52 protein-coding genes and 1 pseudogene (1 of these 53 cut by a window edge) are annotated in these 57,199 nt (G+C 70.3%); 23 read left to right on the top strand and 30 right to left on the bottom strand.

Translation table 11 applies throughout. The features are described 5' to 3' along the window. Positions 1-117 precede the first annotated feature (117 nt). On the bottom strand, positions 118-903 hold the full coding sequence (locus IEY73_RS24315) for a hypothetical protein (protein ID WP_189081628.1): 786 nt from the start codon (positions 901-903) through the stop codon (positions 118-120). A 54-nt stretch (positions 904-957) separates the two neighbouring features. Between IEY73_RS24315 and IEY73_RS24320 the strand changes: the two genes are divergently transcribed. Further along, positions 958-2,112, top strand: a complete 1,155-nt coding sequence (locus IEY73_RS24320; protein WP_189081629.1) for a DNA recombination protein RmuC — start codon at positions 958-960, stop codon at positions 2,110-2,112. Between the two features lie 42 nt (positions 2,113-2,154). Here IEY73_RS24320 and IEY73_RS24325 read toward each other — a convergent pair whose 3' ends face one another. Continuing rightward, positions 2,155-3,138 (bottom strand): 4-hydroxy-3-methylbut-2-enyl diphosphate reductase, encoded by a 984-nt coding sequence (locus IEY73_RS24325; RefSeq protein ID WP_189081630.1) that lies wholly within the window; start codon positions 3,136-3,138, stop codon positions 2,155-2,157. A gap of 67 nt (positions 3,139-3,205) precedes the next feature. Here IEY73_RS24325 and xseA point away from each other — a divergent pair, with 67 nt between their 5' ends. Then, positions 3,206-4,423 (top strand): exodeoxyribonuclease VII large subunit, encoded by a 1,218-nt coding sequence (xseA, locus tag IEY73_RS24330; protein WP_189081631.1) that lies wholly within the window; start codon positions 3,206-3,208, stop codon positions 4,421-4,423. Beyond that, positions 4,420-4,623: an exodeoxyribonuclease VII small subunit gene (locus tag IEY73_RS24335; protein ID WP_189081632.1), complete on the top strand. Its 204-nt coding sequence runs from the start codon at positions 4,420-4,422 to the stop codon at positions 4,621-4,623. Before xseA ends, IEY73_RS24335 begins: the two co-directional genes overlap by 4 nt. 20 nt (positions 4,624-4,643) lie before the next feature. Here the strand turns inward: IEY73_RS24335 and IEY73_RS24340 are convergent, their stop codons facing one another. Then, the gene (locus IEY73_RS24340; RefSeq protein ID WP_229716113.1) at positions 4,644-5,177 is read right to left on the bottom strand and encodes a DUF4245 domain-containing protein; all 534 of its coding nucleotides are present in this window, start codon (positions 5,175-5,177) and stop codon (positions 4,644-4,646) included. A gap of 96 nt (positions 5,178-5,273) precedes the next feature. On the opposite strand from IEY73_RS24340, the gene glpX reads away from it, so the two are divergent. Next, a complete protein-coding gene (gene glpX, locus IEY73_RS24345) occupies positions 5,274-6,323 on the top strand; it encodes a class II fructose-bisphosphatase (RefSeq protein ID WP_189081633.1) in 1,050 nt (349 codons plus the stop codon). Positions 6,324-6,361: 38 nt separating this feature from the next. Next, on the top strand, positions 6,362-6,817 hold the full coding sequence (locus tag IEY73_RS24350) for a group II truncated hemoglobin (RefSeq protein ID WP_189081634.1): 456 nt from the start codon (positions 6,362-6,364) through the stop codon (positions 6,815-6,817). Here IEY73_RS24350 and IEY73_RS24355 read toward each other — a convergent pair whose 3' ends face one another. From IEY73_RS24355 to phoH2, 4 genes are all read right to left on the bottom strand, one after another. Continuing rightward, positions 6,818-7,489, bottom strand: coding sequence for a rhomboid family intramembrane serine protease (locus tag IEY73_RS24355; RefSeq protein WP_189081635.1), 672 nt, complete (start codon positions 7,487-7,489; stop codon positions 6,818-6,820). 43 nt (positions 7,490-7,532) lie between these two features. Continuing rightward, positions 7,533-8,369 (bottom strand): S1 family serine peptidase, encoded by an 837-nt coding sequence (locus IEY73_RS24360; RefSeq protein WP_189081636.1) that lies wholly within the window; start codon positions 8,367-8,369, stop codon positions 7,533-7,535. A gap of 86 nt (positions 8,370-8,455) precedes the next feature. Next, positions 8,456-9,199: an aggregation-promoting factor C-terminal-like domain-containing protein gene (locus IEY73_RS24365; protein ID WP_189081637.1), complete on the bottom strand. Its 744-nt coding sequence runs from the start codon at positions 9,197-9,199 to the stop codon at positions 8,456-8,458. A 338-nt stretch (positions 9,200-9,537) separates the two neighbouring features. Further along, positions 9,538-10,950 carry an RNA 5'-3' helicase PhoH2 gene (phoH2, locus tag IEY73_RS24370; RefSeq protein ID WP_189081638.1) on the bottom strand — a complete coding sequence of 471 codons (1,413 nt, stop codon included), beginning with the start codon at positions 10,948-10,950 and terminating at the stop codon, positions 9,538-9,540. Between the two features lie 358 nt (positions 10,951-11,308). Here phoH2 and otsB point away from each other — a divergent pair, with 358 nt between their 5' ends. Next, the gene (otsB, locus tag IEY73_RS24375; protein WP_189081639.1) at positions 11,309-12,115 is read left to right on the top strand and encodes a trehalose-phosphatase; all 807 of its coding nucleotides are present in this window, start codon (positions 11,309-11,311) and stop codon (positions 12,113-12,115) included. A gap of 28 nt (positions 12,116-12,143) precedes the next feature. On the opposite strand, the gene IEY73_RS24380 is transcribed toward otsB, so the two are convergent. Together IEY73_RS24380 and IEY73_RS24385 are read right to left on the bottom strand one after the other, a co-directional pair. Next, on the bottom strand, positions 12,144-12,914 hold the full coding sequence (locus IEY73_RS24380) for an isoprenyl transferase (protein ID WP_189081640.1): 771 nt from the start codon (positions 12,912-12,914) through the stop codon (positions 12,144-12,146). 31 nt (positions 12,915-12,945) lie between these two features. Next, positions 12,946-14,109: an NAD(P)/FAD-dependent oxidoreductase gene (locus tag IEY73_RS24385; RefSeq protein WP_229716114.1), complete on the bottom strand. Its 1,164-nt coding sequence runs from the start codon at positions 14,107-14,109 to the stop codon at positions 12,946-12,948. Positions 14,110-14,169: 60 nt separating this feature from the next. On the opposite strand from IEY73_RS24385, the gene IEY73_RS24390 reads away from it, so the two are divergent. Beyond that, complete coding sequence (locus tag IEY73_RS24390) at positions 14,170-14,946, top strand: class I SAM-dependent methyltransferase (RefSeq protein WP_189081641.1); 777 nt, start codon at positions 14,170-14,172, stop codon at positions 14,944-14,946. On the opposite strand, the gene IEY73_RS24395 is transcribed toward IEY73_RS24390, so the two are convergent. Beyond that, positions 14,920-16,731 carry a phosphoenolpyruvate carboxykinase (GTP) gene (locus IEY73_RS24395; protein ID WP_373292867.1) on the bottom strand — a complete coding sequence of 604 codons (1,812 nt, stop codon included), beginning with the start codon at positions 16,729-16,731 and terminating at the stop codon, positions 14,920-14,922. The two genes, IEY73_RS24390 and IEY73_RS24395, sit on opposite strands and share 27 nt — an antisense overlap. Positions 16,732-16,978: 247 nt before the next feature. On the opposite strand from IEY73_RS24395, the gene IEY73_RS24400 reads away from it, so the two are divergent. The 3 genes from IEY73_RS24400 (at position 16,979) to IEY73_RS24410 (ending at position 19,004) form a co-directional block, all read left to right on the top strand. Next, positions 16,979-17,737, top strand: coding sequence for a sigma-70 family RNA polymerase sigma factor (locus IEY73_RS24400; protein WP_189081643.1), 759 nt, complete (start codon positions 16,979-16,981; stop codon positions 17,735-17,737). Positions 17,738-17,788: 51 nt separating this feature from the next. Next, on the top strand, positions 17,789-18,352 hold the full coding sequence (locus tag IEY73_RS24405) for a GtrA family protein (RefSeq protein WP_229716115.1): 564 nt from the start codon (positions 17,789-17,791) through the stop codon (positions 18,350-18,352). Positions 18,353-18,431: 79 nt separating this feature from the next. Further along, positions 18,432-19,004, top strand: coding sequence for a GtrA family protein (locus IEY73_RS24410; protein WP_189081644.1), 573 nt, complete (start codon positions 18,432-18,434; stop codon positions 19,002-19,004). A 40-nt stretch (positions 19,005-19,044) separates the two neighbouring features. Here the strand turns inward: IEY73_RS24410 and IEY73_RS24415 are convergent, their stop codons facing one another. From IEY73_RS24415 to IEY73_RS24425, 3 genes are read right to left on the bottom strand one after another with little or no spacing between them, the layout of a single operon-like run. After that, a complete protein-coding gene (locus IEY73_RS24415; RefSeq protein ID WP_189081645.1) occupies positions 19,045-19,590 on the bottom strand; it encodes a PH domain-containing protein in 546 nt (181 codons plus the stop codon). A gap of 5 nt (positions 19,591-19,595) precedes the next feature. After that, on the bottom strand, positions 19,596-20,486 hold the full coding sequence (locus IEY73_RS24420; protein WP_189081646.1) for a biotin--[acetyl-CoA-carboxylase] ligase: 891 nt from the start codon (positions 20,484-20,486) through the stop codon (positions 19,596-19,598). Between the two features lie 26 nt (positions 20,487-20,512). Further along, a complete protein-coding gene (locus IEY73_RS24425; RefSeq protein WP_189081647.1) occupies positions 20,513-21,604 on the bottom strand; it encodes a hypothetical protein in 1,092 nt (363 codons plus the stop codon). A 94-nt stretch (positions 21,605-21,698) separates the two neighbouring features. Here IEY73_RS24425 and IEY73_RS24430 point away from each other — a divergent pair, with 94 nt between their 5' ends. Both IEY73_RS24430 and IEY73_RS24435 read left to right on the top strand, forming a co-directional pair. Further along, complete coding sequence (locus IEY73_RS24430) at positions 21,699-23,273, top strand: acyl-CoA carboxylase subunit beta (RefSeq protein ID WP_189081681.1); 1,575 nt, start codon at positions 21,699-21,701, stop codon at positions 23,271-23,273. A 51-nt stretch (positions 23,274-23,324) separates the two neighbouring features. Further along, the gene (locus IEY73_RS24435) at positions 23,325-23,612 is read left to right on the top strand and encodes a hypothetical protein (RefSeq protein WP_189081648.1); all 288 of its coding nucleotides are present in this window, start codon (positions 23,325-23,327) and stop codon (positions 23,610-23,612) included. On the opposite strand, the gene IEY73_RS24440 is transcribed toward IEY73_RS24435, so the two are convergent. The 3 genes from IEY73_RS24440 to IEY73_RS34565 all read right to left on the bottom strand — a co-directional run bounded on the left by IEY73_RS24440 (position 23,595) and on the right by IEY73_RS34565 (position 25,992). After that, positions 23,595-24,335 (bottom strand): M50 family metallopeptidase, encoded by a 741-nt coding sequence (locus tag IEY73_RS24440; protein ID WP_189081649.1) that lies wholly within the window; start codon positions 24,333-24,335, stop codon positions 23,595-23,597. The two genes, IEY73_RS24435 and IEY73_RS24440, sit on opposite strands and share 18 nt — an antisense overlap. 24 nt (positions 24,336-24,359) lie before the next feature. Continuing rightward, positions 24,360-24,575, bottom strand: coding sequence for a hypothetical protein (locus IEY73_RS24445; RefSeq protein WP_189081650.1), 216 nt, complete (start codon positions 24,573-24,575; stop codon positions 24,360-24,362). Between the two features lie 85 nt (positions 24,576-24,660). Continuing rightward, positions 24,661-25,992 (bottom strand): serine/threonine kinase C-terminal domain-containing protein, encoded by a 1,332-nt coding sequence (locus IEY73_RS34565; protein WP_505744149.1) that lies wholly within the window; start codon positions 25,990-25,992, stop codon positions 24,661-24,663. Here IEY73_RS34565 and IEY73_RS34425 point away from each other — a divergent pair. Continuing rightward, positions 25,945-26,196, top strand: a complete 252-nt coding sequence (locus IEY73_RS34425; RefSeq protein WP_189081682.1) for a pentapeptide repeat-containing protein — start codon at positions 25,945-25,947, stop codon at positions 26,194-26,196. The genes IEY73_RS34565 and IEY73_RS34425 overlap by 48 nt on opposite strands. 525 nt (positions 26,197-26,721) lie before the next feature. Here IEY73_RS34425 and IEY73_RS24455 read toward each other — a convergent pair. Beyond that, positions 26,722-27,975: pseudogene (locus IEY73_RS24455) on the bottom strand (serine/threonine-protein kinase); the annotation flags it as partial. A gap of 101 nt (positions 27,976-28,076) precedes the next feature. On the opposite strand from IEY73_RS24455, the gene IEY73_RS24460 reads away from it, so the two are divergent. The 4 genes from IEY73_RS24460 to IEY73_RS24475 all read left to right on the top strand — a co-directional run bounded on the left by IEY73_RS24460 (position 28,077) and on the right by IEY73_RS24475 (position 32,508). Next, positions 28,077-28,280, top strand: a complete 204-nt coding sequence (locus IEY73_RS24460) for an acyl-CoA carboxylase subunit epsilon (RefSeq protein ID WP_189081651.1) — start codon at positions 28,077-28,079, stop codon at positions 28,278-28,280. Between the two features lie 184 nt (positions 28,281-28,464). Next, positions 28,465-28,941 carry a hypothetical protein gene (locus IEY73_RS24465; protein WP_189081652.1) on the top strand — a complete coding sequence of 159 codons (477 nt, stop codon included), beginning with the start codon at positions 28,465-28,467 and terminating at the stop codon, positions 28,939-28,941. Between the two features lie 1,572 nt (positions 28,942-30,513). After that, positions 30,514-31,596 (top strand): type VII secretion-associated serine protease mycosin, encoded by a 1,083-nt coding sequence (mycP, locus tag IEY73_RS24470; protein WP_189081653.1) that lies wholly within the window; start codon positions 30,514-30,516, stop codon positions 31,594-31,596. 294 nt (positions 31,597-31,890) lie between these two features. Continuing rightward, a complete protein-coding gene (locus tag IEY73_RS24475) occupies positions 31,891-32,508 on the top strand; it encodes a Maf family protein (RefSeq protein ID WP_189081654.1) in 618 nt (205 codons plus the stop codon). Positions 32,509-32,588: 80 nt separating this feature from the next. On the opposite strand, the gene IEY73_RS24480 is transcribed toward IEY73_RS24475, so the two are convergent. The 3 genes from IEY73_RS24480 to IEY73_RS24490 are packed head-to-tail and all read right to left on the bottom strand — an operon-like array spanning position 32,589 to position 34,936. Beyond that, on the bottom strand, positions 32,589-33,344 hold the full coding sequence (locus tag IEY73_RS24480) for an ABC transporter permease (protein ID WP_189081655.1): 756 nt from the start codon (positions 33,342-33,344) through the stop codon (positions 32,589-32,591). Positions 33,345-33,349: 5 nt separating this feature from the next. Next, entirely contained in the window at positions 33,350-34,306 is a 957-nt protein-coding gene (locus IEY73_RS24485) for an ATP-binding cassette domain-containing protein (RefSeq protein WP_189081656.1), read from the bottom strand. Between the two features lie 42 nt (positions 34,307-34,348). Next, a complete protein-coding gene (locus IEY73_RS24490; protein WP_229716116.1) occupies positions 34,349-34,936 on the bottom strand; it encodes a PadR family transcriptional regulator in 588 nt (195 codons plus the stop codon). A gap of 67 nt (positions 34,937-35,003) precedes the next feature. Here IEY73_RS24490 and IEY73_RS24495 point away from each other — a divergent pair, with 67 nt between their 5' ends. Continuing rightward, positions 35,004-36,749, top strand: a complete 1,746-nt coding sequence (locus IEY73_RS24495; protein WP_189081657.1) for an acetyl/propionyl/methylcrotonyl-CoA carboxylase subunit alpha — start codon at positions 35,004-35,006, stop codon at positions 36,747-36,749. Positions 36,750-36,765: 16 nt separating this feature from the next. On the opposite strand, the gene IEY73_RS24500 is transcribed toward IEY73_RS24495, so the two are convergent. After that, complete coding sequence (locus IEY73_RS24500) at positions 36,766-37,422, bottom strand: TetR/AcrR family transcriptional regulator (RefSeq protein WP_189081658.1); 657 nt, start codon at positions 37,420-37,422, stop codon at positions 36,766-36,768. Between the two features lie 421 nt (positions 37,423-37,843). Between IEY73_RS24500 and IEY73_RS24505 the strand changes: the two genes are divergently transcribed. Next, positions 37,844-38,653: a DedA family protein gene (locus IEY73_RS24505; protein ID WP_229716117.1), complete on the top strand. Its 810-nt coding sequence runs from the start codon at positions 37,844-37,846 to the stop codon at positions 38,651-38,653. Here IEY73_RS24505 and IEY73_RS24510 read toward each other — a convergent pair. Continuing rightward, the gene (locus tag IEY73_RS24510; protein WP_189081659.1) at positions 38,607-40,007 is read right to left on the bottom strand and encodes an NAD(P)H-quinone dehydrogenase; all 1,401 of its coding nucleotides are present in this window, start codon (positions 40,005-40,007) and stop codon (positions 38,607-38,609) included. The two genes, IEY73_RS24505 and IEY73_RS24510, sit on opposite strands and share 47 nt — an antisense overlap. An 83-nt stretch (positions 40,008-40,090) precedes the next feature. On the opposite strand from IEY73_RS24510, the gene IEY73_RS24515 reads away from it, so the two are divergent. Next, a complete protein-coding gene (locus tag IEY73_RS24515) occupies positions 40,091-40,555 on the top strand; it encodes a gamma-glutamylcyclotransferase family protein (protein ID WP_189081660.1) in 465 nt (154 codons plus the stop codon). Positions 40,556-40,572: 17 nt separating this feature from the next. Here the strand turns inward: IEY73_RS24515 and IEY73_RS24520 are convergent, their stop codons facing one another. The 3 genes from IEY73_RS24520 to IEY73_RS24530 form a co-directional block, all read right to left on the bottom strand. Continuing rightward, the gene (locus IEY73_RS24520; protein ID WP_189081661.1) at positions 40,573-41,310 is read right to left on the bottom strand and encodes an SCO6745 family protein; all 738 of its coding nucleotides are present in this window, start codon (positions 41,308-41,310) and stop codon (positions 40,573-40,575) included. Positions 41,311-41,429: 119 nt separating this feature from the next. Then, a complete protein-coding gene (locus IEY73_RS24525) occupies positions 41,430-42,335 on the bottom strand; it encodes a hypothetical protein (RefSeq protein WP_189081684.1) in 906 nt (301 codons plus the stop codon). A gap of 40 nt (positions 42,336-42,375) precedes the next feature. Beyond that, entirely contained in the window at positions 42,376-43,014 is a 639-nt protein-coding gene (locus tag IEY73_RS24530) for an MBL fold metallo-hydrolase (protein WP_189081662.1), read from the bottom strand. Between the two features lie 107 nt (positions 43,015-43,121). Here IEY73_RS24530 and IEY73_RS24535 point away from each other — a divergent pair, with 107 nt between their 5' ends. Further along, positions 43,122-44,096, top strand: coding sequence for a DUF4349 domain-containing protein (locus IEY73_RS24535; protein ID WP_189081663.1), 975 nt, complete (start codon positions 43,122-43,124; stop codon positions 44,094-44,096). 127 nt (positions 44,097-44,223) lie between these two features. Here the strand turns inward: IEY73_RS24535 and IEY73_RS24540 are convergent, their stop codons facing one another. Beyond that, positions 44,224-45,483, bottom strand: coding sequence for an amidohydrolase (locus tag IEY73_RS24540; RefSeq protein ID WP_189081664.1), 1,260 nt, complete (start codon positions 45,481-45,483; stop codon positions 44,224-44,226). A 219-nt stretch (positions 45,484-45,702) separates the two neighbouring features. Continuing rightward, positions 45,703-47,259 carry an acyl-CoA mutase large subunit family protein gene (locus IEY73_RS24545; protein WP_189081665.1) on the bottom strand — a complete coding sequence of 519 codons (1,557 nt, stop codon included), beginning with the start codon at positions 47,257-47,259 and terminating at the stop codon, positions 45,703-45,705. Between the two features lie 197 nt (positions 47,260-47,456). Here IEY73_RS24545 and IEY73_RS24550 point away from each other — a divergent pair, with 197 nt between their 5' ends. Both IEY73_RS24550 and IEY73_RS24555 read left to right on the top strand, forming a co-directional pair. Then, positions 47,457-49,409: a serine/threonine-protein kinase gene (locus tag IEY73_RS24550; RefSeq protein WP_189081666.1), complete on the top strand. Its 1,953-nt coding sequence runs from the start codon at positions 47,457-47,459 to the stop codon at positions 49,407-49,409. 27 nt (positions 49,410-49,436) lie between these two features. Then, positions 49,437-51,101 carry a phospho-sugar mutase gene (locus IEY73_RS24555; protein WP_189081667.1) on the top strand — a complete coding sequence of 555 codons (1,665 nt, stop codon included), beginning with the start codon at positions 49,437-49,439 and terminating at the stop codon, positions 51,099-51,101. Here the strand turns inward: IEY73_RS24555 and IEY73_RS24560 are convergent. From IEY73_RS24560 to IEY73_RS24570, 3 genes are all read right to left on the bottom strand, one after another. Next, positions 51,098-51,784 (bottom strand): GOLPH3/VPS74 family protein, encoded by a 687-nt coding sequence (locus tag IEY73_RS24560; RefSeq protein WP_189081668.1) that lies wholly within the window; start codon positions 51,782-51,784, stop codon positions 51,098-51,100. The genes IEY73_RS24555 and IEY73_RS24560 overlap by 4 nt on opposite strands. Before the next feature lie 139 nt (positions 51,785-51,923). Then, entirely contained in the window at positions 51,924-55,343 is a 3,420-nt protein-coding gene (locus IEY73_RS24565) for a bifunctional glycosyltransferase/CDP-glycerol:glycerophosphate glycerophosphotransferase (RefSeq protein ID WP_189081669.1), read from the bottom strand. Further along, positions 55,336-57,199 carry the 3' portion of a bifunctional glycosyltransferase/CDP-glycerol:glycerophosphate glycerophosphotransferase gene (locus IEY73_RS24570; protein ID WP_229716118.1) on the bottom strand. It continues 326 nt past the right edge of the window, so the window shows 1,864 of its 2,190 coding nt (coding positions 327-2,190); the start codon falls outside the window, past its right edge — the gene reads right to left on this strand; it ends in the stop codon at positions 55,336-55,338. The genes IEY73_RS24565 and IEY73_RS24570 overlap by 8 nt, the downstream gene beginning before the upstream one ends.

Below are 57,199 nucleotides of genomic sequence, written 5' to 3' on the forward strand. Positions count from 1 at the left end.
TGCCGCTGGAACTGCAGCAGATGGTTTGGGGGGCGCGCGGGGCGCGGGGCGGGGCGGGACCGGCGGACGAGTGGGCCGGGCGGACGAGTGGGACGGGTGGGCGCGCCCGGGGCTTGGTCAGAAGTCGAAGCCGCCACCGTCGAAACCGCCGCCACCGTCGAAACCGCCACCGCCGTCGAAACCGCCACCGCCGTCGAAACCGCCACCGCCGTCGAAACCACCGCCACCGTCGAAACCGCCGTCGTCGAAGCCGCCCGCGGCGTCCTGGAAGCCGTCCTGGTAACCGTCGCCGTAGTCCATGCCGCCGAAGCCCGGCGAGAACAATGCGTCGAAGATCAGCATGCCGCCGAGCGCGCCCGCTCCGGCGCCGAGTGCGGTCTTCCAGACCGGCTGCGAGTACCAGCCCGCCGGCACCGGGCGGCCCTGCACCCGGCCTCCCGGGTAGTAGTACGGCGTGTCCGCTCCCGGTCGCGGGCCGGCCTTGTAATGGTGACCCTGGACGTCCACCTCACGGGCCTGGGTCAGCTTGCCGGCGCCACGGGCGACCGCCAGGGGCGGGAGGTCCGGACCGGGGTCGATGCCCATCGCCATGCGCGCGGCACGCACGTACGTCAAACCCTCCAGGGCCGACTCGCGCGCCAGCTCGTACTGGCGAACCGAGTTGGCCTGCTGCAACTGCCCGCCGGCGGCGTTGTAGCGCTCCCCGGCGTCGGCCAGCGCCTGCCGAGCGGCCGGTTCGTCGCTCTGCAGGTTCATCACCTGGCCGCCCAGCCGCTCGTACCACCGCTGCGCTTCGGCGCGCGCATCGTCGAGGCTCACCTGCTGACCAGCCGAGCCGCGCTGCCACAGCGCTACCAAGCCGATGATCACCAGGAAGACGATGAGCAGGAAGAACAGACTCATTCCATAACGGTACCCGGACGAGGAAAGTCATACCGGTCTGGCAAAGTCCCGTACGTGACGTTTTCGACGCTGGCCGTGGTGATCGTCTGTCTGGCCGTGGGGGCGGTGCTGGGCTGGCTGGTGGCACGGTTGCGCGCCGCGACGGACATCGCCCGGCTGGAGGCGACCGTGCAGGCGAGCCGCGCCGGCGAGGGCCGGCTGGAGCAGTCGTTGCGCGCCCTGTCCTACGAGGCGACCGCCCAGTCTCAGGAGGCGGTGGCACGTGCCGTCGCCCCGCTGCACGAGGCGCTGCGGCGCTACGAGCAACGGGTGGCGGAGCTGGAACACGACCGCGTCGACGCGTACGCCGAACTGCGCGAGCAGGTGCGCGCGATGGGACTGGTCTCGGGTGAGCTACGGACCGAGACGAAACAGTTGGTGGCCGCGTTGCGGGCGCCGCAGGTGCGCGGGCGCTGGGGGGAGCATCAGTTGCGGCGGATCGTGGAGGCGGCCGGGCTGCTGGAGCACTGCGACTTCGCCGAGCAGGTCACGGCGCACACCGACGATCAGGCCGTACGTCCGGACATGGTGGTACGCCTGCACGGTGGCCGCACGGTCGTGGTGGACGCCAAGGCGCCGCTGGAGGCGTACCTGGGGGCGATGGAATCCCGCGACGAGCGAGCCCGCAACGACCGGCTGGACCAGCACGCCCGGCATCTGCGCGGGCACGTGGACGCGTTGTCCGGCAAGGCGTACTGGACGGCGTTCGATCTCGCCCCGGATTTCGTGGTGCTGTTCGTGCCGGCTGACCCGTTCCTCGACGCGGCCCTGCAGCGGGACCCGTCGCTGCTGGAGCACGCGTTCCGGCGCAACGTGGTGCTTGCCACGCCCGCCACGCTCATCGCGTTGTTGCGCACCGTGGCGTACTCGTGGCGGCAGGAGGAACTGGCCCGCAACGCGGTGGCCGTGCACGGCCTGGCCCGGGAGTTGTACGGCCGGTTGTCCACCCTCGGCGACCACGTGGGCAAGCTCGGCTCCTCGCTCGGCGCGGCGGTCACCGCGTACAACAAGGCGGTCGGCTCGCTGGAGTCGCGGGTGCTGGTGAGCGCCCGCAAGCTGGCCGAAATGGGGGTCGCGGAGCCATCGCTGGAGTCGCCGGCGCAGGTCGAGGTGACGCCGCGGCAACCCCAGGCACCCGAGCTCGCGGACGGGCCCGGGCCACGCTGGTGACCGGGCGCGGCGGTGAAACAGCACCGCGCCCGGTGGGACCGCTCAGTCGCGGGCGGCGGTCGCCTGCATGTCGCGCGCCTTCATGTCTCGCCGCAGCTCCTTGGGCAGCGAGAAGCTGAGCCGTTCCTCCGTGGTGGTGTACTCGGTGACCTCGCCGAAGCCCCGTTCGGCCAGGTGCGCGAGCACCTGCATGACCAGCTCGTCGGGCACGCTGGCGCCGGAGCTCACCCCGACCGTGGTGGCCTCGTGCAGCCACGCGTCGTCGATCTCGGTGGCGAAGTCGACCAGATGCCCGGCACCGGCGCCGGCCTCCAGTGCCACCTCCACCAGGCGCACCGAGTTGGAGGAGTTCTTCGAGCCGACGACGATCACCACGTCGCAGTCCGGCGCGATCTCCTTGACCACCTGCTGCCGGTTCTGCGTGGCATAGCAGATGTCGTCGCTCGGCGGGGACTGCAGCAGCGGCAGGCGGGTCTTCAGCCGGGCGACGGTCTCCATCGTCTCGTCCACCGACAGCGTGGTCTGAGACAGCCACACCACCTTGGCCGGGTCGCGCACGGTCACGTCGTCCACGCCGTCCGGGCCGTCGACCAGTTGGATGTGCGCGGGAGCCTCACCGGAGGTGCCGACGACCTCCTCGTGCCCGTCGTGCCCGATGAGCAGAATGTCGTAGTCGTCGGCGGCGAACCTTTTCGCCTCCTGGTGCACCTTCGTGACCAGCGGGCACGTCGCGTCGATCGACTTGAGGTTGCGCGCCTTGGCCTGCTCATGCACATCGGGGGCGACGCCGTGCGCGGAGAACACCACGGTGGCGCCCTCGGGCACCTCCTCGTTCTCCTCGACGAAGATCGCGCCACGCTTCTCCAGGGTGCTCACCACGTGTTTGTTGTGCACGATCTGCTTACGCACATAGATCGGCGCGCCGTACAGCTTCAGCGCCTCTTCCACGGTCTGCACGGCACGATCGACGCCGGCGCAGTAACCCCGCGGCTTGGCCAGCAGCACTCGCTTGCGGATCTCAGTCACCCGGCCATGGTACGTGCCACGGCGGACACCTCCCACGCTCACGCAACGCTCCCTCTAGGCTGGGCCGGTGACTCAGCCGGAGCCCAAGTCCAGCGCCGACGAACCGTGGCCGGTCCGCGTCGTCAGCCAGAAGCTTGGCGCGTGGATCGCCAAGCTGGGGTGGGTCTGGGTGGACGGCCAGGTCGCGCAGATCAGCCGGCGCCCCGGGGCCAGCGTGGTGTTCTTGACGCTGCGTGACCCCTCCGCCGATCTCAGCCTCACCGTCACCGCGCACCGGGACGTGCTCGACTCCGGTGCGCCCGGCCTGGCCGAGGGTGCCCGGGTCACGTTGCACGCCAAGCCGGAGTTCTATCCCGCGCGAGGCACGTTGAGCCTGCGTGCGGACGAGATCCGCCAGGTCGGCCTGGGCGAGTTGCTGGCTCGCCTGGAGAAACTCAAGCAGTTGCTCGGTGCGGAGGGGCTGTTCGCCCGGGAACGCAAGCGCCGCCCGCCGTTCCTGCCGCACCGCATCGGCCTGCTGACCGGCCGGGCCAGCGCCGCCGAACGGGATGTGCTGATGAACACCCGTCGCCGGTGGCCGTCGGTCGATTTTCGGGTGATCAACGTACCGGTGCAGGGTCCGACCGCCGTGCCGCAGATCATCGACGGTCTCAAGGTGCTGGACAACGACGAGTCGATCGACGTCATCGTGATCGCCCGGGGCGGCGGCAGCGTGGAGGATCTGCTGCCGTTCTCGGATGAGGCGTTGTGCCGGGCGGTGTTCGCCTGCCGGACGCCGGTGGTCAGCGCGATCGGTCACGAGACCGATGCTCCGCTGCTGGATCATGTCGCCGACGTACGGGCGTCCACGCCCACCGACGCGGCCAAGCGCCTGGTGCCGGACCTGGCCGAGGAGCGACGCTTGATCGAGCAGGCCCGGGGACGGCTGGGCCGCGCGGTGACGAACCTGATCGACCGCGAGTCCCATCGGATCGAGGCGTGGCGGTCACGCCCGTCGCTGGCACGCCCCGAGTTGCTGATCGAGCAGCGGGCTCAGGACGTGGCCGCCCTGCGCGAGCGGGCGGGTCGATGCCTGGACCATCGGCTCGGCCGGGCCGACGACGAGCTGCGGCACACGCTGGCGCGCCTGCGCGCCTTGTCGCCGCGCAAGACGCTGGAACGCGGATACGCGATCGTTCAGCGGGACGACGGGCACGTGGTGCGCGCCCGCGACGACGTACGCGCCGAGGAGAAGCTCCGGGTCCGGCTGGCGGACGGTGAGCTGCGAGTGGAAGTGCGGGAATGAGCGACGAGAAGCTGAGTTACGAACAGGCCCGCACCGAGCTGGCGGGCGTGGTCGAACGGCTGGAACAGGGCGGCAGCTCGCTGGAGGAGTCGCTGGCCCTGTGGGAACGCGGCGAGAAGCTGGCCGACGTCTGCCAGCGATGGCTGGACGGGGCTCGGGAGCGCATCGACGCCGCGCGGGCCGCCCGCGATGACGGTTGATCAGCCGCTGAGGCCGCTCGTCAGGGCAGGGCAGCGGCCAGCGTACGGAGCTGCCCCGCCTCGGCCGTACCGATGATCACGATGCTCCGGCCGCCGTCGGTCAGCACCAGCGCCTGTTCGCCCTGCCGGGCGTCGTAGAGCCGCCATGCCTGCGTGTCGGTGCGCACCGTGCCCCGGGGCTTGGCCTGCTCGCCCAGTTCGGCCGGCAGCAGCACCTCCGCCGGGATGCTGCTCTCCACCAGTTGCACCGCGTCGCCGCCCGGGTCGACGTAGCCCAGCCGCAGCGTCGCCCCGTCCGAGGCGTGCCGGAACGTGGCCGCCGTGACGTGCCAGTCGTCGCCCAGCCCGGACGGCGCCGCCACCTCGAAGGCGTGCGCGGCACGGGCGGAGTCCAACGCGGGCGCGGCATCCACCGAGACCGGGCTGTCTCCGGCCAGCACGCCCCGATAGAACAACACCATCAGAGCGATCGGGACCAGCAGGACGGCCAGCGAGAGGATCATGTCGCGCGGCGTACGCCCCTCGCGCCGCCGCGGTGTCGCCGCGGTTTCCACGCACCCATTGTTAACCATGTCGCGCGGACGGGACGTGGCGCGTCCGGGCGTGTGAGGATCGGGGACCACACCCGCACAGTCGCGAGGAGGCTCGTCATGCCTGGTGCCCGTGTCCCGCAGGACCTCGACCGCAACATCGCCCTCGATCTCGTCCGCGTCACCGAGGCGGCGGCGATGGCCGCCGGCCGCTGGGTGGGCCGGGGCGACAAGAACGGCGGGGATGGCGCGGCCGTCGACGCCATGCGCAAACTGATCAACTCCATCCAGATGAGCGGCGTCGTGGTCATCGGCGAGGGCGAGAAGGACGAAGCCCCGATGCTGTTCAACGGGGAGCGCGTGGGCGACGGCACCGGTCCCGAGGTGGATGTCGCGGTGGATCCGATCGACGGCACCACCCTGATGAGCAAGGGCATGCCGGGTGCGGTCGCCGTGCTGGCGGTGGCGGAGCGGCACGCCATGTTCGACCCCAGCGCGGTGTTCTACATGGAGAAGATCGCCGTCGGTCCGGACTGCGCGGACGTGGTCGACATCGACGCGGGCGTCGCCGAGAACCTGCGCCGCATCGCCAAGGCGAAGAAGTCGAGCATCTCCGACGTGACGGTGTGCATCCTGGACCGGCCGCGCCATCAGCAGCTCGTCGACGAGGTGCGCCAGGCCGGCGCGAACATCAGGTTCATCTCCGACGGCGACATCGCGGGCGCCATCTCGGCCGCCCGGTTGGAGTCGGACGTCGACGTGCTGATGGGCGTCGGCGGCACACCGGAGGGCATCACCGCGGCCTGCGCGCTGAAGTGCATGGGCGGCATGATCCAGGCGAAACTCTGGCCGCTGGACGACGCCGAGCGGGAGAAGGCGGTCGGCGCCGGTCACGACCTGAGCCGGGTGCTGACCACCGACGACCTGGTGACCGGCGACAACTGCTTCTTCGTGGCCACCGGTGTGACCTCCGGTGACCTGCTGCGCGGCGTGCGGTACCGGGCGGGCGGCGCGCACACCCAGTCGATCGTGATGCGGTCCAAGAGCGGCACCATCCGGGTCATCGACTCCTATCACCGGCTGGAGAAGCTGGCGATGTATTCCGCGGTCGACTTCGACGGCCGACTGCCCACCGTCACCCAGCAAAGCACCGACCCCGGCCTGGTGTGACCTGCGGTAACCCCTCGGACAGGTGCCATGATGACAACATGACCAGCGTCTACGAGTCGGCCGGGGGCCGCGAGGGCATGCGCCGGCTGGCGCATGCCTGGCACGAGCGGGTGATGGCCGACGAGGTGGTCGCCCACGCGTTCCACCACGGCTTCCATCCGCAGCACACGGAGCGCCTCGCCGCCTATTGGGGTGAGGCGCTCGGCGGCCCCGCCGACTACTCCCGAGGTCTCGGGGACGAGTCACGGGTGCTGCGGATGCACAGCGGTGAGGGCGTGCACGAGGACATGGATCGACGGGCGATCGCCTGCTTCGACCTGGCGTTGGCGGATGTCGGGCTGGCCGACGCCGAACCGCTGCGAGGCGTGCTGCACGACTACTTCGCCTGGGTCACCACCGAGTGGATGACCCGCTATCCGCACGACGCCGACGCCGTGCCGACGGGTCTGGCGGTCCCGCGCTGGTCCTGGGACGGGCGGCAGCAGGATCAGTGATCACAGGTCGTGCAGCGTGGGCGGCGGGGTGTCGAAGATCGAGTGCTCCGGCTTGGGCCGGCGGCGCCGGAACAGCACCGCCGCCAACGCGCCCGCGATCAGCCCGAGCAGGTGACCCTGCCAGGAGATCGGCTGGTCGGTGGGCAGCACGTTGTAGAGCTGGTACCAGTACAGCAGGCCGATGAAGGCCGCCACGCCGAGGTTCCACCAGCTTCGCTCCACGAACCCGCGGGCGAACAGCAGGCCGAGATATCCGAAGATGACGCCGCTGGCGCCGACCACCACGCTGTTGGGGTCGCCGATGAACCACACGCCCAGGCCACTGATCAGCATGATCAGTCCGGTCGACCAGAGGAAACGCTTGACGCCGCCGGCCAGGGCGAAGGTGCCGACGAGGATCAACGGGACCGCGTTGCCGTAGAGGTGATCCCAGCCGGCATGCAGGAACGGGCTGAACAGCACCCCGTCCAGCCCGTCCAGGCGGCGCGGGATGATGCCGCCGGCGACGTCCAGGTATCCGCCGCCCAGGCCGACGTCGAGCACTTCGATGAAGAACAGCACCGGGATGACGGCGCACATCGTGACGAAGGCGCGGCCCAGGGAGGCGTAGAACTCCTGGGTGCCGAACCTGATCTGCGCCAGGTCGCGCTCCGACTCCAGCCCGTATGCCATCACTCGATAGTTCCAGGTTGGTGCGACAGCCGCCAACCGGTGCTCAGCCGAGTTTGCGGGTCGCCTTGCGGATGGCCGTACGGAACGCGGAGATCTGCGTGTAGACGCCGGGGTAGCCGGGACGGGCGCACCCGAGCCCCCAACTGACGATCCCGGCCTGCCAATACCGTCCCTTGGCGTCGCGGCGCACCAGCGGGCCGCCGGAGTCTCCCTGACAGGTGTCCACCCCGGCCCGCCCGGCACACAGGGACTCCTTGGTGACCAGCTTCACCCCGACTTTCCGGTACGCCTTGGCGCATGTCGCGTCGCCCACCGATGTCACGGTGGCGTATCGCAGGCGGGTCTGCTGGTACGGCTGATCCTCGCCGGTCTGACCCCAGCCCATGATCAGGAATTTGCCGTGGTCACCGGACGTGCCGCGGGTGAGCACCAGAGGGGGCAGCGGCAGTTTGCGGTCGAGCTTGATCAGCGCCCAGTCGTCGCCGTGCAGCGGGTCACGGAATCCGGGCGCCCGCACCACGGCGACGGACCGCGCAACGATCCGCCGGGACGATCCGAGGTCGGTGGTGCCGGCGATCACGGTGATGCCGGTGTCGGGGCCGGTTCCGGCGACGCAGTGCCCGGCGGTCAGCACCACGCGTGGCGCGGTGAGCGTCCCGCCGCAGCCCATGGAGAGCCGCACCATCCAGGGGAAGCGGTGGGCCGGGGCGGGCGCGCCGCCGACCACCCGGGCCGTCGGCCGGTCGTCGGTGCCGGCGCTCACCTCGGCGCCGGTACTCATCCCGGCACGGGTGGCCGCGGCGGGTCCGGCCTGCGCGCAGACGCCGACCGGACCCGCCAGGAGACCGACCAACAGCAGTGAGGCGACTTTCCTGACCATACGGACATTCCACCATCAGGCTGCCGAACAACGAGGGGTACGCGCCGAATGCGCGTACCCCTGTCGAAGCCGGTGTCCGGTAGCGGTCAGTACCAGCCGGTGTTCTGCGAGTGCGACCAAGCGCCGCACGGCGTGTTGTAGCGGCCCTCGATGTAGCCCAGACCCCACTTGATCTGGGTGGCGGCGCTGGTCCGCCAGTCGGACGCCACCGAGGCCATCTTGCTGCCCGGCAGGGCCTGCGGGATGCCGTACGCACCGGAGCTGGCGTTGGACGCCTTGGTGTTCCAGTGGCTTTCCTTGGTCCACAGCTTGTCCAGGCACGGCATCTGATCGATGCTGAACCCGGCGTCGAGCAGCAGGGCACAGCCGGTCGCCTTGTTGCCGCCGTACTCGTTGCAGGACGACGGAATCGGACCGGTGAACGCCTTCTCGCTGCCGCCGCCCGAACTTGAGGACGAGGAGGAAGACGCCTTCTCCGCGGCCTCAGCCGCTTCCTTGGCCTTCTTCTCTTCCTCTTCCTTCTTCTTCTTGGCGATCGCCTTCTTCTCCAGGTCGCGCGCCTTGCTCGCGGCAACCTTGGCCTCGGCCGCGGCCTTCGCGCCGGCGTCGTTCTCCGCCTCCTGGCGGTACGCGCGGTCGGCGGCGTGCTCGGCGTGGCGCTCCTTCAGCAGCTGGATTTCGGCAGCGTCTGCCTGTGCGACGAGTTGCGCTTCGACGCTCTGCTGCTGGACTCCTCGGTCCTGACCGATGTAAACCCCGCCGATGACGCCCAGCACGAGCAGTCCCACGGAGAGCACACGAATTCCGACCCGGCTCCAGAGCCGATTCACGAAGTATCCCTTCGTCGGGGGCAATGACGCGGCGCGCCCGTCGACCGGACAGCGTCCGGCTTCTCGGCCGCACCGCGAGCACCGCGACCCTGCGGGCCGCCACCTCGATCGCCGTCGATCGGGGCGGGGACCACGAAGTCGATCTCCGACCGGGTGGGCCACCCGCTGGCGCTCGCCAGACACGATGGCTCACTGTGAGGGCGATGTGAAATGTCGGCGCGCTGAAGTGACATGGCTCACACATAGAGAGCCCATAAAACAGGGCAAACAGCCCCGGATGACCCACGTTCGAGCGACGGTGGATGCATCACTCTACGGAGTGATGCATCCACCAAACGTCACGAAGGGGCGTCCTCCAAGAGGTCCGTCACGACCTCCGCGATGGGCGAGCGCTCGGACCGGGTGAGCGTCACGTGGGCGAAGATCGGGTGTCCCTTCAGGGCCTCGATCACCGCGGTGACGCCGTCGTGCCGGCCGACGCGCAGGTTGTCCCGCTGGGCCACGTCATGGGTGAGCACCACCCGGGAGCCCTGACCGATTCTGGACAGCACGGTCAACAGCACGTTGCGTTCCAGCGACTGTGCCTCGTCCACGATCACGAACGCGTCGTGGAGGCTGCGCCCGCGGATGTGGGTCAGCGGAAGAACCTCCAGCATCCCGCGCGCGAGCACCTCCTCCATCACGTTGGCGTGCACCACCGCCCCGAGGGTGTCGAAGACCGCCTGCGCCCAGGGCGACATCTTCTCCGTCTCGGTGCCGGGCAGATAGCCGAGTTCCTGGCCGCCCACGGCGTACAGCGGGCGGAACACCACGACCTTCTTGTGCCGGTTGCGTTCCATGGTGGCCTCCAGCCCCGCGCACAGCGCGAGGGCCGACTTGCCGGTGCCGGCCCGGCCACCCAGCGAGACGATCCCCACCGACTCGTCCAGCAGCAGATCCAGCGCCACGCGCTGCTCGGCCGAGCGCCCGCGCAGCCCGAACACGTCCCGGTCGCCGCGCACCAGCCGCACCGTGTTGTCCGGGGTCACCCGCCCCAGCGCGGAGCCGCGCGAGGAATGGATCACCAGTCCGGTGTGGCAGGGCATGTTCTCGGTCTCCTCGACCTCCAGCGTCTCCCCCGCGTACAGGGAATTCACCTCATCCTCGGAGAGCTTGAGATCCGCCATGCCGGTCCACGTGCCGTCGCTGGCCTGCCCGTGCCGGTACTCGTCGGCGTCCAGGCCCACCGAGGCCGCCTTCACCCGCAGCGGCATGTCCTTGCTGACCAGGGTGACCGCCCGCCCCTCCGCGGCCAGCCCCAGCGCGACGGAGAGGATCCGGGTGTCGTTCGCGTCGTTGCGGAAGCCGTGCGGCAGCACGCTCTGATCCGCGTGATTGAGCTCGACGCGCAACGTGCCACCCTCGTCGTTGCACAACACCGGCTGGTCCAGCCGGCCATGCTTGATGCGCAACTCGTCGAGCAGCCGCAGCGACTGCCGGGCGAACCAACCCAGTTCCGGGTGGTGACGCTTCCCCTCCAGTTCGGAGATCACCACGAGGGGAATGACCACCTCGTGGTCGGCGAACCTGCGAAAGGCCGCCGGGTCGGAGAGCAGAACCGAGGTGTCGAGCACGAAGACCCGGCCGGCGGGGGCCGGCGATGCGTCGACATTGCGGTCCTGGGACTGCCCGCTTCCAGTCGCGGCGAGGCTGCTGGAGACATGGGCGGCCGGGCCGAGTGTGGCACCGGCGTCGGTAGGGCGAGTTGTCACAGGCCTGCTCCAGCGGGCGTGCAACCCGGTCCGCCCGCGGTCCGCCTCCTCCGGCGCCCATTCTCTTACACGGGGTCGGGATGCGGGCCCCGTGGCGCTTAGTGTCGCTGGTCCGGGCGGCCGGCTGGCTCGGGATGACCCCTTGCCATGGTTTAAACGCTAGCGGTGATCAGCCCCTCGCGGAAGTCCGAACCTCACAACCGCGATGGTCCACCTGCTGGTCAACGGCCTTGGATCACGCGCCGCCACGCCTCCACCACGTGTCACCGGGGTGGCCGGCAGACGTCCAACGGGCGACCTCCGTACGGGTGAAATTCGCTGCCGTGCGCGGCGCGGTTCGGCAGGTAGTCTGAGATCCGTGGCAGAAAGCGCGCGTCCGATTCATCCGCCGACCGCCGACTCGGCCTGGCGTTACACCGCCGAGCAGGCCGCCCGGAGCCGGTTCTTTTTCGACTTCGACGGGGTTCTCTCGCCGGTCACCGACGACCCGGATGCCTCCCAGCCGGTGGCCGCCGCGCTCGGCGTGCTGGAGGACCTGGCCGCCAAAGTGGACCGCGTGGCGATCGTGTCGGCGCGCCCGGTCAGTTTTCTGCGCACGCGCTTCGAGTCGCTCGCGCACGTCGACCTCTACGGGCTGTACGGCCTGGAGGTGTGGCACGAAGGCCGGGTGGTGACCGAGCCGACGGCCGAGCCCTGGGTGCCCGCCATGGCCGACCTCGCCGAGCGGGCCCGCGCCGAGCTGCCCTCGGAGATCCTGGTGGAGTTCAAGCGCCTGTCGGTGGCCCTGCACTACCGCACCGCACCGCAACTGGCCGACGAGGCGGGCGCGTGGGGCCACGAGCAGGCCGAGCGTCACGGGCTGAAGATTCAGGGCGGACGCATGGTGGTCGAGCTGAAACCCCCGGTGGACCAGGACAAGGGCATGGTGATCAGCGAGGGGGTCAAGGACTCCGGCTGCGCCTGGTACTTCGGCGACGACATGAGCGACATCAAGGCGTTCGACGCGTTGCGCGCCCGCGAGGCGGTGGACCCGGAATTCTTCGGCATGTGCGTCGCGGTGGCGAACCCGGAGACCGGCGCGGACGTGTCCGTGGCGGCGGATCTCACCTTGGAGTCACCGGCCGCCGTCGCGGACTTCCTGACCGACGGCTTGCGCCGGTTCTGACCACAGCCCTGCCGGTTCTGACCACAGCCTAGGCGCCGAAGCGCCGTTGCCTGTTCGCGTACGACCGGAGCGCCCGCAAGAAGTCGATGCGCCGGAAGTCGGGCCAGTTGGCGTCGTGGAAATAGAACTCCGAGTGCGCCGACTGCCACAGCAGGAAACCGGACAGCCGTTGCTCGCCGCTGGTCCGGATGACCAGGTCCGGATCGGGCTGCCCGCGGGTGTAGAGGTGCTCCGCGATGTGGTCCACGTCCAGGATCTCCGCGAGCTCCTCGATGGTCCGGCCGGCCGCCGCGTGGTGGTGCAGCAGGGACCGCACCGCGTCGGCGATCTCACGTCGGCCCCCGTAGCCCACGGCCATGTTGACCTCGACCCCGTCGGTGCGGCCCCGGGTCCGCTCCTGCGCAGCCTTGAGCGCCGCCGCGGTCTCGGCCGGCAGCACGTCCAGCACGCCCACCATGCGCAGCCGCCACGGGTTGCCGTCCTCGGCGAGTTCGGTGGCCAGATCCTCGATGATCTTCACCAGGGGGTCCAGCTCGGCCGCCGGGCGGCGCAGGTTTTCGGTCGCCAGCAGATAGAGCGTGACGTGGCTGAGCCCGGCCTGGTCGCACCAGGCGAGCAACTCCTTGACCCGGGCGGCACCCACCCGGTGCCCGTCGTTGGGGTCGACGTAGCCCATCTCCCGCGCCCAGCGACGGTTGCCGTCGCACATGACGCCGACGTGTTGCGGCACCGGCTTGCCCGCCAGCTTGCGGGCGAGGCGCCGTTCATAAAAGGCGTAGACCAAGGATCGCAGACCCATCGCGCTCAGCCTATCGGCGCGCGTCCAGCGCTCAAGAGCCCGATCGGTTGGGTTCGGGGAAAGACCCCGATCGGCTGGGAGCGGCGAACGCCGCCGCGATGCGTCCGATCATGCGAGGGCCGAAAACCCCGTCACCGAGCCCCAGATCCACCATCCGGTCAAAAACGGCCTGATCCCGGGCGGCGGCGCGGACCGCGGCGTCCACCACGGCCGGGTGCCGGGTGAGCCGCGCGGCGAGCGCCGAGTGACGCAGATGCCGCCCGAGCCGGGCGCGCAGGGCACGCGCGTACCGCGGCGCGACGCGACGTGCACCCCGGCCGGCCGCCGCGCCGGCGAGCGCGCCGGAGAGCACCGCGTAGAAGATGCCCTCGCCGGTGAACGGGTTGATCAAGGAAAGCGCGTCGCCGGCGAGCAGCAGGCGTCCGCGTCCGGGTGGCGGCCGGCGGGTGGACAGCGGCAGATGATGCCCGCGCAGCCCGTCGGGCTGCACACCGGGCAGCAACGCGCCGAGCCGGTCGAGCAGGTACGCGCGGGACAGCGGGGCCCCGCGCAGCACCTCGCCGTACCCGACGTTCGCGGTGCCGTCACCAATCGGGAACGACCACGCGTACGCGGGCCACTGCGCCCGGGTCGTCACGATCACCTGCTCGTCGGTGTGCCGGGCGGGTGCGTATCCGCGCAGCGCGATGGCCACATGTCCGGGCGGGTTGGCCGCGGCTCCGGTGCAGCGGCGCACGACCGACCCGGCACCGTCCGCCCCGATGACGACCCGCGCCGCGTACGCGTCGTCGATGCACACCCGGTCCCCGTCGTCGTGCAGGCGGCGCACCGTGTGCCGGTGCAGTTCGGCGCCGGCCCGCACCGCCGCATCCACCAGCCGGGCGTCGAAGACCCGCCGCGGGACGGTGTGTGCGGGCCGCGGCAGCGCACGGCTCACCGCTTCGCCGCCGGGGGCGACCAGCCGCAGTCGGCCGACCGGCGGGTAGCCGTCCACGGCGTCACGCACGCCGAGCCGGTCGAGCACCTCGATGGCGTCGGCGGCGATGCCGTCGCCGCACGGCTTGTCGCGGGGAAACCGCGCGCGGTCGAGGAGCAGGACGCGGGCGCCGCCGCGCCGGGCGGCCAGCGCCGCCGCGGATCCCGCCGGGCCGGCGCCGATCACCGCCACGTCGAACACCATGCCGTGTGCTGCCATCGCCCCACCCTGCTCCGCGCGCTCCGGATAATCGATTGCCGCGCTGCATAGATTGACAGCATGGTCGATGCCCAGTTCGCGCATCCGCGCCTGGCTCAGTTGTACGACCCGCTGGAGGCGGGCCGCCCGGACCTGGACGTGTACGCGGCGATGGCCGGCGAGTTCGCCGCGCACAGCGTGCTGGACGTGGGCTGCGGCACCGGGACGTTCGCCTGCATGCTCGCCGAGGATGGACACGCGGTGATCGGCGTGGATCCGGCGGCGGCGTCGCTAGCGATCGCGCGGGGCAAACCGGGCGCGGACCGGGTGCGCTGGATCCACGGGTACGCGACGGATCTGCCCACGCTCCACGTCGACCTGATCACGATGACCGGCAACGTGGCCCAGGTGTTCCGCACCGACGCGGACTGGGCCGCCACCTTGCGGGCCACGCACGCCGCGCTGCGGCCGGGCGGGCGTCTGGTGTTCGAGACGCGCGACCCGGCGGCGCGGGCGTGGGAGTCCTGGAACCGCGCGGCGACGTACGAGCAGGCGTCCGTGCCCGGCATCGGCGAGTTGGCCCACTGGGGAGAGGTGACCCGCGTCGACGGGGCCTTCGTGACGTTCCGGCACGTCTTTCTCTTCGCGTCCGACGGTGCCCGGTTAGTCTCCGAGTCGACGTTGCGTTTCCGCACCCGGGAGGAGGTCACCACGTCGCTGGCGGATTGCGGGTTCGAGGTGGCCGAGGTGCGTGACGCGCCGGATCGGCCGGGCAAGGAGATGGTGTTCATCGCCCGGCGCGCTGCGGGGCAGCCCGGTGAACGCCGTCGCTCAGGAGTCGCGCAGGCGCGCGCGTAGCGCGTCCAGTTCCGCCCAGAGCACCGCCGGCAGCTTGTCGCCGAACTTCGCGAACCACTCGGTCACCTTGGGCAGTTCCGCCTCCCACTCGGCGCGGTCCACCCGCAGCACGGCTTCCACGTCGGCCTTGTCCACGTCCAGGCCGGTCAGGTCCAGAGCGGACGCGGTCGGCACCCGGCCGATCGGGGTCTCCACGGCGTCGCCGCGGCCGTCCAGGCGCTCGGCGATCCACTTGAGCACGCGGGAGTTCTCGCCGAAGCCTGGCCACAGGAAACGGCCGTCGTCGGCGCGCCGGAACCAGTTGACATAGAACACCTTCGGCAGTTTCTCCGCGTCGCCGGTGGCACCCTTGGCCATGTCGATCCAGTGCTGGAAGTAGTCGCCGGCGTGGTAACCGATGAACGGCAGCATGGCCATCGGGTCGCGGCGCACCACCCCGACCCGCCCGGCGGCGGCCGCGGTCGTCTCCGAGGAGAGGGTGGCGCCCAGATACACCCCGTGCACCCAGTCACGGGCCTCGGTGACCAGCGGGATGGTGGTGGCGCGGCGCCCGCCGAACAGGATCGCGTCGATCGGCACGCCGCGCGGATCGTCGTATTCGGGGGCCAGCACCGGGCATTGCCCGATGGGGGTGCAGAAGCGGCTGTTCGGGTGGCTGGACGGGGTCGCCGCGCCGGGCGTCCAGTCCTGGCCGCGCCAGTCGGTGAGGTGCGCGGGCGGCTCGCCCATGCCCTCCCACCAGATGTCGCCGTCGTCGGTGAGTGCGACGTTCGTGAAGATCGAATTGCCCCGCGACAGCGTCCGCATGGCGTTCGGGTTGGTACGCCGATCGGTGCCCGGCGCCACGCCGAACAGGCCGAACTCCGGGTTGGTCGCCCACAGCCGCCCGTCCGCGCCGAACCGCATCCAGGCGATGTCGTCGCCGATCGTCTCCACCGTCCAGCCCGCGATGGTCGGTTCGAGCATGGCGAGGTTGGTCTTTCCGCATGCCGACGGGAACGCCCCGGCGATGTAGCGCACCTGCCCCTCGGGCGAGGTCAACTTCATGATCAGCATGTGCTCGGCGAGCCAGCCCTCGTCGCGGGCGGCGACGCTGGCGATGCGCAGGGCGTAGCACTTCTTGCCGAGCAGCGAGTTGCCGCCGTACCCGGACCCGTACGACCAGATCTCCCGGGTCTGCGGGAAGTGCGAGATGTACTTGGTGTCGTTGCACGGCCAGGCGACGTCCGCCTCGCCCGGGGCCAGCGGCGCGCCGACCGAGTGCAGGGCCGGCACGAATGTCGCGCCGGCGCCCATCGCATCGAGCACCGCGGAGCCCATGCGCGTCATGATGCGCATCGAGGCGACCACGTAGGGGCTGTCGGTGAGCTCCACACCGAACATCGGGTTCGGCGCATCCAGCGGGCCCATGCAGAACGGGACGACGTACATGGTTCGTCCGCGCATGCACCCGCGGTAGAGCCGGGTCATGGTCGCCTTCATCTCGTCCGGCGCCATCCAGTTGTTCGTCGGTCCGGCGTCGTCCGGGTCGGTCGAGCAGATGAAGGTGCGTTCCTCGACGCGGGCGACGTCCGTCGGGTCGGTGCGCGCCCAGAACGAGTTGGGCCGTCTGCCGGGATCGAGGCGGACCAGCGTCCCGGAGGCCACCAGCTCGTCGGTGATCCGGGTCCATTCCTCGGTCGAGCCGTCGCACCAGACGATGCGATCGGGGGTGGTGAGCGCGGCGACGTCGTCGATCCAGGCGAGAAGTTCGGGATGGGCGGTGGGGGTGTCGGACACGATGATCTCCTTCGGTCGGCACTGACCGTGAGCGGTAGCAGTGCTCCGGGGATCACCTGAGCCTAAGCCGCTGATACATAAGTTCCATAGGAAGAGCCTGTGGACAACCGCACAATCATCGGCACACCTGCGCGTTAGCGATCGATTATTCGGTCCGCGGCGCACCTTCGCGCGAAGTTCGCACAAATGGTACTAACCATCTAAGCTTCTTGAAATTGGGCTTTCCTCCCATTTCCTACTGATGGAGGCAGGAATGACCAAACCGGGCACAACGGCGGATGCCGACCTCCTCGCCGCCGTCCGCGCTGGCGACACCGCCGCCTACGGCACGCTGTACGAGCGGCACCGACCGGCAGCCCGGCACCTCGCCTTTTCCCTCACCCGTGACCCGTCCGACGCCGACGATCTGGTGGCCGAGACGTTCGCCAAGGTCTTCGCGTCACTGCGCGCGGGCCGCGGCCCGCTCACCGCCTTCCGCGCCTACTTGAACACGACCCTCCGGCACGTCTGCTATCACCGCGCGCGCCGCGACCGTCGCATCCAGTTCACCGACGACCTTTCCCCGTACGACGAGGGCGAGTCGTTTCCCGACCCCACCCTGGACCGGCTGGAACGGACGTACGCCGCCCGCGCCTTCGCGCAGCTTCCGGAACGCTGGCAGGACGTGCTGTGGATGACCGAGGTGGAGGGCGCCGGGCCGGCCGAGGTGGCGCCCCGGCTGGGTCTCACGCCCAACGCCGTCGCGGCACTGGCGCACCGCGCCCGCGAGGGTCTGCGCCGGGGTTACCTGCAGCAGCACGTCGCGACCGTGGAGCACCCGGAGTGCCAGTGGACCGGCGACCGGTTCGGCGCGCATGTGCGCAACCGGCTCGCGCCCCGGGACGCCGCGCGCGTGCACGCACACCTCGCGTGGTGCGCGGAATGTCGGAAACGACTGGCCGACCTTTGCGAGTCGAACACGACTCATCACCGCCTGTATCGACAGCGTCACGGCAACGAGCGCAGGTATTAAGACTCGCTCACGAAAAATGCAGCCCGTGACGGTCGCCGGTACTCTCGGAACGTGCCCGCCCCTACGTCGACTCCGCCCTCCCACGGACTGCGAGCGAAACTCGGCGGGCTGATCCGTGAGGTGAGCAAGTTCGGCACCGTGGGTGGTCTCGCCTTCGCCATCGACTTCCTGGTGTTCAACGCGCTGCTGAAACTCGGCGCGGAGACGCTGGTGGCCAAGACGACATCCACCGTGATCGCCACGACCATCGCCTTCGTGGGCAACCGTTTCTGGACCTGGCGGCACCGCGCGCACCACCACATGGGCCGGCAGTACACCATGTTCTTCCTGCTCAACGCGATCGGCTTGGGCATCGCGCTGGCATGCCTGGCGATCAGCCACTACGGTCTCGGCCACTTCTGGCCCGTGCTGCAGAGCCAACTGGCGGACAACATCTCCGGCCAGTTGATCGGCTCCGCCTTCGGCACCCTCTTCCGGTTCTGGTCCTACCGGCGCTTCGTCTTCCGGGACGCGGAGGTCGCCGAGGCGGCGATGCCGGAGCTCGCCGAGCCGCTGGAGTCGCCGTCGAACACCCCGCCCGCCGAGCGGCAGCCGAGCTCGGCACCCCGCTCGTGACGCCGCTCGCGTGTGACGTTGACGTCACCGTCGCACCGACGCAACGCGGCCCGCACCCATGCCCCCGTAAGGTTGCCGAATGCCTTCTGCCCGTACGCTGACGGATCGCCTGCGCAAGCTGGCTCCCGAGGCCATCGCCTTCAGCGTGATCGGCGCGGCGAACACCGCGCTGTACCTCGCCATCACGTACGTCGCGATGCCCATCGGCGCCGTCAAGGCAACCGTCATCGCCACGGTGGTCACGACCACGCTGGCTTACATCGCGAACCGATACTGGACCTATCGGCATCACACCCGCAGCGCGCTGCGCCGGGAATACACGCTGTTCTTCGGCTTCAACCTCATCGGCATGGTGATCCAGTCCGGTTCGGTGGCCGTGGCCAAGTACGGCGGCGGGCTCAACGAGACAGACCACCGCCTGATCATCATGATCATCACGCTGGCCGCCGCGGGCGTGGCCACCATCTTCCGCTTCTGGGCCTACCGCACATTCGTCTTCCTCAAGCCACCGGTGGACGGTCACGAGGACGCGGTCACCGACCTGGACGCCGCGGCCGGGCTGGCCGAGCTGAGCACCGAGGCGCAGGACGCCGACCTGGACGCGGAACTGGCCAGCGAACTCGACGCGGCGCAGCGAGCCGAACGCCGCTGATCCCCGCCCGTCGACGGCGGCGCACCGGGTCCGAGTCAGATCAGCCCCGGCCCATCGGCAGGTCGTGGTCCTCCTCGCGGTCCTCGTCATCGTCGTCCGCCGCGCCACCCGCCTCGATCAGGTGGTAGAGGGCCCGCTGCACGAGCCGCACCTGAGGGACCGCGGGCAGCACCGCGGTCCGGTCGCCGATCGAATCGATGGTCAGCGTGCCGCAGCCGAACAACCGGTCGATGAGCGACTGGCTCATCAGGTGGTCGTTGATCCGGTTCAACGGCAGGTCGCGGCGCAGCCGCGCGATCACGCCGTCCTGCAGCAGGATGCGCTCGTCGGTGATCACATAGTGGGTGCACCGCCACACCAGCAGCGGGCGCACCGACCGGGTGAGCACAAAGTAGAGGCTCAGCGCCGCGACCACCCCGACGCCGATCAGCCCGCCGTCGTCGGCCGGAAGCATCACCCAGGCGACGATCACCGCGGCCAGCGCCATCGCCAGCACCAGCAACGGCCACACCACGGTCTTCACGTGCGGGTGCAGGTGGAAGACGACTTCCTCGTCGTCCTCCAGCGCATCGTCGGGGAAAGCCATCGCCGTCAGCGTACGTGCAGCACGTCTCCGGCCGAGACACGCGCCTCGGTGCCGTCCTCACGGCGAATCACCAATTGACCGTCCGCGTCGACGGTGCGCGCCCGCCCGGTCACCGCGCCCCCGCCGGGAACCTGTACCGACACCATGCGGTCGATCGTCGCGCAGGCCCCGCGGTAGGCCGCCAACAGCCCGCACTCCTCGGCGTCGCCGGACGCCGCGCGCCATCGGCCGTACCACCCGGCCAGGCCGCGCAGAAGGGCGCGCAACAGCGGGTCGCGGTCCGCGCTCGACGAACCGGCCAGCCGCAACGACGTGGCCGGCAGCCCGTCGGTCGGCGGCAACTCGTCGGCGCGGGTGGTGACGTTCAGCCCGACGCCGACCACTACGGCATCGGCGGCCACCTCGGCCAGAACGCCGGCGCATTTGCCCTCGGCGCCCCGGCCCATCGCCCCGCCCGGCTGCGGCTGACGCACCAGCACGTCGTTGGGCCATTTCAGGGTGGCGTGCAGGCCGGCGACGCGATCCACCGCCTCGCCCACCGCCACCCCGGTCAGCAGTGGCAGCCAGCCCCACCGGGTGCGCGGCACGGCGGGCCACGACCGTTGCGGCGCCTGATCGCCGGGACGCAACAGCACACTCAGGGTGAGGCCGGCTCCCGGCGGCGACACCCAGCGCCGACCGAGCCGCCCGCGGCCGGAGTCCTGCCATTCGGCGACCACGACCAGCCCCTCGGGTTCGCCGTCACGCGCGGCACCCGTGGCGTCGGCGTTCGTGGACTCCGTCTCGGCACGCAGGTCCAGTCGCCGCCACAGGCCGCCGGGCACGATCAGGGCGCGTTCCAGCGCGCGCGCCGACAGCGGAGGGCGGTCCAGGTCGCGGTACGGCGATACGGGCATCGGCACAGCGTACGCACCGCCCGGGGTCAGGGGGGATCTGCGGCGTGCCGGCTGACGTAGACGGTGCTCGGGTTCTCCGGGTACGGCCGGGGCCGGGGACGCCGGCGCTGCCCGGCCGGACGCGGCGGGGTCCAGGGTGCCCTGTCGTTGCGCCGCGTCCCTCCCGCAGCACCCGGGACGGTGGTCCGGGTGTCCGAGTGGGCGGCACGCTCCGACGGCACGTTTGCCGCCCGCGCCCAACTGCGTGGAAGCTCGGTGCGCCGGGGTCCACCGGTCGACGGCCACACCGGGACGGTCACCGTGGGCTCCGACTCGACCACCGCGGTGTCCGCGCCGAAACCGGACGGCGGCACCGGAACGTCCGGCAGCCGCTCGACCGGCGTGGGCCAGCCGTAAGCGTGCTCGGGCACCGGCGTCCAATAGTCACCCGCGGCGGTCTCGTTCTGGTCCCGGTACTGCGGCCGGACCCACCCCTCGACGCGGTCACCTTCCCGGTCGCGCACGGCGGACCGGTTCTGCACGTCCGACTGGCGACGGCGTGGCACGTACCGGTGGTTCACCGGCGGCGCTTCGGTCTCCTCCTCGGCTGCCGGATCCGCCGGGGCCGCGTGCCGCCGCCGTGGCGACGAGTTCAGATCAAGCGGCGGCCAGTCCGGAAACGCCGGGCCAGACTGCGCCGGGCCGGACGACTCCGGACCGGGCAGCTCCGGACCGGGCAACTCCGGGCCGGACGACTCCGGGCCGACGGGCTCCGGGTCGGACGGCGCAGGACCGGGCAGCGCCGGTTCGGGATTGCCGGACTCCGCGGCCCGCACATCCGGTGCCGCCTCGTCGACGGCGGACCGGTCCGGCGTCTCGCGTTCCGGCGATGCATCACGCTCCTCCGCGACCCGGGCCCGATGCGCAGCCTCGTCCCGCAGTCCCTTCGACGGTGGCGTGGGGCGCGCCCGCTTCGGCCGCCGCGCCACACCGCCGGACCGCCGCCGCGGCGGCCGGGGCAGGATCGCGGATCGGCGTCGCTTGCCCCGGCGGGACCAGAGCACATGGCGGAAGCCGATAAGCGTGGCGAGCCCTCCGGCGATCAATGCGATCCCCGCGGCGGTCATCCAGTTCGTCACGCGCTCTGTAACGAATGGGACATTGAGTACGAAACGGTGGCGTCTCGTCCTCGACACGCGGTCGGTGGGCGTGGATACGATCAACGCCGTGACGATCCCAGACCAGCAGCTCGACGTGCACACCACCGCCGGCAAGCTCGCCGACCTCGAGCGTCGCTCCGAAGAGGCCACGCACGCAGGCTCCGCCCGCGCGGTGGACAAGCAGCACGCCCGCGGTAAGAAAACCGCGCGGGAACGCATCGAGATGCTGCTCGACGAGGGCTCTTTCGTGGAGCTCGATGAGCTCGCACGGCACCGCTCGACCAACTTCGGGCTGGACAAGAACCGCCCGTACGGCGATGGCGTGGTCACCGGGCACGGGACCGTCGACGGGCGGCAGGTCTGTGTCTTCTCGCAGGACTTCACGGTCTTCGGTGGCTCGCTGGGCGAGGTCTTCGGCGAAAAGATCGTCAAGGTGCTCGACCTGGCGATGAAGATCGGCTGCCCGGTCATCGGCATCAACGACTCCGGCGGAGCCCGCATCCAGGAGGGCGTGGTCGCGCTCGGCCTGTACGCCGACATCTTCTTCCGCAACGTGCGTGCCAGCGGCGTGATCCCGCAGATCTCGCTGATCATGGGCCCGTGCGCCGGTGGCGCGGTCTACTCCCCGGCGATCACCGACTTCACCGTCATGGTCGACCAGACGTCGCACATGTTCATCACCGGCCCGGACGTGATCCGCACGGTGACCGGCGAGGACGTCGCCATGGAGGATCTCGGCGGTGCGCGCACGCACAACACCCGCAGTGGCAACGCGCACTACCTCGCCGACGACGAGGCCGACGCGATCGACTACGTCCGCGCCTTGCTGTCCTATCTGCCCGGCAACAACCTGGACGAGCCGACCACGTTCGACCTTCCCGCCGACCTCGCCCCGGGCGAAGCCGATCGGGCCCTGGACACGCTGATCCCGGATTCGGCGAACCAGCCGTACGACATGCACACCGTGATCGAGACGGTGGTGGACGACTTCCTGGAAGTCCAGCCGCTGTTCGCGCAGAACATCGTGGTCGGCTTCGGCCGCGTCGAAGGCCGCCCGGTCGGCGTCGTCGCCAACCAGCCGATGCACTTCGCCGGCACGCTGGACATCGCCGCGTCGGAAAAGGCGGCCCGCTTTGTCCGCACCTGCGACGCCTTCAACATCCCGGTGCTGACCTTCGTGGACGTGCCCGGCTTCCTGCCCGGCACCGACCAGGAGTGGGGCGGCATCATCCGGCGGGGGGCCAAGCTCATTTACGCGTACGCCGAAGCCACCGTCGCGAAGGTCACCGTCATCACCCGAAAGGCGTACGGCGGCGCGTACGACGTCATGGGGTCCAAGCACCTGGGCGCGGACATGAACTTCGCCTGGCCCACCGCGCAGATCGCGGTGATGGGTGCGCAGGGCGCAGTGAACATCCTCTACCGCGGCGAACTGGCCGCCGCCTCCGACCCGGCCACGGTGCGCGAAGAAAAGATCAGCGAATACGAAGACACCCTGGCCAACCCGTACATCGCGGCGGAGCGCGGCTATGTGGACGCGGTCATCGCTCCGTCACACACCCGCGCCCAGGTGACTCGCGCGCTGCGCACGCTGCGGACGAAGCGGGAGACCCTGCCGCCGAAGAAGCACGGCAACATTCCACTCTGACCCGCCGTTCGGCCCATTCCGGTCCGCATCGACCGGCGGCACTCTGAGCGGATGCAATCGAGCACGATCACGCTGGTCACCGCCGTCGTCGTCGGATTCACGGTCTTCGCCGTCGGATACTTCTGGGGGATCTTCCAGAAGGCACGAGGGACGCTCAAAGTGGCGAAGGTCGCGGTTCCCGCCGCGCGGTCAAGCTACTACGCGTCGTTATGGTCGGTCCTCAAGTGGGGCGTCGGCGCCCTGCTCATCCTGACGCTGCTGATCGCCGGGACGGTCAACGACAGCGACGCCGCGACACCGCCGCCGAGCCCGCCGCCTTCATCAGGTCCAGGGCGTTGAGCCATTGAGGAATTGCCCCGCCAACAGGAACACCCCGGCGGCGAGCGCGGCCAGGTTCGTCACGAAGAACACGAACACCCAGAAGAGTGCGGGCACGTGCGTGATGCGGGCGAGTTGATCCGCGTCCGACTCCGGCATGCGACCCCGGCTGCGTTGGTTCTGCAGCTCCCCCACCGGCCGCACCCCGCCGATCAGCAAGAACCACACACCGACGTACGCGAAAGCGGCCTGCACCGGCGGATCCGCGAACCACGACACGCCGAAGACGATGGCTCCCGTCACGATCACCGAGACGGCGCCGAAGGCGTTCCGGATGTTGATGAGCATCAGCAGGAGCAGCGCCACGGCCAGCCACAGCAGCAGCGTGATGCGGTTGCCGCCGAGCAGCCACGCGCCCAGCACCCCGATCAGCGATGGGGCGACGTAACCGGCCAGCAGCGTCAGGATCATGCCCGGGCCGGTGGGCCGCCCCGCGGACAGGGTCAGTCCGGAGGTGTCGAACTCCAACCGGATGCCCCGCAGTTTGCGCCCGGTGAGCAGGGCGATCACGGCGTGTCCGCCCTCGTGCGCGATGGTGATCGCGTTGCGGGCGATCCGCCACACCGGGCGGAACGCCACCGCCACGAGCGCGATGGCCGCAGTGACCAGCACCAGGACGCCCGGCGGGTCGGGTTGGGCACCGAACAATTGGTCCCAGATGTCACTCACGTTGTCGATCGACACAGCCCGGCAGCGTAGCCGATGAGGTCAGGCGCGGCGGCGCACCACCACGTCCGCCGGGCCGGTGGCGCGCTTGGACATGACGCGGAGACCGACCACGCCGGCTGTCACCGCGGCCACCCCGATGACCACCAGCAGGACGAGCAACGGGCCTGCGGCGGCGGCGAGCAGCGCCACGTCGGCCACGGCGATCAGCATCCACAAGCCGAGAGCCGGCTTGCTGCCGCATCGTCTGCAGTTCATGGCACACCTCCATCCGTGGTGACCGGTAGATACCCCCTCCGCCGGTGATTCACGCATGGTCATCGCCCAGAGTCATCACGGGAGGTCATCGCGCGGGCTTGAACCCCCGGTAGATCAAGTCCAGGGCAGCCTTGTTCGCGTCCCAGTCGTCCGCCGAGGTCGACCACGAGATCCCGTACGCCTGATCCGGCGCCGTGATGAAGCCTCGCTTGACGACGTGCAGGCGGTTCCCGCGGTCGCTGGTGCGCAGGAACTCCCAGTCCGCGGCCTTGTCCCAGTACGCCACTCCGCGTATCCCAAGCAGGCGATAGTCGCGATAACCGCCGCTGCGCTGGGCTTCCTGCTTCGTCCAGTCCTGCACCGGGTCCGGCTTGGGGTCCCGGGTCTGATCCACGATGAGCAGGCGCCCCTTGCCGGAATTGTCGGTGAACCAGACCTCGGAACCGCGGTGCGAGACGCGCCAACCGCGGGGCACCGGCACCGAGAAGCCGGTGCCGTCCTTGTAGAAGTACCAGCCGTCCGGCAACTCGACCCCGCCGCCACCGCCCGAGGGCTCCGCGGGGACGCTCGTGGGCTGGCTGGTCGTGGGCTGGTCGGTAGCGGGCTGAGCGGCGGCGGACTGGGCGGCCGTGCTCGCCGGGCCGGTCGCGGTCGTTTCGGCGGGCTCCGCCGCCTCGTTCGCGGTGGAATCCGTCACCGCGCCGGACTGTTGCGCCGCACCCGACGAGACGGGTGCCGCAGCGCCCGGCGTGCGGTCGTCGGCGGCGAACGCCAGCGGCACGACCAATCCCAGGGTCAGGATGACCGCGAGCACGATGAGCAGCCCGATGATCGCCTGGCGGCGGGTCAGCGTGGTGCCGAAGACCGTCACACCGCGCGGCTCGCGCCGCTCGGGGAACCGCATCGGCTGCCACGCGGGACGGCGGGACGGCGGGACGTGGCTCATGGCGGGCGGCACGGTGCCGGAGGCGCCCGCGTCCACCGCCGCTGCCATCGGCGGCCGCATCGGCCGACGCGTCGCGTCCGGCCCGGTCGGCAGCGCGGCAGCCGCGGCCTTGGCCCCGGCGACCTTCGCCGCGGTGATCGCGGCCGGTTGGCCGGCACTCCCCTGAGTGGCGCCCTCGGCCGTAGCCCTGGTGATGCTGTTCTTGCCGATGCCGCCGGCCGGGTCGACGTCCTCGGGAGTGCCCGCCTCCTCGGGAGTGCCCGCTGGGGCTTCGGCGCCTGGGGTGTCGTCGGCCTCGGCGGCGTCCGCCGCGGCGGCGTCCGCTTCAGCGGCGTTTGTCGCGGTTGCCTCAGTCGGGGTTGCCTCAGCCTCGGTGGCGTTGGCCTCAGCCTCGGTGGCGTTGGCCTCGACAATAGGGCCGCCATGGCCCGTGCGATCCGACCCGGAACGCTCCTTCTTCGCCCCGCCCATCTCGGCGTCGCGCACCTCGGGGCCGACCGCAGTGGAGTCTGCCGCAGTCGGGTCGGGCGCAGTCGAGTCGCCCTTCGACGGCCCTGTCCCCGCGTCCGTGGCGCCCGTCTCCGTGGCGCCCGTCTCCTTGGCGCCCGTCTCCTTGGCGCCCGTCTCCTTGGCGCCCGTCTCCGTGGCACCCGTGGTCGGGGCGCTGCTGCGTGAACGGCTCTTCTTCCGGGCCGCCTTGCTGCGTCCAGTACCCGCACGGGCACCAACGGTCGGCTTGTTCGGCGGGGTCGTCTTCGCCGATGCGGCGACGGCATCGTGCGCGTCGTCCTCGACATCCCGGGCCTCAGCCGTACCGGGACCGTCGCTCTCCGGCTCCGAGCCCCTCCCGGAGGAAGACCCGGCCGCGTCGTCCGCCTCCCGAGCCGACTCCCCGCTCGGCTCATCCGCATCGATCTCGCCGACATCGGAGCCGGCACCGCCCGCCACGCCGGCCTTCTCCGACCCCGCAACGCCCGCCTTGTCCGAGGTCTGCGCTTCGGCCGTACCGTCCTGGGCATCGGCCGCGCCCGGCTTGATCGCCGCAGTCCCCCGTGCCACCTGCCCGGCCGCTCCGGGCTGTTGGTCGGCCGCCGCCCGGCGTGCCCGGCGAGCGGCGGCAAGGTCGGCGGCCGAGAGCGCGCCGAATGCCGCGGACGCCTTCCCCTGAGCCGTGCCCTGCGCCGGTGACCGGTCGGCGGACGGCGCTTCCGGCGTCGGCGCCGACGTCGGCGCCGACATCCGAGTCTCGGCCGAGCGCCCCCGCACGGTGTCGCTCTTCGCCGTGTCGCTCTTCGCGGCAGGCTCCCGGCCCTCCCGGACCGGCGTGCCGTCCACCCGCGTGGAGTCCAGCGCGCGCGCCTCGACTTTGGGCGCCTCCGTTTTGGGCGCCTCCGTGGACGTCCCGTCCTGCGGGGCATCGGCCGGACGACCCACCGCCGCCTTGCCGGGGACATAGACCGGCGGGCGCGCCGCTCCCCGCGCCGTCGGGCGACGCGGGGTGGCCGGCGGGCGCGGCCCCGGCACCACCGGGCCCGAGCCTGGCACCACGGGCGGCGTCGCCGGCGTCGACGCGCGATCCCGACCCGCGCCCGGCCGGCGCATGGTCGAACTCATCGGGAAGCTCAGCTTCGACCGGCGGCCGGTGGCGCGCAGCAGCAGGCGCTCCGCCTCCTCGGCGTTGATGCGATGCGACGGGTCCTTTCGCAGGAGGCCGTTGAGCACCGGTTTGAGCGGCCCGGCGTGCCGCGCGGGCGGGGGATTCTCGGTAGCCAGCGCGGCCAGCGTGGCGATCGCCGACGGACGGGCGAACGGCGAGGCGCCCTCGACCGCGGCGTACAGCGTGGCTCCTAACGACCAGAGGTCGGCGGCCGGCCCGGCCGTGCCGTCGCGGGCCCGCTCCGGGGCGATGTACGCCGGGGACCCGAGCACCAGGCCGGTGCGCGTGACGTTGGGATCGCCCGGCACCGTGGCGAGCCCGAAGTCGGTGAGCACCACCCGGCCGTCGGCGCCGATCAGCACGTTGCCCGGTTTGACGTCGCGATGCACCACGCCGGCCCGGTGCGCGGCGCGCAGGGCGTTCAGCACACCGAGTCCGATTTCCGCCGTACGTACGGGCGGAAAGGTGCCGTCCGATGCCAGGGTGTCCTGCAACGACCGGGACGGCACGTACTCCATGACGATCCATGGGTCGGCGTCCGTACGCAGCACGTCGAACACACGTACCACGTTGATGTTGTTGAGCCGGGCGATGGCGCGCGCTTCCCGCAGCGAACGCTCGCGCATCTCGCGGCGCTCGTCCGGGGTGAGGCCCGGAGGGGGCACCAGTTCTTTGATCGCCACGTCGCGGTGCAGCACGACATCGGTGGCGCGCCACACGCGACCCATCCCGCCCTGACCGAGCGGCGCGACAAGCCGGTAGCGGTCAGCGACCACGAGCGGGGGGGAAGTAGACATCACGCAGAAAATACCCGGTCAGGTCGAGGCACAGCGAATTGATCAGCCGTGTGTGGGATGCGTGTCACCGGGCCGCAAAGCCCGCGTCGTACGCTTCGTCGATGGACAAGGATCCGCTGGTCAGAGTCGTACGCGGAAACCCGTCGCCGGACGAGGTCGCCGCCCTGGTGATCGCCCTGGTCACGAGATCAGCACCAGCCGATACCCGGCCGCCGCAGCCGACAGCATCAACCTGGGTACGCTCCGCACGCCCCGCCGCACGCCGGCCGTCCTGGCGTGCCTCAGGCTTGCCCGTGCCGCGTTGATATCGCTACGGCGACGACCGTCCACAGCGCCGCGTTCAGGGTCGAAATGACCTTCCGTCAATGAGTACGCTCTCATTGACTTAGATGAGCTTCGGTGTTTCCCAGCTCGCGTCCGCCCGAGCATCCGCCCGAGGGAGGCGGGTCCGAGGGAGGCGGAGCGTCTGTCGGGGGAGGATGGTGCGAGATGATCCCGGAGGAGGACCTCGGACCGGTCTGGCTGCGTGATTACGGGTTCACTGATTTCGGCGACATCGCCGCCGACATCGACGCCATGGAGAAGTTCGGCAGCGAGCTCCGCGCCGAGGTCGCCGAGAACTACGCGCCGCACATGCGTGAGGTCTCCCAGGCCATGATGACCCGGCTGCCCGAGGTCGCCGGCCACTTCCAAGAGCTCAGTGCGTTCCGGAGCACACATGAGGCCGTCCAGGACGCCACGCACGCGAACGTCTACGACCACGCCAACGGCACCACCTACCTGGCGACCGCCGCTCAGGAAATAGGCGCGGAATACCGCAACTCAGACGCCTTCTCCCGCGCCCGCGTCTCCGACGTCGAGCGGGCATTCGAGCGAGCCGCTGCCCCCGAGATGGGTTCGTCCGGATCGGATGCCGGCGAGACCTCCACGACCACCACGAACGACGACGTTGCGGGAGATGCGTGATGCTGGACGCAGGTGGCGGGGGCGGCGGAGGCGGCACCAACTGGTCGGCAATGGACGTGCCGCAGATGTGGCAGACCCTCGCCAATCAACAGGTCCTGTCGTACGACCCGGCGATCGGCATGTGGAAGAAGACGGCAGACTTGACGATCCGCCACATCAACCAGGTGAAGAACTATCGCGAGAACCTGGCCACCGCGTGGCCGCCCGAGAAGAGCCCGGCGGCGGCGGCCTACGTCGAACGCCTGGACAGCCTGATCGACAACCTCCAGGACACGTACGACGCAGCGGTCGCCAACTACGACACCCTCAAGACGGCGATGACGGCGATCGCGGCGTCCCGGGCAGACTTGAAGTCCCTCCACGACGAATACACGCAGAACGCGTCAAAGCTGGAGGCATTCGACGCGGAGCAGGCAACGAAGCCGCCGCAGTCCCCCAAAACGCCAACCCCGAAGCCGCCAGTGGCAGACGGTCGGCAGGAGCAGTTGAACCTCCAAGCACGCAGCATCATGTACGGCTTGAGCAGCGAGCTAATCCAGGCACGGGCACAGCTAGTGCGCCCGAAGCCGGTAGACAAAGGACTAATAGCAGGCGAGACAGAAGAGAAGTCCAGAGAGCTCCAATACCTGCCACCACCTTTGCAGAGCTCCTCAGTTTCAGCCGCGAGCACCGGGGTCACGCACACAAATAGCAGCTCCCCGAATTCGCTAGCATCGAGCACACCGGCGGCCATCACTAGCGATCCAAGTTCGCCGGTTGCGGGTGTCCGACAACCGGGTCTAGTTCTTGGCGGAGCTCAGCCGATAGCGTCGGCGGGACCGGCACCGGTTACTATGCCAAGCCCTCCGACACAGCCGTCGTCAGGGCTAATAAGCCCGGGAACTGTCCTTCCCCCAAGCACAGGGAGGCCGCTCCCACCAGTTGGGAGGCTGGGAGCAGGCCCTGTCCAAGCAGTTCCGCCTCTAGGCGAAACTGAGGGTCGGCCCACTACGAGACCAAGCCAGGCCAACGGACTGCGCGCAACGCCACTCAGCCCAGAGCGCGGTCTTCGAGCTATGCCGCCCGGCGGAGTGATCGGAAGTGTCCCAAATTCTGGTTTGCGGCAGCCATCAAGCCAATTGCGGCAACCCCAAAGGGTCAATCCCATCGGGGGCGTCATAAGCCCCAACGCAGCGGGACGAGGGACGACCGGAATGCCTACAGGTCGAACTGCATCAGCAGGCGGCTCATTGACCCCTTCGGGAAACCTCACACCTGCCCAGCATGGCGGGAAAAGCGCCGAGTCTACGCATCTCTCAGGACGAACTTTCAACCCAAGCGGCAAATCACCGACTGTCAGGGAACAAGTTATCGGGGCGGGCCAGCGGAGCACGGGTCAAGAAGATGAGGAAGACTTTGGGCAGTGGGACCCCAGCAATCCTTGGGAAACAGCGCAGGGCGTCTCGCCGGTGCTGCATCCTGAAACTGAGCCGCGAATCGACCCCGGTCCAGCAATCGGACTCAAATAGTCTGCTTCGATGGATTCGACGGACCACCACCGCGGCAGCCACATCGACCATTATGGCCGCCGCAATGACAAGTCCCGCCACTGCGGATGCCACCAGGGACGAGCAGTGGCATCTCAAATATCTTAACATCAAGGTTGCACACAGCGTCACCAAAGGCTCGGGCATCACCGTTGGAGTAGTCGACACCGGCGTCTCACCACACCCAGACCTCGACCAAAATCTCCTAGACGGGAAGGACGTGATATCAGACAGCACAGGAAATGGCAAGGTAGATGAAATCGGTCACGGCACCGCAATGGCAGGAATAATTGCCGCCCACGGACACGGGAAATCGTCGGGAGTAATCGGAATTGCACCGGAGACTAGAATTCTTCCCGTAAAGGAGGAGAAGCCAGGCTTCGCTAACGCCGGACTCAACATCGCTCCTGGAATCGAATATGCGGCGTCAAAAGACGTCGACATAATCAATGTATCACTGTCCAGTGCCCCAAGTTTGGCGCTACAAAGAGCTGTGATGGATGCACAGAAGCGAGACATTCTAATAGTCGCCGCAGCAGGAAATCGACCCAACGATTTTGCCATTGGCTACCCCGCAGCCATGCCGGGCGTACTTGCCGTTGGCGCTACCGACAGGGAAGGCAAGCATCTGCCTTTCTCAGTGGAGGACAACAAGGTTGGACTCTGCGCTCCGGGAATCGATATCGAGACCACATATTTAAATCGTGGATACGCGACATCTCGCGGCACATCTGATGCGACTGCGATTGTGTCTGGGGCCGCTGCGCTCGTACGTGCGAAGTTTCCCGACCTCTCCGCGCAGGAAGTGATTCACCGGCTGACCGCCACGGCTACCGATGTCGGCCCGCCGGGGCGCGATGAGGAGTGCGGCTACGGGATCGTCAACATCGTGAAGGCGCTTACTGCAGATGTGCCGCCTCTTGATGGTGCGGGCGCGTCGGAGCCTTCGTCCTCGCCGCCCGCTGAATCGAGTCCACCGGCTCCGCCTCAGTCCGCCCCTGAAGGTGAGGCTCAGACAAGTTCGGTGAATGTTCCCGCGGTGGTCGGCGGCATTGTTGGCGTTCTTCTCCTCGGTGGATTGATCTTCTCACTCGTTGTGCAACGACGTCGGCGGCGGACGGACCGGTGAGCGAGCTTGAGGCGATATGCGCGCGGGGGCCGGCCGGGCGTCTCCAGCCGTATCCCACGTACGTCTCGGCGGGCCGAGCGGTAGCTGGTTGACGTCAAAGCGCCGCCGGGAACAGCCGCCAGATGCCGCCGGACCACACGAAACAGCCACCAGGCTACGGCCCGACCACGCAAACCAGCCGCCGACCGGTGGCGGGAGACCCGCGCGTCACGATGGTGGCTGCGTCCACTCGTACAGTGCAACAACGGCGGTTGGCGGCGGCAGCGGATGCTGCGGCTTGTACCGTGATCCATTGTGCAGAACGACATTCTCTACCGCCTGGTTCTCGCCTCTGCCAGCCCGGCCCGTCGAGCCCTCCTGAAGTCTGCGGGCATCGACGCCGAAACGCTGGTCAGTGGCGTGGACGAGTCGGTGGTGGACGCCGACGACGCGTACACGCTCAGTTTGGCTCTGGCGAGGATGAAGGCGCGTACGGTCGCTGCCCGGCTGGAAGCGGACCCGGCCGTCCTGGTCCTGGGCTGCGACTCGGTGCTCGCCTTCGAAGGTCAGATCCTGGGCAAGCCGAAGAATGCGGCCGAGGCGGCGGAGCGGTGGCGGGCGATGCGCGGGCGTTCCGGGGTGCTGCACACCGGGCACCATCTGACCGAACTGGTGTCCGGTCGGCAGGCCGAGGAGGTGGGTACCACCGTCGTGCACTTCGCGGACATCTCGGACGAGGAGATTGACGCGTACGTGCGGACGAAGGAGCCGTTGAACGTTGCGGGCGCGTTCACGATCGACGGTCGTGGCGCGGCGTTCGTGGAACGCGTCGAGGGTGACCCGAGCAACGTGATCGGCCTGTCGCTGCCGCTGCTGAGGCAACTGCTGGCGGAGTTCGGCGTGCGGATCACGGAGTTGTGGCGACGCCGCTGACATCCCGCCGCCACGAGACCGGCCGCTGACATCCCGCCGCCGCTGAACCCGCCGCCGACACCCGCCACCGGCATCGCGTCTCACCGCACGCTGCGCGCGAACTCCCGCGCTGCCCAGACCACCGCCAGTATCGCCAGCACCGCCATGATGACCAGGCCCTGCCACACGTCCGGGGAACCCAGGTCGCCGCGGAACAGCGCCCGCGTCCCGTCCACCGCCCAGGAGAACGGGTTCCAGTTGGCCACGCCCTGCAGCCATCCCGGCGCCAGACTCATCGGCAGCAGGATGCCGGACAGCAGCAGCACCGGTTGGGCGACCGTGTTCATCAGCGGCGCGAGGGCGTCCTCGCTCTTGACAATCAACGCCACGCCGTAGGACAACGCCGAGGTCATCAGCGAGATCAGCGCGAGCATCAGGTAGGCGAGGAGCACGTACCCGATGAAGACGCGCAGGTCGAAGAGCAGCGCGAGCAGCGTGATGATGACGGCCTGCATGAGCAGGGACACCACGTCGCGCAGGGAACGCCCGAGCAGCAGCGCGAGCCGGCTGACCGGGGTGACGCGGGAACGTTCGATGATCCCGGCGCGCAGCTCGGCGATCATGCCGAAGCCCTGGAACAGGCCGCCGAAGATGGCCAGCAACACCAGCAGGCCGGGCACGAAGATGCGGTACGCCTCGGCGTCGCTGGACACGTTGAGGCTGCGCTTGAGCAGCGGGGCGAACAGCAACAGATACATCACCGGCTGGAAGACGCCGACGAAGACCCACACCGGGTTGCGCAGCAGCAGCCGCATCTGACGGTCGAAGATCAGCGAGGTGTCGCGGAGGATCTTCACTTCGATCAGCTCTCCCTCAGTGAGCGGCCGGTCTTGGTCAGGAAGACGTCGTCCAGGCTGGGCCGGTTGAGTTCGATGGTGCCGATGGGCACGTCGGCGCCGTCCAGGGTGCGCAGGATCTGCGGGATGGCCGCGGCCCCGTCGTCCGTGTAGAGCCGGACGCCGTCGTCATGGGTTTCCAGCTTGGTGACGAGTTCCAGCGGGTCGAGCACCTCGGCGGCGGAGGCGACGGCCTGGGGCGGCACGCCGATGCGCACCACATCGCCGGAGATGGTCCGTTTCAGCTCCGCGGGCGTGCCGGACGCGACGACCTCACCGTTGTCCATGATGGAGAGGCGGTCGCAGAGCACGTCGGCCTCGTCCAGGTAGTGGGTGGTGATGAAGACGGTCATGCCCTCGTCGCGCAGCCGCCGGATCTCGTCCCACATGTGTGCGCGGCTCTGCGGGTCGAGTCCGCTGGTGGGCTCGTCGAGGAAGACCACCTTCGGCTCGTGGATGATGCCGAGCGCGATGTCGACGCGCCGGCGTTGTCCGCCGGAGTAGGTCTTGCACTTGCGGTCCGCGTACTCGCTGAGCTGGAAAGCCTGCAGCACACGCCGGGTGCGCTCCTCGGCGGTGGACTTGGACACGCCGTACATCCGGGCCTGCAGGACGAGTTCCTCGTGCGCGGTGCACTCGTCCCAGGTGCTGCCGCCCTGCGCGACGTATCCGATGCGCCGGCGCACCTGTGCCGAGTCGGTGCGCAGGTCGGCGCCGGCAATGACAGCGGTGCCGCCGTCCGGCTCGATGAGGGTGGCGAGCATGCGGAGCGTGGTGGTCTTGCCGGCGCCGTTGGGGCCGAGGAATCCGAAGATCTCTCCCTCGGCGACGTCCAGGTCGACGCCGCGTACGGCCTCCACGGTCTTCTTCTCGCGACCTCGTCGGGACGTGAACGACTTGCGAAGTCCCCGCGTCTCAATCATGCGAGACACGGTATGTCGTCAAGTTTGAATAGGCAAAGTCAATTACACGTCGTTCCACATGTCGGGGGTGGCGCCGCCGTCCGGCATGTACCTCTCGCCGGATTCGATGCGCTGGGCGGTTCGTTCACACCAGGCCATCTCGGCCTCGTGGCGGTCGATGGTGAGCTCCCAGAGCCACGAGACGTAGGACGGCTTGCGCCGCGCCCAGTCGGCTGACATGGCGGCACGCAACTGCTGCACTCCGACGGTGAGCTGGACGATCCGATTGCGTAGCGCCGCGGCGGCCTCGGCACGCGGCAGTGCGGGCAGGAACGAGAATCCGGCCATGAACCGCTCGGGCGAGCCGCCGACCTGCCACCAGGCGTCGCGCAGCAGCGTCATGAACTCCGCGGCACCCTTGTCGGTGATCTCGTACGTGGTGCGTGCGGGGCGTGCGCCGACCTGCTCGGTGGCGACCGGGCGGATCAGCTCCTCCTCGGAGAGCTTGCGCAGCGCGTGATAGATCGATCCGGGCTGCACGTGGGCCCACTTATCGGCGTTCCAGCTCAGCAGCTCACGGCGGACGTCGTAGCCGTGCACCGGCTGCATCCACTGCACCAGGCCGAGGATCATCATGCGCGTCGCGGACATGACCCGAGAGTAATAGCCAAATTTGACTGAAAAGAAACCGTCCGCCGCGACCGCTAGGCTCGGGTTCGTGCGCAAGGTATTGATCGCCAATCGCGGCGAGATCGCTGTCCGGGTCATCCGGGCCTGTCAGGACGCGGGTCTGGCCAGCGTCGCCGTCTACGCCGACGCCGATCGCGACGCGCCGCCGGCCCGACTCGCCGACGAGGCGTACGCGTTGGGAGGCGACACCGCAGCGGACACCTATCTGCGCATCGACAAGCTGCTGGACGTGGCCGAGCGCAGCGGTGCCGACGCGGTGCACCCCGGTTATGGCTTCCTCTCCGAAAACGCGGACTTCGCACAGGCGGTGCTGGACGCGGGCCTGACCTGGATCGGCCCCACCCCGCAGGCGATCCGCGACCTGGGCGACAAGGTCACCGCGCGGCACATCGCCCAGCGCGTCGGCGCACCGCTGGTCCCGGGCACGAGCGAGCCGGTGTCCGGTGCCGACGAGATCGTGGCGTTCGCCGAGGAGCACGGCTTGCCGGTGGCGATCAAGGCGGCGTTCGGCGGCGGCGGACGCGGTCTCAAGGTGGCCCGCACCGTGGCCGAGATCCCGGCGCTGTTCGAGTCGGCCACGCGCGAGGCGGTGGCGGCGTTCGGGCGGGGCGAGTGTTTCGTGGAGCGCTACCTGGACCGGCCCCGGCATGTGGAGGCTCAGGTCCTCGCCGATCAGCACGGGTCGGTGGTGGTGGTCGGCACCCGCGACTGCTCGCTGCAGCGTCGCCATCAGAAGCTGGTCGAGGAGGCACCCGCGCCGTTCCTCACCGACGAGCAGCGGTCCCGCATCCACGAGAGCGCCAAGGCGATCTGCCGGGAGGCGGGCTATCACGGCGCCGGGACGGTGGAATACCTGGTCGGCCAGGACGGCACCATTTCGTTCCTGGAGGTGAACACCCGGCTGCAGGTGGAGCACCCGGTCACCGAGGAGACGGCGGGCGTCGACCTGGTCCGGGAGATGTTCCGGATCGCCGACGGGGAACCGTTGCGCCTGCACGCGGATCCGGTGCCGCGCGGCCACGCCATCGAGTTCCGCATCAACGGCGAGGACGCCGGCCGCGGTTTCCTGCCCGCTCCCGGCGCCGTCACCGGGTTGACCTGGCCGGCTGGGCCGGGGGTGCGGGTCGATGCCGGAGTGACGCAGGGCGATGTGGTCGGCGGCAACTTCGACTCCATGATGGCGAAGATCATCGTCACCGGGGAGACCCGTCAGGAGGCGATCGAGCGCTCCCGCCGGGTCCTGGACGAGACGGTGATCGACGGCATCGCCACGGTGCTGCCGTTCCATCGCCTGGTGGTCCGCGACCCCGCGTTCGTGGCGGACTTCAGCGTGCACACCCGGTGGATCGAGACCGAATGGGCCGGCGGCGTCCCGCCGTTCACCGCGCCAGCGGCGGCCGACCAGCCGGACGCCGAGCGCACCAGCGTGGTCGTCGAGGTGGCCGGCAAGCGGTTGGAGGTCACCCTGCCGGCCGGCCTGGCCGCGAGCGGACCGGCCCCGGCCGCCCGCCCGGCCGCGCGGCGGTCCCGCGCCGGCCGGGCCGCCCCGGCCGCCAGCGCGGCGGCGTTGAGCGCCCCCATGCAGGGCACCGTGGTCAAGGTGGCGGTGAGTGACGACGACCAGGTCGCCGAGGGCGACGTGATCGTGGTGGTCGAGGCGATGAAGATGGAGCAGCCGTTGCCCGCCCACCGGGCCGGCACGGTGACCGGTCTGGCGGTCAAGGCGGGCGAGACGGTCACCCCGGGCACCGTCATCTGCACCATCGAGGAGTGAGGTCGGCCCGCTGGGATCAGCCCACTCCGTCCCGCAGCCGGGCGAACACCAGCCGGGCCGCGTCCTCCGGGGCGGCCGAGGTGCCCGGCAGGGCGCCGCTGAGCCAGAGCGTGGCGAACCCGTGCGCCACCGACCATGCGGCGAGGCCCGCGGCTCGGGTTTCATCCCACTCGCCCGCGCTGCCGCCGACGGTCCGACCGGGATCCGGGCGGGCGGGATCCGGGCGGGCGGGATCCGGGCGGGCGGGATCCGGGCGGGCGGGATCCGGGCGGGCCCGCATCGCGGCCAGGCCCTCGTAGAGCGCCCGCCGCGCTCGTTGCCGCGCGGCGGCCAGATCCGCGTCCTCGGCGCGGTACAGGCCGGGGGAGAACATCACCTCGAAGTGCGCCCGGTGCGCCAGCGCGAACCGGACGTACGCCACTCCGGCCTCAAGAAACTCGCCGGACCCGGCGGACAGTTCCGCGGACAACTTGTCGAAGCCCTCCGCGGCGAAGGCGGTCAGCAGGCCCGCCTTGTCTCCGAAGTGATGCATCGGGGCGGCATGCGACACGCCTGCCCGGCGGGCCAGGTCGCGCAGGCTCAGAGCGGCCGGCCCGGCCTCGCCGATCGCCTCCGCGGTGGCGTCGAGCAGCGCCCGCCGGAGGTCGCCATGGTGATATGACCGCTTCGCCATCCGCCCACTGTATCTAGTCGTTGACAAGTTAGACGCGAGAGCGTAATACTGCTCCTTTGCCTCTCGTCGATCGGCTCCGCGAGCGACGACCGACCGACGACGAGCGGACGACAGGACGTCACGGGCGGGGGCCGCCGGTACGGGACCTACCGGCGGCCCGAGCGCCCGAGACGACCGAGAACGGGGGACCCGGCGTTTCGAGCACCATCACGGTACGCCGCGTTTCTGTGCGTGCGTAGCCGCTGCGGGCGGGCTAACTCGGCGAAACCCGGCCGAACACCGCCGAACTGCAACGGCAGCAACGTACCGTGGTACGGATCACCGTTAGCCTGCCCGCAGAACGAGCATGCTGAACTCAGCCCACTCTCAGGGCTGTCCAAGCACCATGACGGGAGCCCCGAGCCGCGAGGTGGCCGCATCAATGACTGATCTGTTGACCGTGCTGACCACGCCGGCGTGGATCTACCTGGCCATTTTCGGGTTCCTGACGGTCGACGCGATGGTTCCGGTGTTCCCGGTCCAGGCCATCATGATCACTTCTGGCGCGCTCACCGTCTACGGAAACCTGGAACTTCCGGTGGTGATCGCGGTGGGTGCGCTCGGCATGTTCACCGGCGACGCCCTCGCCTTCGTGCTGGGCCGGACCTCCGGGAACGTGGGCGGCAACTGGCTCAGCAGCCGCCTCGCCGCGTTACGGCAGCGCTTCGCACCGAAGAACGACGAGCCCGCCTCCAAGACCCGGCGCGCCGCCGAGCGCTTCACCCGCGGGCTGCGCCAGCCGGGCCCGCTGGTGCTCCTGCTGTGCCGGTTCGTCCCGGGCGGCCGGATGGCCTCCGGTTACCACGCGGGCCGCACCGGCTATCCGATCAAGTTCTTCATCGCGTACGACGGTGGCGCATGCCTGGCCTGGGCAACCTACGGCGGCCTCGTGGGCCACATCGGCGGCACCGCGGTGACCCAGTCGGCCTGGCGGCTGTTCGCCATCGCGGCCACCGCGGCGGTCGTCTTCGGCACCGCAGGCTGGATCCTGGCGCTGTTCGGCGGTCGCAAAGCTGTCGACCAAGAGATCGCCGAGGACGCCACGGCCACCCCGGAGGTGGACACCCAGGAGGCGCCTACCCAGCAGGCGGACACCCAGCAGGCGGCGAGCGACGACGCGTCGGCGGAGCAGGTGGGACAGGCAGCTATCGCGGCTCGTGGTACATCAACTGACGGGCAGCCTCCGCGATAGAACCGGACAGCGACGGATAGATCGTGAAGGTGTGGGCCAACTGGTCCACGGTGAGATTGTTCTCCACCGCCATGGTGACCGGCAGGATCAGCTCGCTGGCCTTCGGCGCGACCACCACGCCGCCCACGATCTGACCGGTGGCCGGCCGGCAGAACAGCTTGACGAAACCGTCGCGCACCTCGGCCATCTTGGCCCGCGCGTTGCCGGACAGCGGCAACATCACCTGGCGCGCGGGGACCTTCCCGCTGTCCACGTCGTTCTGCGACACCCCCACCGTGGCCAGTTCCGGGTCGGTGAAGACGTTCGCCGAGACGGTGCGCAGCCGCAACGGTGTCACCGCCTCGCCCATGGCGTGCCACACGGCGATCCGGCCCTGCATCGCCGCGACGCTGGCCAGCGGCAGCACGCCGGTGCAGTCGCCGGCCGCATAGATCCCCGGCACATTGGTGCGCGACACCCGGTCGACGGTGACGTAGCCGCCCTGAGCCACCTCCACGCCGTACTCGCGCAGGCCAAGATCCGCGGTGTTGGGCACGGCGCCCACGGCCATCAGCGCGTGCGAGCCGCTGACCGACCGGCCGTCGGCGAGCGTGACCGACACACCGTCGCCGGTGTTCACCACGGACTTGGCGCGGGACTGGTTGAGGATCGTCATGCCCCGCTCGCGGAAGACACGCTCGATGGCCATCGCAGCGTCGGCATCCTCATGCGGCATCACCCGCTCCCGGCTGGACACCAGGGTCACCCGCACACCGATGGCCAGGAAGGCGCTGGCGAACTCCGCGCCGGTCACGCCGGAGCCGACCACGATCAGGTGCTCGGGCAGCTCCGGAAGGTCGTAGACCTGACGCCAGTCCAGCACCCGTTCGCCGTCCGGGACGGCGGTCGGCAGCACCCGAGGGGTGGCGCCGGTGGCCAACAGGACGGTGTCGGCGTCCACCGCGTACGTCTCCGCACCCACCGGCGTGATCAACACACGGTGAGTGTGACCGAGCGTGTCGTCACCCATCCGGGCATGCCCGTGCACCACGTCCACCCCGGCCTTGACCAGCTTCGCCTGGATGTCGCCGGACTGGGCCACGGCGAGTTGCTTGACCCGCTCGTTGACCGTCGCGACGTCGACGCTCACCCCGGACAGGCCCGCCGAGCGAATCCCGAAACGGTCGTTGTTCCGATACCCGGTCACCACCTCTGAACTGGCGATGAACGTCTTCGACGGCACGCAGTCGGACAGCACGCAGGCACCGCCCGCGCCATCAGCCTCGACGAGCGTGACGTCCGCGTCGAGCTGGGCCGCCACCAGCGCCGCTTCGTAGCCGCCCGGGCCCCCACCGATGATCACGATCCGGCTCACAGTCTGATTACCTCCACCTCAATTGTGCCGACACGCACCCCTCGTATTCTCTCCCACGGGCCGTGGCGGTTATCGTCATCGCCGTGCGTCACTACGCCGCGTATGGCTCAAATCTTGATCCTGCTCGCATGCGGGCTTACTGCCCGCACTCGCCGATGGTCGGCGTGGGGTGGATCGAGGGGTGGCGGCTGACCTTCGCCGGCGACGGCGAGATGGGGTGGGAGGGCGCGGTCACCACCATCGTCGAATCGCCCGGCGACCGGGTGTTCGTCTCGCTGTACGACGTGCACCAGTGGGACGCCGCGCAGCTCGACGAGGTCGAGGGCGTGACCGCGGGGGCGTACCAGAAGCTCACCGTGCGCGTGGTGACCCTGGAGGGCGAATACAGCGCCTGGGTGTACGTCTACGACGGCTACGAGGGCGGCATGCCGACCGCCTGGTACCTGTCCGAGATCGCCAATGCCGCGGAGAAGGCGGGCGCGCCCGACGACTACGTGATGGACCTGCGCCGCCGGCCCACCCGGACTGCTTCGCCGTCGGACGAATGACCAGCTCCCGACGAGCGTCAGCGTCGTAGCGTGCCCCGCAACGAGTCAAGCAGACCGACCAGTTCGATCCGCTCGGCCCGGTCCAATTCCGCGTACGCCCGGCCGGCCATCGCGTCCGCCACCGATTCCGCCCACATCAGTCGCCGTACGATCGGGCCGACCTGAGGGTACGGAGGCTGCCAGCCGAAGGCGACCGCACCGGTCTCCCCTTCCGGCCCGGCGATGATCGCCTCCAACGGGGTCAGGCCGCTGGCCCGCACCGCGAGGACCTGCACACCCAGTCGGTGCTCGTGCAGCAGATGCAGGTTCACCGCCACCTGCGCGCCGGGCGCGCTGTTCGGCACCGGCATGGCGCGCCAGGCCGCGAACAGCGGCAGCGCGGCGCCGTCCGCCGCGTACGCGACCCGCTTGGTGAGATCGAGCAGCCGGCCGACCCGGGGGAAGTCGCCGATCCGCTCCTCGCCCCACCGACACAGCTCGTGCAGGTGCCAGGCGGCGACATCCATCGGGTCGGTGGTCTTGGCCGCCGCCTCCCACCCCTCCGCGACCGCGTCCGGGGCGATGAAGCCGATCGCCGCGGTCACCGTCTCGGCGCGCACCTCGCCGAGCGCGCCGGCCCGGGCCGACACGTGGTAGGCCCACCCGGACAATCCGAGCAGGCGGGCACGGCGCAGCGTCTGAGGTGATTCGGCGAAGGCTCCGATGAGCTCGGCCAGTCCCGGTTTGGCGGTGGCGGCTGCCTGTTCGGGGGTCACGCGCCCGATTGTGCTCTTCTTGACTGGATCTGGAAAACATTCTCCGTCCTCGCCGGACCTTCGGGGTCCGCACGCCACCGTTCGGCGCGCCCGGCGCACCGTTTCGTCCAGTGAACCCCTCAGCCGGGGTCGTGGGCCTCCAGATCCTCCAGCGCGGCCTGAGCGTCTCCGACGCGCCGACGAGCCGCTGCGGCCTCCCGTTCCGCGTCACGGCGAGCGGACTTCCGCCGGGCCACATCGGCCTGCGCCTCCGCCCGGCGGCGCTCCAGCTCGGCCAGTTCGGCATCGAGGTCCTCGACCGTGTGCCCGGCGTCGCGTTCGGCCGATTCCGCCCGCTCCAATTGCTGATCGGCACGGCTCTCGGCGGCCTGCGCGGCACTCAACTCCCGCGCCAGCGCCCGGTGGCGTTCCTGGAACTCGCGGCGCCGGCGCTGCTCCGCCGCGCGGATCCGGATGTCGGACACCGTGCCGTCCGGCGCAGCCTCCGCCGCCACATCAGCGCCCTCGTCGTCGGCGGCGCCCTCGTCGTCAGCGGCGTCGGCGTCCACTTCGTCGGTGACCAGCCGCAGCCGAGGCCGCGGCACCTCGCCGAATCCCGCGTACGAGACGGCCCGCACCAGCCGTCCGGTGCGGACCTGCGCGGCGATATCCGGTTCGGCAAGCGCCGCGGTCAGCGTGGCCTCCACCTCGGCCAGCGGCAGCTTGCCGCCCACCGAGGCGCCCGATGCGAGCTCGCGCGCCTGCGCGACAAGTGCGGACACCACCTGCCGGCGCTGCGCGGACAACTGCCGCAGTTGGGCACCGTCCAGGCCACGCTGGGCGTCGCGCAGCGCGGTGGACAGCTCGACCAGTTCATCGATCAGATCCGGGCGGCGCAGCGCCAGCAGGTTGACCACCCAGGCGGCCACGGTCGGCTTCCGCAGCGCGGCGAGCCGTTTCGTGGCGGCCCGGTCCCCCGCCTCCCGAGCCTGCGCCACCGCAGCCGCACGGGCGGCGACGAACGAGTCCGGCGGCGCTTCATACATCCGCCGGATAAGCTCGTCCACGTCGTGGGCTGTGGGCACGTCAGTCGATCGTCGTGCCGGGCGTCAGGTGGGCGTAGCCGGTGCCGGACAGCCGCTCCAGGTGGCCGTCCGAGACGCGCGCGCCGGTCTCGTTCAGCAACGCGTCGTGCAGCGCGAAGGCCCGGCCCGGCTTCACCGCCCGGACGAAGTCGATCGACTCGGCGAGCTTGGCCCATGGGGCGTTCAACGGCACGAACAGAGTATCCACCGGCACCCCGTCGTCCGGCACGAAGAACGAGTCTCCCGGGTGATAAAGGTTCGCCGTGCCGTCGCTGACGAGATAGCCCAGGTTCGCCACGCGCGGGATGTCCTGATGAATCAGGGCATGCTGCCCCCCGTACGCGGTGACGGTCAGCCCGGCGGCGGAGAACCGCTGCCCCGGCTCGACCGTGGTGACCGCGTCCCGCAGCGGCGCCAGCTTCGGCAGCACCTCGGCGTGCGCGAAGATGCGCAAGTCCGGCCGCGTGGACCGGGCCGCGACCACCGCGTCGACGTTCAGGTGATCGAAGTGTTCGTGCGTGATCAGCACCGCGTCCGCGCCGTCCAGCGCCGACTGCTCACTGAACGCGCCGGGATCGACGACGAGCACGCCGTCGCCTTCCACGCGCAGACAGGAATGCGTGAACTTGGTGATGCGCATGAGGCCTCCTCCGCAGCCGAATCGTTATTGGCGCTACCCGAGTCTGCCGGAACCCATGCCCCCGCGCCGCACGTCACAGCGGACAACATCGGACACGGGAGGCAATGATGCGCACAGCCGCGCTGGTGGCCGCCACCATACTGATATCCACCGCCACACTCGCCGGATGCAGTTCCGGCGACTCCGCCGGATCCTCGGCACCCGCAGCCGCACCGGCCCGACCCGGCACCGCAGCGGAGCAAGCCCCGGAGCGAACCACCGATCAGGCCGCGCGCGCTCCCGACCTCAGCGTGGACCAGCGCTCCATCATCTACACGGGCTCCATCACCGTACGGGTGAAGAACGTGACCGTGGCAGCCACCCAGGCGACCGGCATCGCCACCACGGCCGGGGGTTTCGTGGGTGGCGACGACCGGCACAGCAGCGCCGGATCGGACCAGGCGACGCTCGAACTTCGCGTGCCCGCCGACCGGTTCGCCGCCGTGGTCGGCAAACTGGTCCGGCTCGGCAACGAAGAGCTGCGCAGCCTGAGCACCGAGGACGTCACCGAACAGACCATCGACCTGGACGCCCGCATCGAGGTGCAGCAGGCGCGTGTGGACAGTGGCCGCAAGCTGCTGGCACGCGCGGAATCGCTGGACGACCTGGTGATGCTGGAGCGCGAGGTGGCCACGCGCGAGGCGGACCTGGCGTCCCTGCAAGCCAAGAAGCGTCGCCTGGCGGACCTCGTGGCCCTCTCCACCATCACCGTGATCCTGGTGGACTCGGACGCGACGACGATCGGCGACGACGATCGGCCGCCCGGTTTCCTGGCCGGGCTGAGCGGCGGCTGGCATGCTTTGGTGCGGTCGCTGGGCGTGTTAATGACGGTGCTGGGCGGGGCCTTGCCGTGGCTGGTGGCCATCGGCGTACCACTGTGGGCGGTCATCTTCCTGCTGCGACGTGCGGGGCGGCGGCGCACGGGTGGCGTTCCGGGCCCGCAGACCAGGCCGGGCTTGAGCTACGCCGGAGCACAAGGTGCGGACAGCACCCCCACCGACTCATCGGACGGCCCATCCGAGCCGCCGCCCCGTCGATCTTGAGGTTTCGGCGCTCGTTTTCACCACGGCACCACCGATTTGTCCGACCCGAAAGTCCAAGATCGACGGGGGCGGGCGCGCCCCCGGGGGCGGGGGTGGGGGGCGGGGGTGGGGGGCGGGGGGGGCGGGGTCAGAAGGCGCCTGTTGCCACGGCCGCCAGCGCCGTGTGCACCATGACGCGTACGCCGTATCCGATGCAGCGCTCGTCCACATCGAAGTTTCCCTGGTGGAGGTCGTGCTTGACGTCCGAGCCCGGCTTGCCGGTGCCCAACCGGATCATCGCGCCCGGCACGTGCTCCAGATAGAACGAGAAGTCTTCGCCGCCCATGCTGATCTCGGCCTCCACCACGCGGTCCGCGCCCAGGGCCGCGCCCGCCGCCCCGGCGATCACCGCCGACGCCATCCGGTCGTTGATCACCGGTGGCACGCCGCGGGTGTAGCGGACATCGACCTCGGCGCCGGTCGCCGCCACCACGTCGCGGATGAGCTTAGTGATCAGCTCGGGCGCGGTACGCCACGCTTCGCGGTTCAGGATGCGGACCGTGGCGCGGGCGAAGCCGGAGCCCGGGATGGCGTTGAACGCCTCGCCGGCATGCACCGCCCCCCAGACCATGGAGACCCCGGCGCGGGGGTCCACCCGGCGGTCCAGCAGCGCCGGCACGTCCACGATCACCCGGCCCAGCGCGTGCACCAGGTCGGCGGTCAGGTGCGGGCGCGCGGTGTGCCCGCCCGGTCCGGTGAGCACCGCTTCGACGGTGTCGGCCGCCGCGGTGAACGGTCCGGAACGGACCCCGACCAGGCCGGCCGGCAACTGCGGGTAGCAGTGCAGCGCAAAGATGGCGGCGACGTCCGCGAGCGCACCGGCCTCGATGACCTCGGGCGCCCCCGACGGTACGCACTCCTCCGCCGGCTGGAAGATGAGCCGCACCCGTCCGGGCAGTTCACCCTGCTGTTCCAGTTGCGCCAGCGCCAGGCCCAGGCCGAGCAGGACCGTGGTGTGCACGTCGTGGCCGCAGGCGTGCGCCACGTTCGGCACGGTCGAGCGGTACGGCACGTCCTTGGCGTCCTGCAGCGGAAGCGCATCGAGGTCGGCACGGAAGGCGACCACCCGGTCCCCGCTGCCGATGTCGCAGATCAGCCCGTTGCCCTTGGGCAGCATCCGTGGGCTGAGCCCGGCGACGGTCAGCTCGCGGGCGATCATCGCGGCGGTCTCGAACTCCGCGTGCGACGGCTCCGGATGCGCATGCAGGTGACGGCGGATGGCGATCAGCTCCGCCCCGCGCGAGGCCAGCCACCGGTCGAGCTGCCCGGGCAGCGGGTCGGCACCTGGCGGAGGGCCGGGGAAGATCGCCATCTCGGCGCCGTCCGGCGTCGTCAGAGCACTCGTCACGTCGATTTCTCTATCGCTTCTCGTCGTTCTGCCAAATCCGTAACGCGCGACAGCGTAGCCCCCTTTTGGTGACGCTGCGCAACCTCATTCGATCACAGCTCCGCACCGCGGGATTACCGCTACACGCAGCGAGATCTCAGTTACAAGTGAACGTTCTCCTCACCATTCCCCGTCAACGATCGACCGAACGTAAAGTGACGAGAACTCACCATTGCCGGTTCAGAAGCGTTCCACCGGTTGGTGTACGCCCCACACGTCACGCAGCGCGTGACACACCTCCCCCACGGTGGCACGCAGCCGCAACGCCTCCCGCATCACCGGCAGCACGTTGTCGGTGCCCGCCGCGGCGGCACGCAGGCGATCCAGTGCACCGCGTACCGCGTCGCCGTCCCGGCCGGCACGCAGTTCGGCCAGGCGGGCGGCCTGGTTGGCCTCGATCGCCGGGTCGACCCGCAGCGGCTCGTACTTCTCCTCGGTCTCGCTGACGAACCGGTTCACGCCCACCACCACCCGGTCGCCGCCGTCGATGTCGTTGGCGATGCGGTACGCCGACGCCTCGATCTCCTGCTTCTGGAAGCCCTGCTCGATGGCTTCGACCGCAGACCCGTACGCGAAGACGCGTTCGATCAGCTTGGTGGCCGCGCCCTCGACCTGGTCGGTGAGCGACTCGATCGCATATGAGCCGGCGAACGGATCGACGGTGCCGGTCATGCCGGTCTCGTAGGCCAGCACCTGCTGGGTGCGCAGCGCCAGCCGGGCGGACTTCTCGGTAGGCAGCGCGATCGCTTCGTCGTACGCGTTGGTGTGCAACGACTGAGTGCCGCCGGCCACCGCGCCGAGGGCCTGCAGCGCCACCCGGATCAGATTGACCTCGGGCTGCTGGGCGGTGAGCGCGACGCCCGCGGTCTGGGTGTGGAACCGCAGCATCATGGACTTGGGATTGCGGGCGCCGAACTCGTCCCGCATGATCCGTGCCCACATGCGCCGGGCGGCACGGAACTTGGCGATCTCCTCCAGCAGCGTGGTGCGGGCGACGAAGAAGAACGACAGTCGCGGCGCGAAGTCGTCCACGGCCAGCCCGGCGTCGATCGCGGCGCGGACGTACTCGATGCCGTTGGCCAACGTGAACCCGATCTCCTGGGCGGGCGTGGCGCCGGCCTCGGCCATGTGGTAGCCGGAGATGGAGATGGTGTTCCACTTCGGAATCTCGGTGCGGCAGTACGCGAAGGTGTCGGCGACCAGGCGCAGCGACGGCTTGGGCGGGAAGATGTACGTGCCGCGGGCGATGTATTCCTTCAGGATGTCGTTCTGGATGGTGCCCTGCAGGTCGGCCGGCGACGCACCCTGCTCCTCGGCGACCAGTTGGTACAGCAGCAGGAGCACCGATCCCGGCGCGTTGATCGTCATCGAGGTGGACACTTTGTCCAGTGGGATGCCGTGGAACAGCCGGCGCATGTCGTCAATGGAGTCGATGGCCACGCCGACCTTGCCGACTTCACCGTGTGCGATCGGGTCGTCCGAGTCGTACCCCATCTGCGTGGGCAGGTCGAACGCGACGGACAGGCCCATGGTCCCGTTGGCCAGCAACTGGTGGTAGCGCGCGTTCGACTCGGCTGCGGTGCCGAAGCCGGCGTACTGGCGCATGGTCCACGGCCGCTTGGTGTACATGGTCGGATAGACGCCGCGGGTGTACGGATACTCCCCCGGCGCGCCGATCTCGCCCGTCGCGGGCGTGTCATAGACCGGCAGTATGTCGAACCCTGATTCAGCCTCCACGACACAATCCTAAAGCCCTAAAGTGTGAGGGAATTGGCACAGCGCGCCCCAACGGATCAACACTGAGCACCCGCGCCATCACGTTCGGTCGAGATGCGGTAAAACACTGGGCCAGCGACTTTCCCAAACCGACCCGGAAGCGGCAAGATAGCCGGGTTGGTCTCGCCCTCTATTAGACCCCCTCGGTGGCATCTCACGTGACTCAGATTCCGACCTGGAGCAGTGGCAACACCGCTTCGACCAGCGGACGCGCGGCACCTGGCACGCTCATCGGCGGGCGCTATACCTTGCGCGCCGCGGTCGGTCACGGCGGCATGGGCACGGTCTGGCGCGCTGCGGACACCCTGCTGCGCCGGGACGTGGCCATCAAGGAGGTGGTGCTGCCACCCGGACTGGCCCCCAGCGACCGTGACGCGATGTATGAGCGGACGATGCGCGAGGCGCGGGCCGCGGCGGCGCTCCAGCACCCGGCCGTGGTGCAGGTCTACGACGTGGTGCATGAGAACGGCCGCCCGTGGATCGTGATGGAGCTGCTGGACGCCCGCAGCCTGGCGGACATGGTGATCGAGGACGGGCCGCTCGCGCCGCGCGTGGTGGCGAAGATCGGCGTCGCGCTGCTGGGCGCGCTGGAGGTTGCGCACGCCCACGGCGTGCTGCACCGCGACGTCAAGCCGGCGAACGTGCTGATCTGCTCGGACGGCCGGTGCGTGCTGACCGACTTCGGCGTCGCCCGGATGCCCACCGACGTGCAGCTCACCACCCCGGGCATGGTGCTCGGCTCACCGCACTTCATCTCTCCGGAACGCGCCATGGGGCACGAGTTCGGACCGCCCAGCGACCTGTTCTCGCTCGGTGTGACGCTCTACACAGCGGTGGAGGGGCGGCCCCCGTTCGACAAGGGCGACCCGATCGAGACGATGCACGCCGTGGTGGAGGATCCGCCCACGCCGGCGCAGCGCGCGGGCTCGCTGACCCCGATGCTGATGGGCCTGCTGGAAAAGGACCCGGACCGTCGCCTCGACGTGCAGACCGCACGCACGATGCTGCGGCAGCAACTGGCCGGCCCGCTGGCCAGCAAGGCGCCGCCGCACATGATGACCGATCCCTACTCGGTGGTGCCGAGCCAGCGTCCACCCGCGATGGAGACCCAGCCCATCCCGAAACCGACGCCGAGCGGCAAGATCGGCGGGTCGGCGATGCTGGCGCCAGGCGACTCGCTGAGCGGCCACCTCGCCAAGATCAAGTCCGCGGCGACCGGCCTCGGCCGACGGTCGAACGGCAACGATCAGCTCACCGAGACGATCGCCGGCCAGTCGGCGCTGGGCGAGCCGACCCGTGCCGGGCAACCCTCACCCGCCCATCCGACCAGCGGCGCCGGCGGGGACACCACCGCGGTGGTTCCGCCCCGGGAACGGTGGGACGGCGCGCGCGCGGCCCGCGAGCCGTGGCACAGTGCCGCCGCCCAGTCCCCGGCCAACCGGCGCAAGGCCAAGCTGGACGATGCCGTACGCACCGCGCGAGAGACCGGCGACCGCCTGGTCACCACCGTCCGGGGTTGGCCGCGCAACCAGCAGTTGATCGCCGCCGCCGGCGCGCTCGCCGTGGTGGTGCTGCTGGTGCTGGTCTTCACGCTTCCCGGCGGCTCCGACGACACCGGCACGCCGGTGGCCGAGCCCAGCGCTTCCGCACCCGCGGCGGCCACCTTCCCGACGCAGGTCTACCAGGACCGCGGCATCACCGTGAACGTGCCCCAGGAGTGGGAGCTGAAGACCGCCAAGAAGGCTAGCTGGGTGGACTACGCGGACCCCCAGGACAGCAAGCGCAAGGTCCGCATCCTGGTGGAGAAGGCCGGCGGCACCCCGGTGAGCTTCCTCGAAATCGCCGAGAAAGGCCTCAAGACCCGGTCGAGCAACTGCCCCGACCCGTACCAGCGGGTGGATCTGCGGCAGGAGAAGATCGACGGCCGCGACGGCGGAGTCTTGGAGTACACCTGCGGCAACGGACCGTCCGCCCGGCACGGCCTCTGGGGCGCGGTGATCGCGGACGGCAAGGCGTACTCCTTTTACCTGACGACGAAGGAGTCGCAGTTCGCCGACAGCAAGCCGGTGTTCGACGAGATGATCACCAGTTACCACCTGCAGGCATCCTGACCGTTGCCGCCGTGCTATCCACTCAGCATGGCTTCTGAAGACCTGCGTGCCCGCGCGACGGCGTGGCTGGCCGACGATCCGGATCCGGCAACCCGCGCCGAGATCACCACCCTGCTGGCGGGGCTGCCCAGCACCGCCGTCGAACTCGACGACCGGTTCTCCGGCACGTTGACCTTCGGCACCGCCGGCCTGCGCGGCCCGCTGCGCGCCGGACCGAACGGCATGAACCTGGCCGTGGTGACCCGGGCCGCCGCTGGATTGCTGGCCTGGCTCGGCGACGCCGACGGGCCGCTGGTCATCGGGTACGACGCACGGCACGGCTCCCGGGAGTTCGCCGAACGCACCGCCGCGGTGGCCACCGGCGCGGGCCGGGAGGCCCTGCTGCTGCCCCGACCGCTGCCCACGCCGGTGCTGGCCTATGCGGTGCGGACGCGGCAGGCGGCGGCCGGCGTGATGGTCACCGCCAGCCACAATCCGCCGCAGGACAACGGCTACAAGGTCTATCTCGGCGCCGCCCTGGGCGGTCCCGGCGGTGCGGGCGCGCAGATCGTGCCGCCCGCGGACGGCGAGATCGAGGCGGCGATCCAGGCCGTGGGTCCGCTCGCCGAGGTCCCGCTGGGCGGTCCGGGCAGCATCCTCGACGAGGGGATCGTCGAGGGCTACGTCCGCGACGCCGCCGCCACCGTCCGGCCCGCCGGTGCGGAGCTGACGGTGGCGTACACGCCGCTGCACGGGGTGGGCGGCCCGGTGCTGGCCGCCGCCTTCGCGACGGCCGGATACGCCGTGCCGCGGGTGGTGGCCGACCAGGCCGAGCCGGACCCGGAGTTTCCCACCGTCGCCTTCCCCAACCCGGAGGAACCGGGTGCGATGGATCGGCTGCTCGCCCTGGCCGCCGATGCGGACGCCGACCTGGCCGTGGCCAACGACCCGGACGCGGACCGCTGCGCGGTCGCGGTGCCCCGCGCGGACGGGCGGTGGACCGCGCTCACCGGCGACCAGCTCGGCGTGTTGCTTGCCGACCGGCTGATGCGGCGCGGAACGCCCGGCACGTACGCGACAACGATCGTGTCCGCGACGATGCTGCGCAAGATGTGTGCCGCCGGCAACCTGCCGTACGCGGAGACGCTGACCGGCTTCAAGTGGATCGTCCGCGGCGCGACGGATCTCGCCTTCGGGTACGAGGAGGCGCTCGGATACTGCGTCTCCCCGGAACTGGTCCGTGACAAGGACGGCATCACGGCGGCGCTGCTGGTGGCGGAGACCGCCGCGGAGCTCAAGGCGGAGGGCGGCTCACTGGCCGGCCGGCTGGCCGAGCTGGAGACCGAGTTCGGGGTGCACCACACCGCGCAGCTCGCGGTGCGGGTGGCGGACCTGGGGGCGATCACCCGGGCGATGACCCGGGTGCGGTCGGCGCCGCCGGCCACTCTGCTCGGCGACCGGGTGCACGACGTCGAGGACCGCCTCCCGGACGCCGACGTGCTCACGCTGCGCACCACACGCGCCCGGGTGGTGGTACGCCCGTCCGGCACCGAGCCGAAGCTCAAGGCGTACCTGGAGGTCGTTGAGCCGGTCGGCGCGGACGGCCTGGACGTCGCCCGCAACCGGGCGGCGGAGGCGGTGGAGCAACGGCTGCGACCCGAAGTGGCCGCCGCCCTGGGTCTGTCGGACGGCGGCCACTCGGGCAGCGTCTAGGCCTGCGTGCGCGGCGTGCCCAGGGCCGCGCTGATCGCCCGGCCGAGCGCGACCACGACCAGCGCGACGCTCGGCCGCACGATCGAGTCCTCCAGATCGGCGGTGCCCGCGAAGCCGGCCCCGCTGGCGATCTGCTCCAGCCGACGGTGCGCCCGCTCGGCCTCATCCGGTGGCAACCGCAGCGCCGGCTCCATGCGCGCCGCGGAGAGCAGCGTGGCCAGCGCCGCCGTACGGTCGTCCGGCGGTTCCTCGGTGATCAGCGCCTCGGCGAGCCGCTTGCGGATCTCCGCCTCGTATGCCGGGTCGGTGGTGGGGTAGCGATGAACGTGGATGTAACCCATCTGGGTCTCGTCCACGTCGTGCACGACGCCGCGGGTCACCAGATCCTCCAGCACCCGGGTGCGCAGCCGGTGACGCAGCCGTTGCACCCACTGCGCGGGTGTGTGCGGGTCGTCCGCGGCCGCCTTGGCCAGCACGGCGTCCGCGATCGGATCGCCGGTCGGCGTCGGGTCCACGACCTTGAGATAACCGTCCACGTACGCGACCCGGCTCGTCAGCGCGAGATCGACCAGCACGGCTGCGGCCATGGCCAGGTCGAGCCCGATGCGGGAACCGGTCGCCTTACCGGTCTGGTCGTCGTAGGCGAGGAGGAGCAGTTCCTCGGCGAGCGGGATGGGGGTCATGGTTACGAAGATAATCGTCCGACGGTAGTCAGTCGCCTCGACCGGTCGGGAACTTATCGGCTTGTAATGCCGGGGCAGCGCGACGAGTCCGGCATCTTCCGCATAAGGGCGGACGCCATTGTCCGGCCTCCACAAACGGTTACCGAGCGTCGCGCAAACCACTACGGCCGCTCATCGCGATCTCGCGTCCTCCGGCCGTCATCAACCAGTCGACCAGACGCGCCGCGGCCTGTCCGTCACCGCCGGTTCGATGCGTCTCCGCGAAGGCCGCAGCGGCACCGGCATGGTCGGCGGCGAGTGACGACAGGTCATGCATCGCCGCCGCGACGTCCTCCGAGGTCCGCAGCACCGGGCCGGGCGCCGCCTGCGCCAAGTCCACGTTGAGCCCCGGAGACGCGGCGAAATCGGCTTGGTCCGGCACGAAGAGCACCACCGGCCGGCCGGTGATCGCGAAGTCGGCGAGCAGTGCCGAATAGTCGGTGATCAGCACGTCGGTGGCCAGCAGCAGCTCGGAGACCGAGGGGTATCCGGAGACGTCCAGCACGCCCGGCGCCAGACCCATCACGTCGTCCGCCAGGCCGGGATGCCGACGGGCCAGCAGCTCGTAGCCCGGCGGCAGGCTCGCCACCACGCGCGGCAGGTCCAGCAACCGGCCCGGGTCACTCCACCCCCGCTTGCGCAGATCCATCGGGCGGCGGGTGGGCGCGTACAGCACCAGGCGGGTATCGCCCGGCAGGCCGAGCCGCCGCAACACCTCCGCGCGTGCGGTCTCGGCGTCCGCGGTGACCAGCAGGTCGTTGGCGGGCCGGCCGAACTCCAGCACCTCGCCGTCGAAGCGCAACTCCTCGCGCAGCACCGGGGTCGCCGACGGCCCCGGCGAGGCCAGCGCCGTCCAGCTCGCCGCGTCCGACTCGATCTGGTCGATCAGCTCGCGGCCCAGCGGGTGCGCGACCGCGCAAGCGCCGAACCGGGCCACCGGCCAGCCGCCACCCAGCCGCAACACGACCTGCCCCTGCGCCGGGGTGAACCAGCGCGGCAGGTCGTCGTTGGCCACCACCCATCGGCTGGTGGCCAACGCCGCGTACCAGGCGGCAGTCTCGTAGGTGACCGGCGCGGCGCCATCGGGCACCGGCTGGCCGCGCTCCACGGTCCACAGCGCCTCCGGGGCGTCCGGCCGGGAGCGCAGCTCGGCGAGCACGGCGGCCTGGTCGTCGACGAACCGGCGTCCGGACGCGCCGTCGAACAGCACGACGTCCCGCAGCGGAGCGCGGCCGGTCGCCGGGAAATGCTCCGCCCGCATCCGTTCCTGGGCGGCCGGGTCGCGTTGCGGTACCTCGACGGTGATGGTGGCCCGTTCACCGCCGGCCGGGCGCAGCACGCTGCGGGCGCCACCGGGCGCCACCGCCGACGTGGGCAGCGCGGTCCGGACGGCGTCGGTGAAGCCGATCGGGCAGGTCGTCTCGTGGTGGTGCCCGGCGGCGCGGAACGAGAAGTCCCACACCCCGGCGGTCAGCGGCAGCGGCCCCGCCAGGCTGGGCGCCGCGGACGGGTCGACCAGCACCTGCCAGCGCCCGTCGGCGGACCGCAGCGGGAAGGTGACGTCCCGCCGCCGGCCGCGTAACCGCAACACGAGCCGGCCGTCCACCGGTTCCGGGGCGTCCCCGCGCAGCAGCAAGGCACCGCCGGTCTGCCACTGCGCGTCGGTGACCACCGGGCCGGCCGGCCGGGTGCAGAGGGCGACCAGTCCGCTCGCGGCGACGGTGGTGTAGACCTCGTCGGCACCGACGACGGTCCGGATCTGCCGGTAATCGTCGTCGGCGATCAGCGCGACCGCCTTGTCGCCGATGCTGATGTCCACGCCGAAGCGCTGCGCGAACAACCCGCCGGCGTGGTTGTCGGTGTGGTCGTCCAGCGCGATGCCGGACAGCGGCAGACGGGCGGTGAACGCGGGGCCGTGCGGGCCATCGGTCACCTCGGCGACCACCGAGCGGACCACCAGCCCCCGTGCGCGGTTCAGCGCGATCCGCACCGGGGCCTTCGGGCGGGCCCGCAGCCGCCCCTCCAGCACCAGGTCGTCGCCGTCGCGGCGGCTTCCAGTGAGCCATCCCGCGGACTTGGTCACCTTGATGCGCAGGCGGCCCTTGACGATCGCCGGGCTGACCCAGACGCCCGCGTCGACACGCTGGCGGGGCATCGGCGCCGTCCAGTCGTCGGGCACCCGCAGGCCGTCGCGGCGCACGCCGATGCCGCGGGTCGCGGCGACCGCGACCGTCCAGGTGCCGCCGCGCCAGCCGGCACGGCCGCGCAGCGCGGACGGATTGAGTTCGATGGTGAAGCCGCTTGCCTGCTCGGCGGGGCTGCCCGTGGGCTCGCGATGCGGCCGGGCGCGCAGCGGAACCTTCCGGCCGCTGCCGTCGGCGGAGAGCCAGAGCAGCCGCAGGCCGAAGCGGGACGGCACGCTGCCGGGGACGTACGCGTGACCGGTCACGACCAGCTTCCCGTCGCGCCACTCCATGCGGCGTACGGCCGATTCCAGCCTGGGCTGCGCGGGCGGCTTGACCACCGGCCGGAAGTCCTGGTCGATGAGCTCGATCAAGTCGTCCACCCGGCGGTCCCGGATGGCCTGCCACTGCGGACGCACCCGTGCGGGCTGCCGGTCCACGGCACCGGGGTCGACCGCCGCGATGTATGCGGTGGCCAGATCCAGGAAGGTGTCGCGGAACTCCGGCGAAGCGCCCGGCAGATATTTCAGATAGCTGCTGAGCTTGTCCCAGATCGCCTGTTCTTCGTAGATCCGGCGCAGGTCGTGATGCCCGGACTCGGTGAGCAGGTCACGGGTCAGGTTGACGGAGAAGAACCGGTCGACCATGTTGCGCAGGTCGTTGTCCGACTGGGTGATCGAGCGGACGGCGCCCTCGCGGACCCGCCAGAAATACATCGGCTCGTTGACCACGGCGACGCTTGTCGCCCGCGCGTGCGCCGGCACGGTGACCGGCACGTCTTCGAAGAGCCGGCCCACCGGGAACTCGAATCCGTGCGCGTCGTAGAACGAGCGGCGGAAGAGCTTGTTCCAGATGGTCCGGTCGCGCAACAGCCGGTGGTTCTGCGAGACGTGCGTACTCAGCCGGGTGGAGGTGATCGCTGCGTTGTGCGGGTAGCCGCTGTAGTGGCCGCGCGAGCTGTACCGGTGCACGCCTCCGCTGGCGAAGTCGGCGCCCTCGGCGTTCAGCGCCGCGACCAGGGTCTCGTACGCGTGGGCGGCGAGGATGTCGTCGCTGTCGACGAAGGCGAGGTATTCGCCGGTTGCGTACGGCAGGCCGTTGTTGCGCGCCGCGCTGAGTCCGGCGTTCTCCTGGCGGATCAGGGTGAACCTGTCGTCGGCCGCGGCGAACTCCTCGGCGATCGGCACGCAACCGTCCGTGCAGCCGTCGTCGACCATGACGACCTGCAGGTCGCGGTATGTCTGACTGCGCAGCGAATCCAGGCAGTCCCGCAGGAACGGCTCGACGTTATAGATCGGCACGATGACACTCACCAGCCCGGGAACGAGCTCAGGCATCGAGGTGCACCCTCCGGTCCGCAGTAATGGGTAGGTTCTCTTTCAGGAAGACCCGTCGGACGACCCGCTCGGCGGCGTGGCCGTCTTCCAGGGCACAGAATCTCTCACGGAAGCGCCCCCGTGCCTCGGCGGCGGCCTCGTCGTCCACCGCGCCGGTGCGGAAGGCCTCGACCAGGTCGTCGAACGTCCGGGCGAAGACACCGGGCGGGTGCGCCGCGAGATCGAACGTGACGCCACGGACCGCGGTGTAGACCTCCCAGTCGGGCGCGAAGATCACCAGCGGCTTGTCCAGCACCGCGTAGTCGAACATCACCGAGGAGTAGTCGGTGATCAGCACGTCGGCGGCCAGGTAGAGCGTCTCGACCGAGCCGAACGACGACACGTCGACGACGCGGGGGTGCTGCGGCGGGAACCCGACCCCGTCGTAGAAGTAGTGGCCGCGCAACAGGATCCTGGTCTGCGGGCCGAGCGCCTCGGCGAGCGCGTCGACATCCAGCACCGGGGTGAAGGTCGCGTGCCACTCGCGGTGTGTCGGGGCGTACACCACCACCCGCTCGTCCGGCTCGATGCCCAGTTCCGCGCGCGCCGCGGCGACGTCGGCGGGGGTGGCGACGGCGAGCCGATCGTTGCGCGGATAGCCGGTCTCCAGGGTCTCGCCCTTGATCGGGAACTGCCGTTCCCACAGCAGCGTGGTGTGCCGGTTCGCGGTGACGCTGAAGTCCCACTTGGCGATGTTGCGGCGCAGCCGCTCGGCGTTGTAGCCGACCGTGGAAGCGGGATATTTCGGCTGGTCGAGGCCCATCGTCTTGAGCGGCGTGCCGTGGTGCGTCTGCACGTGGACCGAGCCGGGACGCTTCACCACATCCGGCGGGAAGGTGGCGTTGTTCACCAGGTACTTCGCCCGTGCGATGGCGCGCAGGTAAGCCCGGCTGCCCGGAGTCACCGAGGGCACACCCTTGGGCAGCGACTTGCGGCGCTCCGGCTTGACCACCCACACCCCACGGACGTGCGGTGCGAGTTCCTTGGCCTTCTCGAAGACCGCCGCCGGGTTGCAGGCGTAGCCGCGGTACCAGTACGCCGCGTAGACCGCGAGGTTCTCATCGATCGGGCGACGCAACTGCCAGCGGTAGTACCAGCTCAAGAAGCGACGGCGCGCGGCGCCCTTGACGCTGGCCGGTGCGTTGCGGACCGCGGTCCGGGCGCCCGCCAGCCCGCGGCTCGCCGCGCTGAACGCACGATAGGCGGCGTACGAGTCGGCCGCGATCAGCCGCTGCCGCCGACCGCCCGCGCTGGCGGCGTGCTTGCGCACCAACGCGGACAGCTCGGCGAAGAACGCGCGACGGCCACCGCGCGGAACCCGCCGCTCGTCTTCCATGATCTTGAGGAGTTCGGTCACCGCACGGTCCAGCGCACGGCGTCGCACCTTCGGCGCGGCCGCGGACACCACCGGCAGGGACAGCGCGTAGTCCCACTGCGCGACGGCGTCGGCGTGTCGCGGCGAGCGGGTGGTGCGCAGCGAAGGCTCGCGATCGAAGCGGCGGATGTAGCAGGCCGGCGTGAAGGTCGCGGTCGTCTCGGCGCGGGCCAGCACGGCGTACGCGAAGGCGATGTCCTCGTACCAGCCGGTGCGGAACTCGATGCCCGCGTCGAGCAGGAACTGCCGCCGCACCACCAAGGCGCCCAGAGTCGGCGGCCAGCGGGTGAGCGCCTCCGCGCCGCTCACCGCCGTGCCCGGCGTGCGCCACGGCCGCACCGTCCGCTTCCAGTTCTCCCGGGCCGTGCCGACCACCAGCACGTCGGGCTTGATCTCGCGCAGTTTCGCTTCGATCGCGGCCAGCGCGCCCGGCACCACCCGA

The organism is Mangrovihabitans endophyticus (assembly GCF_014646155.1).
In the GTDB taxonomy this organism is placed as follows: domain Bacteria; phylum Actinomycetota; class Actinomycetes; order Mycobacteriales; family Micromonosporaceae; genus Actinoplanes; species Actinoplanes endophyticus.

Bases quoted from the DNA above. Each gene is read 5' to 3' on its own strand.
- IEY73_RS24315 (WP_189081628.1), bottom strand. From the start codon at position 903: ATGAGTCTGTTCTTCCTGCTCATCGTCTTCCTGGTGATCATCGGCTTG.
- IEY73_RS24335 (WP_189081632.1), top strand. From the start codon at position 4,420: ATGAGCGACGAGAAGCTGAGTTACGAACAGGCCCGCACCGAGCTGGCG.
- glpX (WP_189081633.1), top strand. From the start codon at position 5,274: ATGCCTGGTGCCCGTGTCCCGCAGGACCTCGACCGCAACATCGCCCTC.
- IEY73_RS24350 (WP_189081634.1), top strand. From the start codon at position 6,362: ATGACCAGCGTCTACGAGTCGGCCGGGGGCCGCGAGGGCATGCGCCGG.
- IEY73_RS24355 (WP_189081635.1), bottom strand. From the start codon at position 7,489: ATGGCATACGGGCTGGAGTCGGAGCGCGACCTGGCGCAGATCAGGTTC.
- IEY73_RS24360 (WP_189081636.1), bottom strand. From the start codon at position 8,369: ATGGTCAGGAAAGTCGCCTCACTGCTGTTGGTCGGTCTCCTGGCGGGT.
- IEY73_RS24380 (WP_189081640.1), bottom strand. From the start codon at position 12,914: ATGGGTCTGCGATCCTTGGTCTACGCCTTTTATGAACGGCGCCTCGCC.
- IEY73_RS24385 (WP_229716114.1), bottom strand. From the start codon at position 14,109: ATGGCAGCACACGGCATGGTGTTCGACGTGGCGGTGATCGGCGCCGGC.
- IEY73_RS24390 (WP_189081641.1), top strand. From the start codon at position 14,170: ATGGTCGATGCCCAGTTCGCGCATCCGCGCCTGGCTCAGTTGTACGAC.
- IEY73_RS24400 (WP_189081643.1), top strand. From the start codon at position 16,979: ATGACCAAACCGGGCACAACGGCGGATGCCGACCTCCTCGCCGCCGTC.
- IEY73_RS24410 (WP_189081644.1), top strand. From the start codon at position 18,432: ATGCCTTCTGCCCGTACGCTGACGGATCGCCTGCGCAAGCTGGCTCCC.
- IEY73_RS24415 (WP_189081645.1), bottom strand. From the start codon at position 19,590: ATGGCTTTCCCCGACGATGCGCTGGAGGACGACGAGGAAGTCGTCTTC.
- IEY73_RS24420 (WP_189081646.1), bottom strand. From the start codon at position 20,486: ATGCCCGTATCGCCGTACCGCGACCTGGACCGCCCTCCGCTGTCGGCG.
- IEY73_RS24435 (WP_189081648.1), top strand. From the start codon at position 23,325: ATGCAATCGAGCACGATCACGCTGGTCACCGCCGTCGTCGTCGGATTC.
- IEY73_RS24445 (WP_189081650.1), bottom strand. From the start codon at position 24,575: ATGAACTGCAGACGATGCGGCAGCAAGCCGGCTCTCGGCTTGTGGATG.
- IEY73_RS34425 (WP_189081682.1), top strand. From the start codon at position 25,945: ATGGCCCGTGCGATCCGACCCGGAACGCTCCTTCTTCGCCCCGCCCAT.
- IEY73_RS34565 (WP_505744149.1), bottom strand. From the start codon at position 25,992: ATGGGCGGGGCGAAGAAGGAGCGTTCCGGGTCGGATCGCACGGGCCAT.
- IEY73_RS24460 (WP_189081651.1), top strand. From the start codon at position 28,077: ATGGACAAGGATCCGCTGGTCAGAGTCGTACGCGGAAACCCGTCGCCG.
- IEY73_RS24465 (WP_189081652.1), top strand. From the start codon at position 28,465: ATGATCCCGGAGGAGGACCTCGGACCGGTCTGGCTGCGTGATTACGGG.
- mycP (WP_189081653.1), top strand. From the start codon at position 30,514: ATGACAAGTCCCGCCACTGCGGATGCCACCAGGGACGAGCAGTGGCAT.
- IEY73_RS24485 (WP_189081656.1), bottom strand. From the start codon at position 34,306: ATGATTGAGACGCGGGGACTTCGCAAGTCGTTCACGTCCCGACGAGGT.
- IEY73_RS24490 (WP_229716116.1), bottom strand. From the start codon at position 34,936: ATGTCCGCGACGCGCATGATGATCCTCGGCCTGGTGCAGTGGATGCAG.
- IEY73_RS24500 (WP_189081658.1), bottom strand. From the start codon at position 37,422: ATGGCGAAGCGGTCATATCACCATGGCGACCTCCGGCGGGCGCTGCTC.
- IEY73_RS24505 (WP_229716117.1), top strand. From the start codon at position 37,844: ATGACTGATCTGTTGACCGTGCTGACCACGCCGGCGTGGATCTACCTG.
- IEY73_RS24525 (WP_189081684.1), bottom strand. From the start codon at position 42,335: ATGTATGAAGCGCCGCCGGACTCGTTCGTCGCCGCCCGTGCGGCTGCG.
- IEY73_RS24530 (WP_189081662.1), bottom strand. From the start codon at position 43,014: ATGCGCATCACCAAGTTCACGCATTCCTGTCTGCGCGTGGAAGGCGAC.
- IEY73_RS24535 (WP_189081663.1), top strand. From the start codon at position 43,122: ATGCGCACAGCCGCGCTGGTGGCCGCCACCATACTGATATCCACCGCC.
- IEY73_RS24555 (WP_189081667.1), top strand. From the start codon at position 49,437: ATGGCTTCTGAAGACCTGCGTGCCCGCGCGACGGCGTGGCTGGCCGAC.
- IEY73_RS24560 (WP_189081668.1), bottom strand. From the start codon at position 51,784: ATGACCCCCATCCCGCTCGCCGAGGAACTGCTCCTCCTCGCCTACGAC.
- IEY73_RS24565 (WP_189081669.1), bottom strand. From the start codon at position 55,343: ATGCCTGAGCTCGTTCCCGGGCTGGTGAGTGTCATCGTGCCGATCTAT.